Origin of the sequence: Helicobacter pylori (genome assembly GCF_006439795.1) — a bacterium.
GTDB lineage: Bacteria > Campylobacterota > Campylobacteria > Campylobacterales > Helicobacteraceae > Helicobacter > Helicobacter pylori_CR.
This window is the reverse complement of sequence record NZ_VEYL01000016.1, coordinates 1-42,649: the sequence shown is the minus strand read 5'-3', so window position 1 is coordinate 42,649 and position 42,649 is coordinate 1. Positions and strand designations below refer to the sequence as shown.

Below are 42,649 nucleotides of genomic sequence, written 5' to 3'. Positions count from 1 at the left end.
ACCCCCAATAGCGCCCCCAAGATTCATTCGCCCACACCCCGCCTAAGAAATTCCCGGCCGTGAGCATGAACAGGCCTAAAATCATGCTCATTTCATTGATAGCGCTAATGGAGAGAATGGTTTTGTCTAAATTGAAACGCCCTTGTTTGCGCAAAATAAACAAAACCAAACTCAAAATCCCTAGCACAAAACACAAACCCAAAAAGCCATAACTGGCGGTGATGACAGAAACATGGATATTGAGCCAATAGGATTTTAACACCGGCACTAAATGGCCAATTTGAGGGTCCATAAAGCCTAAATGGGCCACAAAGAGCGCGATACCGGCTAAAAAGCTAGAAGCCGATAGTGCGAGTTTGGAGCGTAAAACAAACCCTGCAATAACAGAAGCCCATGCGATATAAAGCATGGACTCATAAGCGTTGCTCCAAGGCGAATGCCCGCTCACATACCAGCGTAAAACTAGCCCCATAGAATGAGCGATCGCACAAAGCAAAATAGCCATATAAAGGGTTTTAGTGGGCCAAACATTTGGAATCGTGTTTTTAACAAGAGAGCTGATCACCACGATAAAAAGCAACAACCCTAAAAGGAGGTAAGGCAAAGTCAGGCGGTTAAAAAAATTGGTGTGGTTTAAAAAAATTTCAGAATCCACTTTAGAAGAGGGCAAATAGAGGTTTTTGGCATGCTCTTTTTGGTAAATGCTTAAATCTTTTAGGGTTTTTTCCACTTTATCCCATTGATTGGTTTTTAAAGCGTCATCAAAGCCGCTAAAAATATTTTTTAAAAACTCCGTTGCCACGCTTGAAATTTCTTTATTAGGGCTGTTGATCGCTTCAATAGGCGAGAGCCAAGCGGTGGTTTTATCGCTAGGGAAAATGCGTAAAAATTGAGCGCTAAAAAGCGTATAAACTAAGTTGATTCGTTCATCTACTTTTAAGATGTCTTTATCCAACTCGTTGCGCGCATTAGGGGATTTTTGATTGACTTCTTCAACCAAATTTTTTAATTTATACCCACGGCTATCAAAAACATCTCTAAAAGCGATACGGCTTTCGTCTAAAGGCGTGCCGATAAGCTTTCTTAAGGCTTTATTGGAAGTGTAAATCATCTTAATACTGCGCCAATCATTGGGGAAAAACATGATCCCTAAAAGCGTTTGCATGGCGTTTAGCCCTTGAAAATCATCTTTTCTTAAAATCTTATGGACATATTCAATACTAATGGTATCAAGGGGTTTGATGCGCCCGTCAAAATCCTGGACTTGAAGCCTTTGAAAGGCTTTTAAATGATCTTTGGAATACTCTCTTAAACGTTTCAAACGCTCTAAAATCGCGCTTTTAGAATCTTCTTTATTAGCAGAATTTTCTATCTTTTGTCGTTCTATTTTAGCGCTTTTGCCCCCATGCATGTCAATTTGGCCTTCATTGGCGAACGAAGAAGTAAAAGGGCTGACTAGAATTAAAGCGAGTAAGAAACTAGCGGCTTGTTGGGATTTTAAAAAGCGTGAAAGCTTTAAAAAACGCCCGTTTTTATCCAAAAGCAACCACAAAGCCCCCAAAATAAGCATCGCATACCCTAAATAAGTGGGGATTTTACCCGGATCTTTATTGACAGAAAGGATCGTGCCTTTTTCATCCATGTCATAAGAAGATTGGAAAAAGCGATAACCTTCATAATCTAAGACATGGTTCATAAAAATCCTATAAGGTTTGATTAAAGTGTTATCCAATTTCAAAACTTCCACTTCTGAAGCGTAAGATGAAGGGCTCATAGAGCCGGCGTAGCGCTCTAATTCAAAACGCTTCAGTTTGATTTGAAAAGGCAACTCAATATAAGCGGATCCAAAACTTAAAGAGAGCTTGTCGTCTTTAAACATCTCGCTTTCTTCTATGCCTTCATTCCTGTTGTTTTTAATGAGGTTGAATTTGCGGCTCACGCCGTTATAAGTCGCTTTCAACACTAAAATCATGGCATCATCTTTTTTAATGGCGTTTTGCTTGTAAATCTCTAAGGGTTCTAAAATCAAAGGCTTGTGATCTAAAGTGGCATGAATGGGTTTTAATCGTTTGGAATAATAAAAAGTTAAAGGCGTTTTTAAAGAAAGTTTTTTTTCGTCGTTTAGGGTGATATTAAGGTAAGTGTCCGCGCTTTCAAAAGAGCTTTGCGCGCTGTTTTCTCGCACATGCATAAGCCCTTCTACGCCAAAAAAGCGCGTGATGGCTGCCCCTAAAATGATGAAAATCAAGGAGCTGTGGAAAAAAAGGCTCGCATACCTTTTGCGCTCCAAAGCTTTAGATTTAATGAATGTGCCTATTAAAACCACCAACAAATACGCATGCAAGAAATTAAACCAAGGGGTGTTATACACAATCGCCTTACTCGCGCTCGTGCCGTAATCGTTTTCTATAAAAGTGGCTATCGCGCATGTGCAAGCGTAGAGCACGATTAAAGGGATAGCGACCCAAAAAGAAGCCAGCAAAAAAGAGAGCAAGCTCTTAAGGTTTTTCATGCACTTTCCTAGCTGGATTTGTTTTTAGAAAGGTTGGTTTTATACTTGATGTAAGCCTTTAATTTTTTAGTGAGATCCTCATCGTTTTTCGTGTCTTGATACTTCCCATCGCCGATAAATTCTAACACGGCTAAAAATTGTGTGGAGGGCATATAGCCGGGCAATTCATAGATGGTTTTACCGGTTTTATCGGATAAAACAATCGTAGGGGTGGATTGGACGGCATAAATTTGCGCTAATTCTTCTGTGGACATTTTGATTTCTTTTTCATCATTTTTATCCTTATCGCCAACCTTAAAATTATGCTCTTTGGAGTAGCTGATATTGACATAGTAAGCGCTAAAATGCTCTTTAATGTAGTCGTACAATTCTTTGACATTTTTGAGATCTTTTTTAAACCTTTCGCAATAGGAGCAACCATTACGCCCAAAAACTAAAAGCATGTATTTATCATTGGGGCTAATAGACTTATTGTCTAAAAAAACATCTTCTAAACCGGCGTAACTCTTTTTGTCTATATTGTCTCGCTCATCGTTCAATTCTTTGGAGCTTTGAGAGCCAGAGCTTAAAAGATTTTCATCTAACTTTTCTTTATTGTTGGATTTGCAAGCGCTTAAAACTAATGAAATCAATAACAAAACGCTTAAAAATTTCTTGGAAACATAAGAAAGTGAAAACATGTAATAACCTTTATTGTTTGATAAATTTGGAAACTCGGTATTTTACTATAATAATCGCCTTTTTATGCAAATTTCACTCACTTTTAAGGTTTTTCACTAATTCAATGATAAATTTTGCAAACTCTATGGAATCGTTTAAGCATGGGCAAACCAAATATTCTTTAACCGCCAAGCGCTCTGCCATCAAGCGGTATTGCATGTCTAATTCATAGATCGTTTCAGAATTATCAATCGTAAAAGCCAAAGGATAGATGATAATGTTAGATTTGCGGTGCTTTTCTATCAGCTCTTCAGTGCTTGGCTCTAGCCATTTCATAGGCCCTAGCTTAGATTGGTAAGAGAGTAAAACTTCTTTAAAAGGGATATTTTTTTGTTGCATCAACTCTTTTAACAAACTCACATGGTGTTCGCATTCTTGCTGGTAAGTATCGCCGGCATCAACAATGCTTTTGGGTAAGCCATGGACGGAAAAGATTAAGACAAAATCCTGGCTTTTGCGGTTGTTTAGGGTGCTTAAAATCATGTTTAAAATGATTTCATTAAGCTTTTTGTCAGCATAAAAGCGCTCTATGACTCGCACCTTGGGGCGGAAAATTTCTAAAGATTTGAGAGCGCTAAAAGCGTCATTGAAACTAGAAAGGGTGGTGGTGCTAGAATATTGCGGATACATGGAAAAAAACACCAAGCTTTCTACCTCTTTTAAGGCTAAATCTTGCAAGACCATAGACGCATAAGGGGGGGTATAGCGCATCGCATAAGTGTAAAAGCGAGAAGGATCCAATTGGTTCAAACGCTCTGTAAGGGCGAATGTGATAGGCGTTAAAGGGGATCTGCCTCCTAATTTTTCATAGATTTTTTTGGATTTTTCTATGCGGCTATTGACGATTATTTTACCCACCATTTTACGCATAAAATTATTTTTAATGGTAAGGATAAAGGGGTCATCAAACATGTTTTTTAAAAACACCCCCACTTCATAAAGGCTGTTAGGCCCTCCCATATTCAAAAGAACAACCGCTTCTTTGGGGGATTTTGTGGCGTTATTTTCTAAATTATTAAGCTTTTCATTGATTAAATTCATTGGTGCATGCTAAAATAAAACGATTAATAAAAAATAAATCGTTAGAAAGAAGTTAATGTTAGAGATGAGTTTGCAAGCATTAAATACACAAGATTCTTCTGTGATGGCTCAATCCTTGCTTATCCATGCCTTTTTTGCCGCCTTGCTCGCCCTAGCCTTTATGATCAATCTTTACACCCTTTTTAAAGAAAAGAATTTTATCCAATTAAACCGAAAAATCTATCTTGTCATGCCAGCGATTTACATTCTTTTAAGCATCGCTCTTTTGAGCGGGATTTTTATTTGGGCGATGCAACAATTTGAATTTTCTTTTAGCGCTGTTGTCATGCTTTTAGGGTTGTTGTTGATGCTCATAGCAGAAATCAAACGCCATAAAAGCGTGAAATTCGCTATCACTAAAAAAGAAAGGATGGAAGCGTATATTAAAAAAGCTAAAATCCTGTATTTTTTAGAAACGATTCTTATTGTTGTGTTAATGGGCATTTGAATGCGTTTTGTCTACCACCCTTTAGCCAAAGAGCCTACTTTAAAAATAGAAGGCGAGAGTTATATCCATTTATACCGCTCAAGGCGTATCAAAAGCGCGAGTCGTTTGGATTTAAGGAATTTAAAAGACGGCTTTTTATACACCTATGAGCATGCAGAAATCACTAAAAAACACGCCCTTTTAAGGCTAGTGGGCACGCAACCATTAGAGATTATGGCTAATAAAAAAACGCATTTGATTTTAAGCGTGATTGAAATCAAAAGCGTTGAAAAAATCCTACCCTTTTTAAACCAGTTAGGCGTGAGCAAGTTGAGTTTGTTCTATGCGGATTTTAGCCAGCGCAATGAAAAAATAGACAGCGCCAAATTAGAACGCTTCCAAAAGATTTTGATCCATTCTTGCGAGCAATGCGGCCGCAGCGTTTTAATGGAATTGGAAGCGTTTCCAAGCACCAAAGAAGTGTTAAACGCCTACCCTAAGGCGAGCGTTTTAGATTTTAACGGCGAAACCTTACCCGCAAGCGCGAATTTTGAAAAGGGTATTATCATAGGGCCTGAAGGAGGCTTTAGCGAACAAGAAAGGGAGTATTTTAAAGAACGTGAAATTTATCGCATCCCATTAGATATGGTGCTAAAGTCTGAGAGCGCGTGCGTGTTTGTGGCGAGTATCGCGCAAATTTAGGGGGCATTGCAAAAGTTTTAAAAACAAATTCTAAAAACTTAACTTTTTGCTAAAAAGCTTCAAGTAAAGCAAAGTTTAAAATTTAAAATACCCACCCGTAATTAAAAAACACCTTAAAATGACTGCCCCCCTCATTCAAAACAACAGAGTCTGCATAGATACCATTATTAGAAGCGATTTTAATACCGCTTTGGATTAAAGGAACGCTAATGCCTATGGAATATTTAGAATGCTTGTAGCGGTAATTGAACCCAGTAACTATATCCAAATTACCGCTCCCTTTGACTTGATTGAAGACATAGTAGCTATTGTATAAGCCCCTTAACCCCCCAAACACCCCAAAAGAGGAAGCAAAAACTTTTTTAGTTGGATGGTCTTGCTTTTTATTAGTATAAGTGGTGATGAAATCAAACAGCACATCCATTCCCCCACCATAGCTTAATTGCTGGATTTTTTCATCGTTAGCTTTGGCGTAGTTGTATTTGATGATGCCGTAATAGGCTAACCCGATGTAGTCATTGAAATAATGTTGGTAGCCTATTTTAACATTGGCCCCTAAAATAGGGCTTCTAAAATTTTTACTTGAAGAGTGGTAAGTGGTGGTGGAAGTGGTGGAAAAATTTTGCGTGATCGCACTGACCATAGAGGTTGCAAAATTTTGCGCATTCAACCCAGCGTTTAAATGGCTGGTTTGGCTATTTAGGTTAGCGAAATTAATGGGCAGGGCGTTTTGATTGATGAGCTGTTGCCAAACGGCAGTAGTAACCCCTATAAGCCCGGCTGGGACTTGAGCGCAATTGGTGTAGATGGAATTGGGGTAATTGCTGGGGAAAGCGGGCTGATTTTTGCCGCCAAAACGAGAGCAAACATCATAGGTGTAACCATCCTGATCTTTCACTTCTTTCCCATTTGTAAATTTTAATTCTTCTTTCCCATTGACTAATTCTTCTTTTCCACCCTCACATTCTTGTATGGCTCCGCCGTTTTCTTGACACAAACGCACCCTTTGATAAGTCATGTTCCCATTATGCGTATAGCCTTTAGTGTGGCTAAATTCATGGATAATGTCTCTTAATTCCACAATATCAACTTTGTTCAAAGTTTTACCAAACAATTTTTCAGGATTTAAGGCAGAAGCTTCTATCCCTAGATTACCATCATTATCATCAAGTTCATACCCTAGCCCTACAAACCCTGATTTTAGGATATTCACTTCAAGATTGATCGTTCTTCTAAACGCATCTATAACGGATTGTGGGGTTAGCACGTATTTTTCATAGATGGGAGCGACACGCCCGTTATTGAAAGGATTCACGCACTTAGGAAAGTCAGAGCCGCACTCTGATGGGCTGTTAGAAAATTGGAAAGGAGCGTTTAAAACGGCTTCTTCCCAAGCTTTAGAGTCAAACACTGCAATCATATTCAGCATTAAATTAGTCAATTGTTCTGCGGTTTGTGGGGTGAAATCTGACACGCAATTAGTGCAATTACCTTTAAAATTGTTGGTATCGGCGTTTTCATAACTCATCGTTACATTGGTCGTGATTTGGCTGAGCTTTTGAAACAAACTTTGCGTGTTAGCATCAGAAAATTGTGTGGCAGTGGCTTGAAGTTGTTGGTAATTAAAGCTATCAGCTTGTTCAAATTCTGAATCATTAAACAAGCTTGCAGGCAGAATGATTTGAGAATCTTTAGGGATAGTCTCTATCACGCCTAAATTGATTACCTTGCCTTGAGCGTCTTTAAAACTAAGTTCAACATTGTTTAAATTGTAAGGCAGAAAGTTTTGTATGGTTACGCTCCCATTAACCATATTCGCATACACAGGGCTTTGAGAATAAAAAGTTAAGCCATTTTCTATATTGTTCGTGGTGAATAGTTCGGTTGCGTTTTTTAAAATGGTGTTTTGGAGGATGTAGTATCTCCCATAGACGCTTTGTGGGGTGGCTGTATCACTCTTGTTTTGTTCTTTGGGTTGCTCTTTGGTTTGGGGGTGGGTTAGGGGGTTTTCATAGATTTTTTGGGTGTTTTGGGTTATTGTTTGTTCTTTAGTTTGCGTGCCTTCTAATAACCCGGTTTCAAACCCGGCTTCTACAAAAAAGCCGTCTTTTTGGTGTTTTTGAAAGGCTTCTAAAGGGTTGAACAAGCCGATTAAGGACAAACAAATCGTTCTGCTAACGAGTTTTAGCATGGTAATTTCCTAAATGGTTTAGCGTTTTGTTCTCAAAGAGTTTGTAACTCAATAAAACTGAAGTTTCGTATTATAATACATTTTTGAGAAATTGCGGTATTGTTTGTATTAAAAAACGAATAATATTTGATAAAGAAAGGCTTTAATTGTTATGGGAATGGATAAAAAGATTAAAAAGTTTGATGGAGTTAGATTATTCCAGCTTTAATTTTTTGTCATTTCAAAATTTTAGGTAAAGTGATGCCCACTTGCCCTTGATACTTACCGTCTCTGTCTTTATAGCTTTGCTCGCACACTTCATCGCCTTGCAAAAACACCACTTGCGCGATCCCCTCATTGGCATAGACTTTAGCCGGTAAATTAGTAGTGTTAGAAATTTCAATCGTGATATAGCCTTCAAATTCCGGCTCAAAAGGCGTAACATTCACAATAATCCCGCATCTGGCGTAAGTGCTTTTGCCTAAACAAATCGCTAAAGTGTCTTTAGGCATTTTAAAATACTCTATCGTATGGGCTAGGGCGAACGCGTTAGCGGGCAAGATAAAAAAACCCTCTTTACTCGCATCAATTTTAGTTGCGTTGTTAGGGTTAAAGTTTTTAGGGTCAATCAAAGCGTTTTTGTTATCAAAGAGCATGAACTCACTCCCCACTCTAATATCATACCCATAACTGCTCAAACCATAGCTGATCACATTCTTACCGACTTGCTTTTCGCAAAAAGGGCTAATCATGCCATGCTCTAAACTCATTTTTTTAATCCAAGAATCCGCTTTTAATCCCATACGCACAAAGCCTTTAAAGTTTGTTAATAATTATGTTATTATAACAATAATTTTTTGCTAAAAACGCTTATGGTTAGTAAGATTATGCGTTTGTGGCATACTTTAAAATAATATAAGGAATAGATCGTTATGAACCTTTCTGAAATTGAAGAGTTGATCAAAGAATTTAAAGCTTCTGATTTAGGGCATTTGAAATTAAAGCATGAGCATTTTGAACTGGTTTTGGATAAAGAATCCGCTTATACGAAAAAAAATGCGTTAAATCCCGCTCATTCTCAAGCCTCCATCCAAGCCCCCATCATGGTAGAAGCGAGCATGCCAAGCGCTCAAACCCCTGTGCCTATGGTATGCACCCCTATTGTGGATAAAAAAGAAGATTTCGTGCTTTCGCCTATGGTAGGCACTTTTTATCATGCGCCATCCCCTGGGGCTGAGCCTTATGTCAAAGCGGGCGATACGCTTAAAAAAGGGCAAATCGTGGGCATTGTAGAAGCGATGAAAATCATGAATGAAATTGAAGTGGAATACCCTTGCAAGGTGGTTTCTGTTGAAGTGGGAGACGCTCAACCGGTAGAATACGGCACGAAACTCATCAAAGTGGAAAAGCTTTAAAACCCATGAATAAAGAAAATAAAAAGGTAGAGAAAAAAGAGCTTTCACGCATTTTGATCGCTAATAGAGGCGAGATCGCTTTAAGAGCGATCCAAACCATTCAAGAAATGGGTAAAGAATCCATAGCCATTTATTCTATCGCTGACAAGGACGCCCACTACCTCAATACGGCTAGCGCAAAAGTGTGTATAGGGGGGGCAAAATCCAGCGAGAGTTACTTGAATATCCCTGCGATCATCAGTGCGGCGGAATTGTTTGAAGCGGATGCGATTTTCCCCGGGTACGGGTTTTTGAGTGAAAATCAGAATTTTGTAGAAATTTGCTCGCACCATTCTTTGGAATTTATTGGCCCAAGCGCGAAAGTCATGGCTTTAATGAGCGATAAATCCAAAGCCAAAAGCGTGATGAAAGAAGCCGGCATGCCTGTGATTGAGGGTAGCGATGGGTTGCTTAAAAGCTATCAAGAAGCTGAAGAAATCGCTGATAAAATCGGCTACCCTGTCATCATTAAAGCGGCCGCTGGTGGGGGTGGGAGAGGGATGCGCGTCGTAGGAGATAAATCCAAGCTTAAAAACCTTTATCTAGCCGCAGAAACGGAAGCTTTGAGCGCGTTTGGCGATGGAAGCGTGTATTTAGAAAAGTTCATCAACAAGCCTAAACACATTGAAGTCCAAATTCTAGCCGATAAGCATGGCAATGTCATTCATGTGGGCGAAAGGGATTGCTCGGTGCAAAGACGCCAACAAAAGCTCATTGAAGAAACCCCGGCGGTGGTTTTAGAAGAAGGCGTGCGTAAGCGTTTGTTAGAAACAGCGATCAAGGCCGCTAAATACATCGGCTATGTGGGGGCGGGGACTTTTGAATTTTTGCTTGATTCTAACATGAAAGATTTTTATTTCATGGAGATGAACACTCGTTTGCAAGTGGAACACACCATTAGCGAAATGGTGAGCGGGTTAAACCTTATTGAATGGATGATTAAAATCGCTCAAGGCGAAAAATTGCCCAAGCAAGAAAGCTTTTCCCTCAAAGGGCATGCGATAGAATGCCGAATCACAGCAGAAGATCCTAAAAAATTCTACCCAAGCCCGGGCAAAATCACCGAATGGATCGCCCCTGGTGGGGTGAATGTGCGCCTTGATTCGCACGCGCATGCTAATTATGTCGTGCCTACGCACTACGATTCGATGATTGGCAAGCTCATTGTGTGGGGTGAAAACAGAGAAAGAGCGATCGCCAAGATGAAAAGGGCTTTAAAGGAATTTAAAGTAGAAGGCATTAAAACGACCATTCCTTTCCACCTTGAAATGCTTGAAAATGCGGATTTCAGGCAAGCAAAAATCCACACGAAGTATTTAGAAGAAAATTTTTAAGTTTTAAGGGTTTTTTTAAGCATAGTTTAAGGATTTTAAGCGATCAGAAAGAATCAGCATTAAGTTTTATAGTAAAGTTTTTTTCATGCAAACCTTGTTTAAAGAAATTACCCCTAAACGCTATGCCAATGGCAATGAGATGAAAGAAAATTCTAGCAATGTTCTAGATCAGTATTTCACTAAACCTAGTGTGGCTTTAAAATGCTTCCAAAAAGCTTGTGAAGTGATTAAAAAATACGAAAATCTAGATGACTTTATTTTTTTAGAACCAAGTGCAGGCGATGGGGTGTTTTATGACTTATTCCCTAAAAATAGACGCATTGGCATAGATATTGAACCCAAAAGAGATGGATTTATTCAATGCGATTTTTTAAATTATAAATTGCCCACACATCAAAAAATAATTTGCTTGGGCAACCCTCCTTTTGGGCATCGTGGGGTTATGGCATTAGAATTTATCAACCATGCTAGAAATTGTGATTTTGTGTGTTTTATTTTGCCCATGTTTTTTGAAAGTCAAGGAAAAGGATCTATTAAGTATCGTGTGAAAGGTTTAAATCTGCTTTATAGCGAACGCTTAGAAAAAAATGCGTTTATAGATTTTAAAGATAAAGAAGTGGATGTGCATTGCGTGTTTCAAATTTGGAGCAAAAAGTATCAAAACAAAAAAAGTGAATTTTCTTGGTATAAGGATCGCCATAAAGAACCCTTTAGCGAATATATCAAGGTTTTCACGGTTTCATTAGCTAAAAACAGAGAATGCGGTAAAGAGTGGATTTTTAATCAAAAAGCGTCTTTTTACATTTCATCAACTTTTTATAAAAGCACACAAATTGTAGAGAACTTTGAGGAAGTTAAGTATCAATCTGGTATTGCTGTGGTATTTACTAGCGCTGACAAGGTTTTAAACGCTAAATTAAAAAAACTATTCAAAGAAATTGATTGGACAAAATACGCAAGTTTAGCGACTAATTCTTGCTATCATTTAGGCAAAAGTCATATTTTTCAAGCCTTATATGATCATTTGGATGGTTTAAAGGATAATTGATGGACTTAGAACAAACTTTTTTAAAAATTATTGAAAAAAAACATAAAGAATTGAATTTAGGACAAGATTACAACGCTATTTTTTCAAAAATTAGAGATTTTGAAGCCAACGCTATAGGGCAGATTGGTGAAGAGTTTTTAAAAAGCGTGCTTAACGCCATAGATGGAGTAATCAATGATGGCATTATTCATGATGAATACGATATTATGACAAAAAGCGGCGTATCCTTTGAAGTCAAAACAGCACGAAAAGGCAGAACCAACAACACTTTTCAGTTCAATGGTATAAACCCACGATACAACTATGATTTTTTGATTTGCTTAGGAGTGTGCGAGGACCAATTACTTTATAGAGTTTTTAAAAAAGATGAAATCCATTACATTCATAAAGAAAGAAAATACTTTATGAAACAAAATGAATTTAAAAAGCAATTGGTGCCAATGAATCCTGATAATCAAGTCAATTATAAGCTCACCCTCAATCTTAAAGAACTGAAAGAAATTACAAACCTCATCAAAGAGTTAGAAAGGGTTTTAGGGTTAGATTAATATTTTTAGATAGAATTGAGTGGATCAAAATGTTTTTAGGAATAAAGTTTGCTTATCTTATCTTTAAGAAATAAAATGAAGTGGAGGATAGGATGTCTAAGATTTCAAATCATTATAACCCGTCTTTGATGATGAGGGATTACCATACCCAAAGGGTTAGTCCGCACGCAAGAAAAGAAGAAAATAAGGAAATTCAAAATCTTTCAGAGAATGATGAAAAGATCAAATTGGCCAAACAAGCTAAGCAGGATAACCTAGCCATAGGGGATTTAGAAAGCCGTCTCAAAAGCTTAAAGGGCATGGATAAAGACGCTAAAGAGTTGGTGGGGATTTCTAAATCTTACGCTCACAACAATGAAAAAGATCGAAGCGATTTTGAGCGTTTTAAAGGCCGTTTGGATAAAGCGATTGATTCTTTCAACCAAAAATCAGGCAACGATAGTTTGAAACTCCCTAGCAATATTGATATTGATGACACGAAAGCTTTGGAGAAATTTTCAAAATCATTAGAAAGTGAGAAAGAAAACATCCAAAACTCTTTGCACCAGTGGAAAAAACAGCTCGCTGAAACGAATCATTTAAACAAGGAATACAACACCTTAGATAAAACGAGACTGAACGCTCAAAAATTCCAAGATGTCCATGACACAAGCAAGATCACCCCATCTCGCTTGCAAGACTTGCTCGCTTGAAATTGTTTGCTTATAGCGAGCCTTGTTTAGATGAAGAAGATAAAAAGGCTGTTTTAGAGGTTTTAAATTCCAAACAGCTCACGCAAGGCAAACGCTCTCTGTTATTTGAAGAAGCTTTGTGCGAGTTTTTGGGCGTTAAACATGCGTTAGTGTTTAACAGTGCGACTTCAGCCCTTTTAACGCTTTATAGGAATTTTAGCGGATTTAGCGCTCATTGTAATGAAATAATCACCACCCCTATAAGCTTTGTAGCGACGGCTAACATGCTCTTAGAAAGCGGCTATACACCCGTATTTGCTGAAGTCAAAAACGATGGCAATATAGATGAATTGGCCCTAGAAAAGCTCATTAACGAAAAAACCAAAGCCATAGTGAGTGTGGATTATGCCGGTAAAAGCGTGGAAGTAGAAAGCATTCAAAAGCTTTGCAAAAAATATTCTTTGAGTTTTCTTTCTGACAGCTCGCATGCTTTAGGGAGCGAGTATCACAACAAAAAAGTAGGAGGCTTTGCGTTAGCGAGCGTGTTTAGTTTCCATGCCATTAAGCCTATCACTACGGCTGAGGGGGGAGCGGTCGTTACTAATAATAGCGAATTATATGAAAAAATGAAATTGTTTCGCTCTCATGGCATGCTCAAAAAAGATTTTTTTGAAGGCGAAGTCAAAAGCATAGGGCATAACTTCCGCTTGAATGAAATCCAAAGTGCTTTGGGTTTGAGCCAGCTTAAAAAAGCCCCCTTTTTAAGGCAAAAAAGAGAAGAAGTCGCTCTAACCTATGATAGGATTTTTAAAGATAACCCTTATTTCACCCCTTTACACCCCTTGTTAAAACATCAAAGCTCTAACCACCTTTATCCTATTTTAATGGATCAAAAATTTTTTACATGCAAAAAACTGATTTTAGAAAGTTTGCACAAGCTTGGCATTTTAGTCCAAGTGCATTACAAGCCTATTTACCAATACCAATTGTATCAACAGCTCTTCAATACAGCCCCATTAAAAAGCACAGAAGATTTTTATAACGCTGAAATTTCCTTGCCTTGTCATGCGAATTTAAATTTAGAGAGCGTTCAAAACATCGCTCATGGCGTTTTAAAAACTTTTGAAGGTTTTAATAGAATGAGTCCCGTTTAGGGCTTCAAGTCTTAATCATTAAGAATGGTGCGGAAGAAAGGAATCGAACCTTCATGCCTTGCGGCGCTAGATCCTAAGTCTAGTGCGTCTACCAATTTCGCCACTTCCGCACACTGCACGCAACTGCATGCATAAGAAGTAGAAAATAAAGAAGCAGTATTTTAGCTTTTTAATCCTTTAAAAATACTGAAAAATTGAAGTTTTTTAAAATTTGGAGTTTTTTCTGGCTTTAGGGAGTTTTAAATTCTTTTAAGGTATTCTAACAAGACTATATCATTGAGATAGTTTTAAGGAAATTAAGGAACAAAATGGAAGTTTCACGCAAGAAAATTTACAACCCCAATTCTACAGAAAGTGTGAATGAAAGAAAGATTTTTGGGGGCAATCCTACAAGCATGTTTGATTTGAATAAAATCAAGTATCAATGGGCGGATCATTTGTGGAAAACGATGCTCGCTAACACCTGGTTTGCTGAAGAAGTGAGCATGAACGATGACAAAAGAGATTATTTGAAATTAAGCGCAGAAGAAAAGATCGGCTATGACAGAGCTTTAGCGCAACTCATTTTTATGGATAGCTTGCAAGCGAATAATTTAATTGACAATATCAATCCCTTTATCACCAGCCCCGAAATCAATTTGTGTTTGGTGCGTCAAGCTTATGAAGAAGCCTTACACAGCCATGCGTATGCGGTGATGGTAGAAAGCATAAGCGCGAATACTGAAGAAATTTATGACATGTGGCGTAACGATATGCAATTAAAAAGCAAGAACGACTATATCGCGCAAGTGTATATGGAATTAGCCAAAAACCCCACAGAAGAAAACATCCTCAAAGCGCTTTTTGCTAACCAAATTTTAGAGGGGATTTATTTTTATAGTGGGTTTAGCTATTTTTACACTTTGGCTAGGAGCGGTAAAATGCTAGGATCAGCGCAAATGATTCGTTTTATTCAAAGAGATGAGGTAACGCATTTGATTTTATTCCAAAACATGATCAACGCTTTAAGGCATGAAAGAGCGGATCTATTCACGCTGCAATTGATTAATGAAGTCATAGGAATGTTTAAAAAAGCGGTAGAAATTGAAGCTTTGTGGGGGGATTATATCACGCAAGGCAAGATTTTAGGGCTAACTTCAAGCTTGATTGAGCAATACATCCAGTTTTTAGCGGATAGCCGTTTGAGTAAGGTGGGTATCGCTAAAGTTTATGGCGTCCAACACCCCATTAAATGGGTAGAGAGCTTTTCAAGTTTCAATGAGCAACGCTCTAATTTCTTTGAAGCTAGGGTGAGCAATTACGCTAAAGGGAGCGTGAGTTTTGATGATTTTTAAGGGGTTTGTTTGAATAGTATCAAAAACCATTTGATGTGTGAAGAAATCAATAAGCGTTTCAACTTGCACCCCAAAGTGAGAGAGGCTATGGAAAGCATTGAAAGAGAGGTTTTTGTGCCAGCCCCTTTTAAACATTTTGCTTACACTTTAAATGCGCTTTCTATGCAAGCGCAACAATACATTTCTTCGCCCCTAACCGTGGCCAAAATGACGCAATATTTAGAAATTGATCATGTGGATAGCGTGCTAGAAATTGGCTGCGGGAGCGGCTATCAAGCGGCGGTTTTGTCTCAAATTTTTAGGCGCGTTTTTAGCATTGAAAGGATTGAAAGCCTGTATATAGAAGCGCGTTTGCGCCTTAAAACTCTCGGTTTAGACAATGTTCATGTCAAATTCGCTGATGGGAATAAGGGCTGGGATCAATACGCCCCCTATGATAGGATTTTGTTCTCTGCTTGCGCTAAAAATATCCCTCAAGCGCTTATTGATCAGCTTGAAGAAGGTGGGATATTAGTCGCACCCATTCAAGAAAATAACGAGCAAGTGATCAAACGCTTTGTGAAGCAAAATAACGCCTTGCGCGTCCAAAAAGTGTTAGAAAAATGCTCGTTTGTGCCTGTTGTAGATGGGGTGCAATAAAGATTAAGGCATGATTAAACACTATCTTTTCATGGCGGTTTCGCAAGTCTTTTTCTCTTTCTTTTTAGTGCTGTTTTTTATCTCTTCTATCGTGCTATTAATCAGTATTGCAAGCGTAACGCTCGTGATTAAAGTGAGCTTTTTGGATCTGGTGCAACTCTTTTTGTATTCCTTACCTGGAACCATTTTTTTTATTTTGCCGATCACTTTTTTTGCGGCTTGCGCTTTAGGGCTTTCAAGGCTTAGCTATGACCATGAATTGTTAGTGTTTTTCTCTTTAGGGGTTTCGCCTAAAACAATGACTAAAGCGTTTGTGCCTTTAAGTCTGTTAGTGAGTGCGATTTTATTGGTGTTTTCGCTTATTTTAATCCCCACTTCTAAGAGCGCTTATTACGGGTTTTTGCGTCAAAAAAAAGACAAGATTGATATTAACATCAGAGCCGGTGAATTCGGGCAAAAATTAGGCGATTGGCTCGTGTATGTGGATAAGGCTGAGAACAATTCCTATGATAATTTAGTGCTTTTTTCCAATAAAAGCCTTTCTCAAGAAAGCTTCATTCTAGCCCAAAAAGGCAATATCAACAATCAAAACGGCGTGTTTGAATTGAATTTATACAAAGGGCATGCGTATTTCACTCAAGGCGATAAAATGCGTAAAGTTGATTTTGAAGAATTGCATTTGCGCAACAAGCTCAAGTCTTTCAATTCTAATGATGCGGCTTATTTGCAAGGCACGGATTATTTAGGTTATTGGAAAAAAGCCTTTGGTAAAAACGCTAATAAAAATCAAAAACGCCGTTTTTCTCAAGCGATCTTAGTTTCATTGTTCCCTTTAGCGAGCGTGTTTTTGATCCCCCTATTTGGTATCGCCAACCCACGATTCAAAACGAATTGGAGTTATTTTTATGTCCTTGGAGCGGTTGGGGTTTATTTTTTAATGGTGCATGTGATTTCTACGGATTTGTTTTTGATGACCTTTTTCTTCCCCTTTATTTGGGCGTTTGTCTCTTATTTGTTGTTTAGAAAATTCATTTTAAAGCGTTATTAAATGCGGTGTTTTAAGGCTACTATCGCTTATGATGGGGCGTATTTTTTAGGCTATGCCAAACAGCCTAACAAACTCGGCGTTCAAGATAAGATAGAGAGCGCTTTAAATGCGCTAGGGATTAAAAGCGTTGTAATTGCGGCTGGGCGCACGGATAAAGGCGTGCATGCGAATAACCAGGTTTTGTCTTTTTATGCTCCAAAACACTGGAATGCCGCTAAATTATTTTATTATCTAGCCCCTAAACTCGCCCCGCACATTGTCTTAAAAAAGCTAGAAGAAAAAAACTTCCATGCGCGTTTTGACGCTCAAAAAAGAGCGTATCGTTACCTTTTAACAAAGAATTTAAAAACGCCTTTTTTAGTGCCTTATATCGCTTGTGGGGATTATGGCTCACTAGATGCATTAAACACCGCTTTAAAGCAATTCATAGGCAAGCATGATTTTTCCATGTTTAAGAAAGAAGGCGGAGCGACAACCAATCCTAAACGCGCTATTTTTAACGCTTTTGCTTATACAGCCTTTATCATGGGGCATGAGTGCGTGGTGTTTAAAATCATTGGCGATGCGTTTTTACGCTCCAGCGTGCGTTTGATCATTCAAGCATGCGTTCAATATTCACTAGAAAAAATCACGCTCGCTGAAATTGAAATGCAAATCCACAACCTCAAAGCCACTATAAGAACGCCCATAATGGCTAATGGCTTGTATTTGCACAGGGTGTATTATTGAAATCTTAAAAGGTGCTCTTCCCAATCTAGAGCGCTTTTGATAATGGTGTCTAGGTTGTCATAAAGGGGTTTGAAAGGGGTGTTTTGTAGGATTTTAGCGTTATTGGCAATAAGGCTTGCTGGATCGCCCTGTCGTTTGTCTAAAATTTCCACTAAAAAATCGTTGTTTGAGATTTCTTTGACCTTTTCTATCACTTCTTTCACGCTATGGCCTTGATTGTAGCCGACATTATAGATCTCGCTCTTATTTTTTTCTAAAAGAGTGTGATAGCTCGCTAAATGCGCGTTAGCCAAATCATCTACATGGATATAATCCCTAATGCAAGTGCCATCTCTTGTGGGGTAGTTAGTGCCAAAAATCCCCATTTTTTTCCTTTTCCCCACCGCGCATTCGCATGCGATTTTGATCAAATGCGTGGCGTTGAGCGTGCGCTGTCCTAGCGTGTAAGGCGTGGTATAATCATTTTGCATGCATGCCCCAGCCACATTGAAATAGCGCAAAATAACGCATTTAAAATCCGCTATTTTAGAAGTGTCTAACAAGATTCTTTCGCTCATCATTTTAGACGCTCCATAAGGATTAATGGGGTTTAAGGGGCTTTCTTCATTCAAGCTTGAACCAGATTCGCCATAAACCACGGCCGTGGAAGAAAAAATAAAACGCTTGATTGCATGTTTTAAGCAAAGTTTGACAAGCTCTAAAGTGTTGAGCGTGTTATTGGTGTAGTATTCTAAAGGCAAGCGTGTGGATTCTTCTACTGAGATTTTAGCCCCAAAATGCAAGATAGCTTCAATGGGATCTTTTAGCTGCTGCTCATTCAAAAACGCGTCTAATTTGTGCGTTTCATTCAAATTCGCTTGAATAAACACAACCCTATTAGGGTAATAACGCTCTAACGCTTTGATATGTTCTAAAAAACCGGTGCTTAAGTCATCTACAATAATGATGTTTTCTTTGGTTTTTTCTAAAAACGCCCTTGCGGTATGCGATCCTATATACCCGCACGCCCCCGTGAATAATAATGCCATAAAACCCCTTTTAAAATGAAAAAATAACAACTATTATAACATCTTAATCCCATTTATCATTTAAGGATTTCTTAAGAAAATTTAATCTATAATTTCATCTTTATTGGCTTTTAAGGGCTTATAGCTCAGGTGGTTAGAGCGCACCCCTGATAAGGGTGAGGTCGGAGGTTCAACTCCTCCTAAGCCCACCATTTTTTACAATCTTTGGGGAATTAGCTCAGCTGGGAGAGCGCCTGCTTTGCACGCAGGAGGTCAGCGGTTCGATCCCGCTATTCTCCACCATTGTTTTTCTCCTTAAATTTTTTTCTTTTTATCCATCATGTTTGGTTGAGAAATCCTAAACGATTGGATCGTCCTTGTTTAACGCCGCAAGTCTTTTAATTTAAAACTCCTTGATAAAAGATTAAATTAAATTGAGATTTTTTGTTTGCTTTGTTCTTTATATTGTTGTGCAAAATCTCTTTTGCTTTGTAATCTTTCGCTTTCTATCTTTGGCGGCTTTATCGGCTTATATTATGTTCTAGGGGGCTTAAAATTTTAGGGTTTTGGGTTTTTCAATGATTGTAAGCGTGTTGTTACTAAATTGTGGGTTTTGAGCGCTTGATTCTTTCTTTATCAGCTCAATTCAAGCCTTTCGTTAAGGCTTTATAAAAAATGTTAGAAACCCTTACAAAACAAGCTAATATATTCCATTCAATTTGCTTCAAGGACAAACAAACATGAAAAAACTTCTTTATACCATACTCGCGCTTCTTTTAATCGGCCTTTTAACAACCTATCTCATCCTTTTTACAGAATGGGGGAACAAAATCATCGCTTCGTATATAGAGAAAAAAATCAACCCAAACGAGTGCTATTTGAGCGTTAAAACCTTTAAATTGAGATTCAACTCTTTGGATTTTAAAGCTCAAGCCAACGATGATTCTGTTCTCATTCTTAAGGGGGATTTTTCACTTTTAAAGCAAAGCGTGGATTTGAATTACCAGATAGATATTAAAAATTTACGCTCTTTCAAAGAATGGATACCCTACCCTTTAAGGGGGGCTGTTATTACTTCTGGGAATATCAAAGGGCATAGGAAAGCCCTTGTAGTTCAAGGCGTCTCTAATGTGGCTCAATCCCACACTGCCTACAACGCCCTTTTAGATGATTTCAAGCTTTCTCACTTAAGCTTGAACGCAAAAGACGCCAATTTAGAAGATTTGCTTTATTTAATCAATCGCCCCGCTTATGCGAATGCAAGAGTGTCCTTACAGGCGGATTTTAACTCTCTAAAGCCTTTAGAAGGGCATTTGATCCTAACAGCTAATAACGCTTTAATCAACAACGCTTTAATGAATCAAATTTTTCATTTAAACCTTAAAGACACGCCTGTTTTCAACCTCTCGCACTCAAGCGATTTTAAAGAAAACAAAGCCATCAGCGATACCACCCTAACTAGCCCTTTAGTTAATTTCACAGCCCTAAAAAGCGAATATCTTTTCTCTATTTTAAAACTCAACGCCCCCTACACTTTAGAAATACCCAACCTAGCCAAACTCCAAAACATGATCAACCACCCCTTAAAAGGGAGCTTGACTTTAAACGGCAATATAGAGCAAAGCCCCAAACTCTTAAAAGTCAATGGCCATTCAAATTTACTAGACGGCACGCTGGATTTCACGCTTTTAAATAAAGATTTGAAAGCCCGTTTTTCCAATATTTCCACTTTAAAAGCCTTAGATTTATTCCATTACCCTAAATTTTTCCAATCCATTGCAGACGCTAATTTGGATTATAACCTTAGCACCAAGCAAGGCGTGTTGAAAACCAATCTCAAAAACGCAAGATTCCTCAAAAATGCATTCAGCGATTTCCTCTACTCCATTTCTAAATTTGATATTACGAAAGAAATCTATAACGATGCCAATCTGGTAAGCCAAATCAACCAGCAACGCCTGCTCTCTGATTTGAGCTTAAAAAGCCCCAAAACCCAATTGAAAATCCATAACGGCTTGTTAGATTTAAGCACCAAACAAATAGACATGCTCATGGATGCGGAAATCTTAAAATTCATCTTTAAAATGAAACTTCAAGGCAACATGCACCAGCCAAAATTTTCTCTCATTTTAAACGAAAAAGCTATTCAGCAAAACCTGCAACAAGGCTTGAAAGAAATCCTTAAAAACGACACCCTTAAAAAAGGTTTAGACCATTTGCTTAAAGATGATAAGCTCAAAGAAAAGCTTGAAAAAGGGCTTAAGAGGCTTTTTTAAAATTTTAAAGGACAGAAATGGCACACATTTTAGTTAGCGGGGCGACTTCAGGGTTTGGGCTAGAAATCGCTAAGGCGTTTTTACAAAAAAAACCATGTGGTTTTTGGCACAGGGAGGCGAAAAGAGAATTTACAAAAATTGCAACTCGCTTACCCTAAGCGTTTCATTCCCTTGTGTTTTGATCTCCAAAACAAGCTTGAAGTGAAACGAGCGATAGAGACTATTTTTTCCATGACGGATCGCATTGACGCTTTAATCAATAACGCCGGCTTAGCACTAGGCTTGAACAAGGCTTATGAATGCGAGTTAGACGACTGGGAAATCATGATAGACACGAATATCAAGGGGTTGTTGCATCTCACCCGCTTGATCTTGCCCTCTATGATAGAGCATGACCAAGGGACTATCATCAATCTTGGCTCTATCGCTGGCACTTACCCCTATCCTGGCGGGAATGTCTATGGAGCGAGCAAGGCGTTTGTGAAGCAATTTTCTTTAAATTTGCGAGCGGATTTGGCTGGCACTAACATTAGAGTGAGTAATGTTGAACCTGGTTTGTGTGGCGAAACCGAATTCAGCATGGTGCGTTTTAAGGGCGATAAAATCAAAGCCCAATCCGTCTATGAAAACACCCTTTACCTCAAACCACAAGATATTGCTCACATCGTGCTATGGATTTATGAACAACCCTCGCATGTCAATATCAACCGCATAGAAATCATGCCCACAAGCCAAACTTTCGCTCCCCTACCCACCCATAAAAACCCTTAAGGGGTTTTAAATAAAGGCTTTGTTAAACAAACCATAAAAGAGCTTGACGCTAGCCAAGCAATAGTTTTTTGAAGCGATCTTATGGGGGTTATGGGGTTTTTAGTTTGCAGGAGAGAATTATTTCAAAATACCCCCTATCCCCTTTAAAAATGAGTTTTACCATAAAATAAAATTTAAAATGATAAAACAAAAAATAAAACAATAAGAAAGATTGAAATCAGCTAAGCGAAAGCCGTTTAGCCTAGCTTTATTAGGGCTAAACTTTTATTTTAAATGGTAATGGTTGAGAAGATCGCAATCTTTTCATCTCCTAATTTACAACTCTTTTTAAAGTTTTCTATCGCTTGCTTTTCATCTTTTGCTATGCCTATGCCATCGTATTGCATCAATCCTAAAGCAGAACACCCATCACCATCATTCAATTCGCAAGCTTTTTCAAAATATTTCTTAGCTTGAGTGAAATCTTGCTTACTGTAACTATTTCTACCCAAATCAACAAGTTTTTTAGCATTTGGCTCTGCCATTAACCCCCCCCTAAACACAACGCACCCAAACATAAGACCCTAAAAAGGGCTTTTTTGACATTTTTTAGCATGACACTTCTTCTATTCAAAATTTTATTGTAGCCAGAAAGATTAGCTTGTGGGGTCTATGCCAAAATCTTAAAAAGCATAAAAACCAATCAAACGAAAGCCGTTTGATCAAGCCTTATTCAAACTAAACTTTGATTTTGAGCTGCTTGAGAATATCGCATGCCCCTTTAGCGCCTAATTTACAGCCTTTTTTAAAGTTTTCTATGGCTTGCTTTTCATTCCTTGTTATGCCTTCGCCATTGTATTGCATAGCCCCTAAATTGAAACACCCTCCGCCATTTTCCAATTCGCATGCCTTAGAATAACGAGCGAGAGCCTCTTTAAAATTCTTTACCACGCCATCGCCATGATGATACATATTCCCTGCGTTAAAGCACCCCGGACTGTCTTTTAAGTCGCAAGCTTTATCATACGAAGCGAGCGCTTTTTTCAAATCTTTAGGCGTGCCTCTGCCTGCATCATACAAGCTCCCTAATATCGTGCAACCATCGCCATCGTTTAAATCGCACGCTTTAGCAAAATATTCCACCGCTTTTTTAAAATCCCTAGTTACCACTTTACCATCATGATAAATCCCCCCTAAGCTCGCACACCCTTCGGCGTATTTCAAATCGCACGCTTTAGAGTAGTATTGTAAGGCTTTGTTGGTGTTTTGGGACACGCCTTGCCCGCTATAATATAAATTCCCTAGCAAATGGCACCCATTGCTGTAATTTAAATCGCAAGCCTTAGTGTAAAAGGAGGCGGCTTTTTTCAAGTTTTTTTCCACCCCATGCCCTTGATAATAAAGCACCCCTAAATTAAAACACCCACTATTTTCTTTCAAATCGCAAGCTTTTTCAAAATATTTCTTCGCTTGAGTGAAATCCTGCTCTTTGTAGCTCTTTGCCCCCAAACCCACAAGCTCTTTAGGGTCTTGCTCTGCCATTAGCCCCCCTAAACACAACGCGCCCAAGCACAAAACCCTAAAAAAAGATTTTTTGACATTTTCTAACATGATGTATCTCCTTATTAAAAATTCTATTATAGTGTTATTAAGCAAATACAAAACGCCATGATCTCTTTGTTATCTTAAGCTAACGCCCTCTTGCAAATTTCTGTGATCTTATCCCACTCTTTGTTTTGAATTAAATCTTTAGGGGTAAGCCAACTCCCCCCCACGCACAAAACATTTTCTAAATTCAAATAAGAACGCATGTTATCTGCGCTAATCCCCCCAGTGGGGCAAAATTTCACCCCTTTAAAAGGGCCGTTAAAAGCGTTTAAAAGCTTAACGCTCCCGCAATACTCTGCCGGGAAAAATTTCAAAGCGTGATAGCCCCATTCTAAAGCCTGCATGACTTCACTACTGCTAGAAACCCCGGGTATTAAAGGCATGTCTTTTTTCTTTGCGTGTTCTAAAAGGCTAGGCGTAAGACCCGGGCTAATCAAAAACTCTGCCCCCCTATTTTGAGCTTGCTCTAATTGAGCAGAGTTTAATATCGTTCCAGCGCCCACGCGCATTTCTGGCACATTCTTAGCGATAAGCTCTATGGCCTCTAAAGCGCAACTGGAGCGCAAAGTAACTTCTATGATTGGAATACCCCCCTCTATCAAGCTTTGCGCTAAAGGCACAGCGTCTTTTAAATCCTCAATCACCACCACAGGGACAATAGGGCTGATTTGTAAAATTTCTATTATTTTATCTTGCATTTTATCTCCTTTATATTTTTATACCTTTATGCCAAAACTCATGCCGCCCTCTTCAGCGGTATTAACATTCAATCTCAAACTTGTAAACAATTCCCTACCCAACCCAAAAGTAGGCTTTTCTAAATTTTCTAAGGTTTCTAAAAACAAGGGGTTGATGCCTCTCTTTTCAAAATCCTTTTCAAGCACATTCAAAGCGTTATTAGGAGCGTCTAATTCTATCAAATCGCCATCTTTAATCTTAATGATCGCCCCATTTAACGCTCCCTCAGGGCTTAAATGGATCGCACTAGGCACTTTCCCGCTCGCCCCGCTCATGCGCCCATCCGTAACCAGCGCGACCTTATAGCCCATATCCTGCAAAGCCCCTAAATTCGTGGTGAGTTTGTGCAATTCTGGCATGCCATTAGATTTAGGCCCTTGGAAAGGCAAGACAGCGACAAAGTCCCTTTCTAATTCTTTATTTTTAAAGCGTTCTAAAAATTCGCTTTGGGTTTTAAAAACAATCGCTCTAGCCCTAACTTTCCTATGCTCATCTTTAATGGCTGAGATTTTAATCACGGCCCGCCCTAAATTACCCTTTAAGATTTTAAGCCCTCCATTAGCGGCAAAAGGCTCACTAACAGGGCGTAAAATATCCGTATTCAGGCTATGATTGATGGCGTCTTTATACACCAAGTGGTCGTTTTCTAAAAAGGGGGTTTTGGTGTAATTTTGCATGCCTTTTTGCGTTTCTGTATCCATAATGGTATGAGTGTCTTCAAATAAAAGCCCTTCTTTTAACAATTCCTTGATCACAAACGCTAATCCCCCACAGGCTTCAAAAGCGTTCACATCCGCTGATCCGTTAGGATAGACTTTAGCTAAAAGGGGTATGAGGTTAGAAACTGCGTCAAAATCGTCCCAATTAAGGATCACCCCACAAGATCTAGCGATAGCGATCAAATGTAAAGTGTGGTTAGTAGAACCTCCTGTTGCCATCAAGCCTATAAGCGCGTTAAGAATGCTTTTTTCATCAATGAGTTTGGCTAAAGGCAGGACTTTCCCACTCGCTAATCTTTTGGCACTCTCTTCTACTAAAACCTTTCGTAAGGGGTTGTTAGGGTTGATAAAGCTAGAATTAGCTACATGCAACCCCATAAATTCCATCATCATTTGATTGGAATTAGCCGTGCCATAAAAAGTGCAAGTGCCCACATCATGATAGCTTTGCATTTCCACTTTTAAAAGCTCTTCTCTGTTGATTTTTCCCATTGCAAAATCTTGGCGCGCTTTGGCTTTTTTATAATTTTCTATCCCGCTCACCATAGGCCCGCTTGGCACAAACACGCTCGCTAAATTCCCAAAGCTTAACGCTCCTATGAGTAAGCCTGGCACGATTTTATCGCACACGCCTAAAAAAAACGCCCCGTCAAAAACATTATGGCTTAACCCTACGGCGGTGCTTAGCGCGATCACATCTCTGCTAAACAAGCTCAATTCCATTCCCTCATAACCCTGCGTGATACCATCACACATCGCTGGCACGCCACTAGCGACGCTCGCATAAGCGTTATGCTCTTGCAACTCTTTTTTGATCAAATCAGGGTAATTTTTAAAAGGTTGGTGGGCTGAAAGCATGTCGTTATAAGCGGTGATAATCGCAAAATGCTTTCTTTTATGCGAGCCTAAAGGCATTTTTAAATGCTCTGGCATGCTTGCAGTAACATGGGCAATATTCGCGCAACCCAAGTTCTCAATCTTGGGCTGGTTTTTAGGGTTAAAGATATTTTCTAAATAAAGCTCTCTGGTTTTTTTGCTACGCTCTGTAATTTTTTCTTTGATTTGTTCTAAAGAATGCTTAGGCATGAACACCCCTTCAATTAAGATTTAATATATAATAATAACTTAAAAACACTCTAAAAGGGTTATTGATGTTGGATTTTGATTTGGTTCTTTTTGGTGCGACTGGGGATTTAGCCATGCGAAAGCTCTTTGTTTCGCTCTATGAAATTTATACCCATTATGGTTTTAAAAAAGATTCTAGGATTATCGCATCAGGGCGTAAGGAGCTATCCAATGAAGAATTTTTAGTGCTCCTTTGTGAAAAGACACAACTGCATTCAAGAGAAAAGGGTGAGGAATTTTTAGCTCGTATCAGTTATTTGCGCGTCCGTTTGGATAACCCTAAAGACTTTGAAGAATTGAGTAAAATCGCTACAAACAATAAGCCCTTGATTTTCTACTTTTCTATCTCCCCTAGTTTTTTTGCAACGACCGCTCAAAATTTAGCCCAAAACGCGCTCAATCACGCCAACACTCGCTTGATTTTAGAAAAGCCTTTAGGGCATGATTTAAAGACTTGTAAAGAGATTTTCCAAAGCATTAGCGCTTTTTTTAAAGAAGAGCAAATTTTTAGAATCGATCATTATTTAGGGAAAAAGGGCGTTCAAAATATCCTTGAATTGCGCTTGAATAACCCTATCTTAAACATTTTATGGGATCAAATCAGCGCGGTTGAAATCTGCGTGTATGAGACTTTGGGGGTGGAAGAAAGGGGCGAATTTTACGATAAAATCGGGGCTTTAAGGGATATGGTTCAAAACCATCTCTTGCAAGTTTTATCCCTTATCGCTACAGATTTACCCAACGATTTAAAAGACTTGAGGCAAGAAAAAATCAAAGTTTTAAAAACCTTACAACCCCCTAAAGATTTTAAAAAACAGGTTATTCGCGCCCAGTATCAAGGCTATAGAGATGAGAATAAGGTTCATAAAGAGAGCCAGACAGAAACTTTTGTCGCTATTAAAGCCTTTTTGGATACGCCTAAATTTAAAGGCGTGCCTTTCTATCTTAAGCACGCTAAAAAAATGCCCCGCAATCAAGCGAGCGTGAAAATCCATTTTAATGCAGTCAATACGCTAGAATTTTTCCTCTCTCAAGATAAAATCACCCTCACCCTAAAAGACAATCAAAACCCCCTTATTTTAGAAACCCACAACCAACAAGAATTTTTACAGCCCTACGCTAAATTGCTCTATGATGCGATACAAAATAACCACAATAATTTCGCCCACCAATTGGAATTAGAAGCGTCATGGGTTTTTATTGACACGCTCATAGAGGGGTTTATCAATAACGCCACGCCCTTATATTCCTATGAAAGCCATAATCTCAACGAATCAGAATTTTTAAAACCACTCTATCAATAAAAGGGATTTCATGGGTTATCAATTGTTTGAATTTGAAAGTTTAGAAGATTGCCACAAGGCTTTAATAGATCGTTTTAAAGAATTTTTTAACAACGCCTTAAAAAAGCATCATCAAGTTTCTATCGCTTTTTCTGGGGGTCGTTCGCCCATTAGCTTGTTGCAAAAATTGAGCGTTTTAGATCTCAAATGGCATGAGTGTTCAATCAGTTTGGTAGATGAACGCATTGTAGAGACTAGCCACAAGGATAGCAACACCAAATTATTACACGATTACTTGTTGCAAAATAACGCCCTAAAAGCTTCTTTCACCCCGCTTTTGCCCAAAAAGATTTCTGGCGATACAAACGCGCTTTTTCATTTTGCTAACCAGCATTTCAAACAGCCCCATTTAGCCATTTTGGGCATGGGGACTGACGGGCATACGGCTAGCCTTTTTCCCGAAACGAGCGCTTTTTTAAACGAAGAAAAAGAAAATATCGTTTTGACTAAGCCAATTAACGCTCCTTATGAGCGCTTGAGCATGTCTGTTAACGCCTTAGAAAATTGCGAAAAACTTTTCTTAAGCATTAGTGGGGCAGAAAAAAGGGAGGTTTTAGAAAAAGCTTTAAAAGAAAACGCCCCCTATTCTCTGCCGATTGCTCGGATTTTACATTCTAAAAAAGTTACCACGGAGGTGTTTTATGCCAAAAACTGAAACTTACCCAAGACTCTTAGCCGATATTGGCGGCACGAACGCGCGCTTTGGTTTGGAAGTCGCCCCACGACAGATTGAATGCATTGAAGTCTTGCGGTGCGAAGATTTTGAAAGCTTGAGCGATGCGGTGCGGTTTTACCTTTCTAAATGCAAAGAAAGCCTTAAACTGCACCCTATTTATGGCTCTTTTGCTGTGGCTACGCCCATTATGGGGGATTTTGTCCAAATGACGAACAACCATTGGACTTTTTCTATTGAAACGACACGGCAATGTTTGACTTTAAAAAAATTGCTTGTCATCAATGATTTTGTCGCACAAGCCTATGCCATTAGCGCGATGCAAGAAAACGATCTGGCTCAAATAGGAGGGATTAAGTGCGAAATCAACGCTCCTAAAGCGATTTTAGGGCCAGGAACCGGGCTTGGGGTAAGCACTCTTATCCAAAACAGCGATGGCTCTTTGAAAGTCTTGCCCGGCGAAGGAGGGCATGTGAGCTTTGCCCCTTTTGATGATTTAGAAATTTTAGTGTGGCAATACGCCCGCTCTAAATTCAACCATGTGAGCGCGGAAAGGTTTTTAAGCGGTAGCGGTTTGGTGTTGATTTATGAAGCCCTGTCTAAGCGCAAAGGCTTAGAAAAAGCGGCAAAGTTAAGCAAGGCCGAATTAACCCCACAAATCATTAGCGAACGCGCTTTGAATGGGGATTACCCTATATGCCGATTGACCTTGGATACTTTTTGCTCCATGCTAGGCACGCTCGCTGCTGATGTGGCTCTCACTTTGGGGGCTAGGGGAGGCGTGTATTTGTGTGGGGGGATTACCCCTCGATTCATTGATTATTTTAAAACTTCGCCCTTTAGAACGCGTTTTGAAACGAAAGGGCGCATGGGAGCGTTTCTCGCTTCTATCCCTGTGCATGTCGTGCTGAAAAAAACTCCGGGACTTGATGGGGCGGGCATTGCGTTAGAGAATTACTTGCTGCATGATAAGATATAGCAGCGTTAAGATAGAAGCGGCTTATACAAGGGGTGTGTTTAAGCGCACCAAACAACGATACCATGTAACCAACAGTTATAAAATTAGTTAAACCTATAGAAACATAAGTAAACCATAAAAACAATACAATAGCGGTATTTTAATAAAACAAGGAGTTTTAATGAGAGTTCCATCTAAAGGTTTTGCTATTTTTTCTAAAGACGGGCATTTCAAACCCCATGATTTTAGCCGCCATGCTGTAGGCCCTAAAGATGTGTTGATTGACATTCTTTATGCAGGGATTTGTCATAGCGACATTCATAGTGCTTATAGCGAATGGAAAGAAGGCATCTATCCTATGATTCCTGGGCATGAAATTGCTGGGGTCATCAAAGAAGCAGGTAAGGAAGTTAAGAAATTTAAGGTCGGCGATGTGGTGGGCGTGGGCTGTTTTGTCAATTCATGCAAGGCGTGTAAGCCCTGCAAAGAACACCAAGAGCAATTTTGTGCCAAAGTGGTATTCACTTATGATTGTTTGGATTCTTTCCATGACAACGAACCCCACATGGGCGGATACTCTAACAATATTGTCGTGGATGAAAACTATGTGATTAGCGTGGATAAAAACGCTCCTTTAGAAAAAGTAGCCCCCTTGCTTTGTGCGGGCATCACCACTTATTCGCCCTTAAAATTTTCTAAGGTTACTAAAGGCACAAAAGTTGGCGTCGCTGGGTTTGGCGGGCTAGGAAGCATGGCGGTTAAATACGCTGTGGCTATGGGGGCTGAAGTGAGCGTTTTTGCAAGAAACGAACACAAAAAGCAAGACGCTTTAAATATGGGGGTTAAACATTTCTATACTGACCCCAAACAATGCAAAGAGGAATTGGACTTTATCATTTCAACCATCCCTACCCATTATGATTTAAAGGACTACCTCAAGCTCTTAACTTATAATGGCGAATTAGCCCTTGTAGGGCTCCCTCCTGTAGAAGTTGCTCCAGCGCTCAATGTTTTTGAATTTATCCATTTGGGCAATCGCAAGGTTTATGGCTCATTGATTGGGGGCATTAAAGAAACCCAAGAGATGATGGATTTTTCTATCAAACACAATATTTACCCTGAAGTGGATTTGATTTTAGGCAAGGATATTGATACGGCTTATCATAACCTAACCCATGGGAAAGCGAAATTCCGCTATGTGATTGACATGAAAAAATCGTTTGATTAAAGGCTTTGGCTCTAGCTCTTTTTTAAGAGCTTGAGTTGGATTAGGATTTTTTTCACCAGTGCATGGAGTCTTAAAATTTTAAGGGTTTTACTAATAAAACTCTTGAGCGGTATTGAAATGCAGTATTTGAATAGTCTTCGCCTTGCGTTTTGGGGAATCTCATGAATGTGTAAAAAATAATGTTTTAAAAACGTCTTAAAAGCGTCATGGGCAATCTGTTCTTCTGCTTTCCATAAAGGAAAGTAGTAATGATAAGCGGCAATGCTGTGGTAGTGGTGCCATTTTTCTCCACCTATCTCCCCACCCCTTGTGATCAAATAAGACCAATCGCTCATAAATGGGGTTTTAGCCAAAGCGTTCAGCCATAAATCCGCTTTCAAACCAAAAGGATAGTCCCAAGGCTTGATTTGAAAATAAGGATGAGAGTCATATTGTATAACGATAGGTTCTCTTAGGGCTTGTTTAATGGTGTTATGATAAATTGCATTGGCTACGCCCTTTAAATGCTCTTCAGAAAGACTATAATAGTGTGGGAAAATGCAATACTCTATTTTTAATGGCGCGATCTTTGAACGACAAAATTCTGTCAATTGCGGTTCTTTATCTATTTTTTGTGCGCGTATGATTTCTAATATTTTTTTACAAAATTGATTTTTTCGCTGGTAAGTTAAGTTACAATAAAAAAAGCCTTCATACGGGTATATTTTGTCATAAACCCCATAAAAATAATTCTCATCATTTTCTTTAATGTTTAAGAAATCAGCGCTAAATTCATTACAAAAAATAACGTCCACATCGCTCCACACCATTTTAGAATATTTAGGGAATAAATCCGCTAGAAAATATTTCACTAACACCATTTTAGAAAAACGCTTGGTGAAATCCTCATCAAAAGGGTTAGGGATAGTGTCTAAAAAAGGTTCAATATCTTTTACTTCTAAAGTAGCAAATTCTTTAAAAGGCTCTGTGATTTGATTAAGCTTTGCTTTATCTTCTTCATTCAAGCCTACCACTAAAGCGTGTAGGGTGTAACGGATTTTTTTATTGGCTTTAGCGATGCTTTCTAGCAAGGAATAAAGACACGCGCCCGCAGCAATGAGGTAATTCTTATCAAAAGCAAAAGCGATAGGGATATGAAAATCTTGTTCTTTAAAAGAATGGTTTGAAGATGAAGTCATAAAAAATTAAACACCCTTTTTTAATGGCTATTTTATCCAAAAAAAAAAAAAACCGAACTTGAAAGGGTTCTGTTTTTGGTTTTTATGCTGTTTTTAAAGCAAATTAATTTAAAGAAAGGTTTTAACCCCTTTACTCTAGCCCTTTCTTAAGAGCTTGAGTTGGATTAGGATTTTTTTAACAATCCCATGAAGCCCTAAAACTCTAAGGATCTTACTAACCGCCCTTTTAACTAACGCTTTAGGCATCAAAAACCCAAAATAAATAAGCTTATTGAAAAATTTTTTCACTAAACCACCCATTAATGCAAAAATCCTTGAATGGATTTTCCTTTCTTTAAACACAACAAACAGATACGATTTAAAAAACAAATACGGAGCCTTAAAAACAATTTCTTTTGAAGACTTTACTGAAGAAAAATAATGCTGCTCAGCCATTTTTGTGGTATAAAAGCTCTCATTGGTGTGCATTTTTTTAGTGTAATCGCTCATAAATGGGGTTTTAGCCAAAGCGTTCAGCCATAAATCCGCTTTCAAACCAAAAGGATAGTCCCAAGGCTTCACCGCCCCCCACCAAGCGTCATAGTGGATAATGGTAGGGTTTTCTCGCGCCTCTAAAATGGTTTTCTTGTAATTCTCGTTTAAATACGCGTTAGAAAAATCTTTAATGGTGTAATAATAAGGGAAAACGCAATATTCAATCCCTAAAGCTTTCATGTTAGGCCAACACCATTTCGTAAAATCCAACTCCCCTTTAGCCTCATTCCCCTTTAAAAGATCATGCATTCTTAAGGTGAAATTTTTCTTGCGTTGGTAATCTAAATTACAAAACAAAAACCCTTCCATCATGTGGTGCTTTTCAACTTCCAAAACCCCATAAAAATAATTCTCATCATTTTCTTTAATGTTTAAGAAATCAGCGCTAAATTCATTACAAAAAATAACGTCCACATCGCTCCACACCATTTTAGAATATTTAGGGAATAAATCCGCTAGAAAATATTTCACTAACACCATTTTAGAAAAACGCTTGGTGAAATCCTCATCAAAAGGGTTAGGGATAGTGTCTAAAAAAGGTTCAATATCTTTTACTTCTAAAGTAGCAAATTCTTTAAAAGGCTCTGTGATTTGATTAAGCTTTGCTTTATCTTCTTCATTCAAGCCTACCACTAAAGCGTGTAGGGTGTAACGGATTTTTTTATTGGCTTTAGCGATGCTTTCTAGCAAGGAATAAAGACACGCGCCCGCAGCAATGAGGTAATTCTTATCAAAAGCAAAAGCGATAGGGATATGAAAATCTTGTTCTTTAAAAGAATGGTTTGAAGATGAAGTCATAAAAAATTAAACACCCTTTTTTAATGGCTATTTTATCCAAAAAAAAAAAACCGAACTTGAAAGGGTTCTGTTTTTTGGTTTTTATGCTGTTTTTAATGAAAATTAATTTAGAATCGCATCTTGTCTTTAAGTGCTGCTATTTTAACAATTTTAGAAGATGATGAAAGGGGCTGTATTCTAATTTGATTTTCTTAAAAAAATCTCTTTGCGCGTTGTTATTTTCAGGTTTTTTAATACCACCCTTAATGAAAGCAGCCAGTTTTGTCTATGACTTGAAGTTTATGAGCTTTAATTTCAATTTAGTGGCCCCAGCCAACAACCCCTATTGGAATAGCCTAACCAAAATGCAAGGTCGTCTCATGCCTCAAATCGGCGTTCAGTTAGACAAAAGACAGGCCTTGATGTTTGGAGCGTGGTTCATTCAAAATTTGCACACGCATTATAGCTATTTCCCTTATTCGTGGGGGGTTACCATGTATTACCAATACATAGGGAAAAATTTGAGATTTTTTTTAGGCATTGTGCCGCGAAGCTATCAAATAGGGCATTACCCTTTAAGCGCTTTTAAAAAACTTTTTTGGTTTATAGACCCTACTTTTAGGGGAGGAGCGTTTCAATTCAAACCAGCTTATGATCCTAACCGCTGGTGGAATGGGTGGTTTGAGGGCGTGGTTGATTGGTATGGGGGGCGTAATTGGAACAACCAGCCCAAAAAGAAAAATTACGATTTTGATCAATTCTTGTATTTTGTTTCTTCAGAATTTCAGTTTCTTAAAGGGTATTTAGGTTTGGGGGGACAGCTTGTCATTTTTCATAACGCCAGCCATCATAGCATGGGAGATAATTACCCTTACGGCGGTAATTCTTACTTAAAACCAGGCGATGTAACCCCACAATGGCCTAATGGCTACCCCTATTTCAGTCAAAAAAATAACCCACAAGGCGGAGAAATAGGGAAATACTCTAACCCCACCATTTTAGACAGGGTTTATTACCACGCTTATTTAAAAGCGGATTTTAAAAATCTCATGCCTTATATGGATAATATTTTTATGACCTTTGGCACGCAGTCGTCTCAAACCCATTATTGCGTGCGTTATGCTAGCGAGTGCAAAAACGCTCAATTTTATAACAGCTTTGGGGGGGAATTTTACGCTCAAGCGCAATACAAAGGCTTTGGGATTTTTAACAGATACTATTTTTCCAACAAACCCCAAATGCACTTTTACGCTACTTATGGCCAATCCCTTTATACCGGGTTGCCATGGTATAGAGCCCCTAATTTTGACATGATAGGGCTTTATTATGTTTATAAAAATAAATGGGTGAGCGTGCGAGCGGATGCGTTTTTTAACTTTTTAGGTGGGGGCGATGGGTATCATTTGTATGGGAAAGGGGGCAAGTGGATCACTACCTATCAGCAATTCTTAACCCTAACCATAGACACACGAGAGTTAATTGATTTTGTCAAATCTAAAACCTCTAAATAACCATATCTAAAAATTATAGATATAATTGAAATAAGCGACCGGTAAGCGGTGCCATAAAGTAGTCGCGCTCAAGCCATCAATAATTTCAGTTCTTTTGTTAGGAATGACAGGGAATTTCAACCCGAAAGTGATTTCATTGTGGAAAAAGCCAAAACGAAAACCCACTTTCACAAGCAATTGGAAAAGCGAATTTTCTTTGCCTAAATTTTGAGCGATAATCCCATGCATAGCCCCTCCTGGCATGTAAGTCGCCCCAGCGATGCCTAAGCCAAACTCTAACCCTAAAAACATCTTTGGCGAATTGAAAGCGTCCCACAAACCGCTAAATTCTAAACCATAGGTAGAAATATAGGATTTGTGAGAAGAAAAGGTCTGATCATAAAACAATCCGTAACGAAAACCCACATGCTCTACAGCTTGCGTTTTAGCCACAAATTTCCCCCCTAACACCACACCAAAGCCATTGCCGGTCATGAAATACGATTTATCTACAGACTCGGTGCTAAAAGATGTGTTGATCGCACTAAGTTGATACCCAACCCCTAAATAAAATGTATTCCTGTCCGCAAATTTAGGTTTTTTTGATTTTTCATCAAGCTCTGCCTCTGTGGCTTGAAGCGATGATAATAACGCCATGCCCATCAATATTTTAACCATTGTTTCATTCATAACCCAATTCCTTATGTTATCCTGCCCCACACTCGCCCCATACAGACTAAAATCAAATCACACCCTAAATAATAACAAAGTTTAAAATAAATATTAGTGATTTTGATTAAGAACGCCTATCTTTTTAGAATAAATAGCCATAAAATAGCCATAATTCTTGTGGGTATGCCCCCATTTTCCTATAAAAATTCCTAAAAAGATATTGTTATAAGACACATTAATAGTTTTTCTTGTATAATCTTAGGCTAAATTCAATTTATTTTATACGATATTAAGGAGACATATTACCATGTTTCAAATTAGATGGCATGCGCGAGCTGGTCAAGGCGCTATCACCGGTGCTAAAGGGCTGGCTGATGTGATTTCAAAAACAGGCAAAGAAGTGCAAGCGTTCGCTTCCTATGGTTCAGCTAAAAGGGGGGCTGCTATGATGGCTTATAACCGCATTGATGATGAGCCTATTTTAAACCATGAACGCTTCATGCAGCCTGATTATGTGCTGGTGATTGATCCCGGTTTGGTTTTCATTGAAAACATTTTCGCTAATGAAAAAGAAGACACGACCTATATCATCACCAGCTATCTTAACAAAGAAGAATTGTTTGAAAAAAAGCCTGAATTAAAAACCCGTAAGGTGTTTTTAGTGGATTGTTTAAAAATCTCTATGGAAACCTTAAAACGCCCCATCCCTAACACGCCCATGCTAGGAGCGTTAATGAAAGTGTCTGGCATGCTTGAAATCGGGGCTTTTAAAGAAGCTTTTAAGAAAGTTTTAGGCAAAAAACTCACGCAAGAAGTCATTGACGCTAACATGCTCGCTATCCAAAGAGCTTATGAAGAAGTTCAATAACATTTAAGGAATAAAGATGAAAGATTGGAACGAATTTGAAATGGGAGCGGTGCTCTTCCCTTTTGAAAAGAATGCGCAAAGCGAAATGGAAAAACACAATGATGAGCGCCATTACACCGAACAAAGCTACTTCACCACTTCAGTGGCTCATTGGCGCGTGGCTAAGCCTGTGCATAACAATAATATTTGCATCAATTGCTTTAATTGTTGGGTTTATTGCCCAGACGCTGCTATTCTTTCAAGAGAGGGCAAGTTAAAGGGCGTGGATTATTCTCATTGTAAAGGCTGTGGCGTGTGCGTGGATGTCTGCCCCACCAACCCTAAATCGCTATGGATGTTTGAAGAGCAAATTGAGCCTGCTACCGCCCTCACTCAATGGCCGCAAAAACAAGAAAAGAAAAAATCATAAGGAAAAAATATGGCAAGAAGTATTGAATTACAAGAGATAGAAGTGTGGGACGGCAACACCGCTAGCTCTAACGCTTTAAGACAGGCTCAAATTGATGTCATCGCAGCCTATCCTATCACCCCATCAACGCCCATTGTGCAGAATTATGGCTCGTTTAAGGATAATGGCTATATTGATGGCGAATTCGTTTTAGTGGAATCTGAGCATGCCGCCATGAGCGCATGCGTGGGAGCTGCAGCTGCAGGTGGAAGGGTCAGCACTGCGACTAGCTCTCAAGGTTTGGCGTTAATGGTAGAGGTTTTATACCAAGCTTCTGGCATGCGTTTGCCTATTGTTTTGAATTTAGTCAATCGCGCTCTAGCAGCTCCTTTGAATATCCATGGCGATCATTCGGATATGTATTTAAGCAGGGATTCTGGCTGGATCAGTTTATGCACATGCAACCCTCAAGAAGCTTATGATTTCACTTTAATGGCGTTTAGAATCGCAGAGCATCAAAAGGTGCGTGTGCCTACTATTGTCAATCAAGACGGGTTTTTATGCTCGCACACCGTGCAAAATGTCCGCCCTTTGAGCGATACAGTGGCTTACCAATTCGTGGGCGAATACCAAACCAAGCATTCTCTTTTGGATTTTGATAAACCGGTAAGCTATGGTGCGCAAGCTGAAGAAGAATGGCATTATGAGCATAAAGCCCAACTCCACCATGCGATCATGAGCGCGTCTTCTGTGATTGAAGAAGTGTTCAATGATTTCGCTAAACTCACCGGCAGACAATACCATTTGACTAAAACTTTCCAGCTAGAAGACGCTGAAATCGCTATCTTTGCGTTAGGCACTACTTATGAATCAGCGATCGTAGCGGCTAAAGAAATGCGTAAAAAAGGCATTAAGGCCGGCGTAGCTACCATCCATTCCTTGCGTCCTTTCCCTTATGAAAGATTAGGGCAGGATTTGAAAAATCTTAAAGCTTTAGCGATTTTAGATAAGAGCTCTCCAGCGGGCGCTATGGGGGCGATGTTTAATGAAGTAACGAGCACGGTGTATCAAACGCAAGGGACTAAACACCCGGTGGTGTCTAACTACATTTATGGTTTAGGCGAAAGGGATATGACAATCGCACATTTATGCGGAATTTTTGAAGAAATCAATGAAGACGCTCTTAAAGGCACGCTCACGCACCCTACCCAACAATTCGTAGGCTTGCACGGTCCTAAAATGAGCTTTTTTTAAAAAGGAAATATCATGGTAAAAGAAGTCAAAACACTCAAAGGTTTTAGCCAAAGCGCTGAGAAATTTCAAGGCTCGCACTTGCTTTGTCCGGGTTGTGGGCATGGCATCATTGTGCGCGAGGTTTTAAACGCTGTAGATGGGCCTATTGTTTTAGGCAACTCTACCGGTTGTTTAGAGGTATGCTCGGCTGTGTACCCGCACACTTCATGGGATGTGCCTTGGATTCATATTGGTTTTGAAAACGGCTCTACGGCGATTTCAGGGGTGGAGGCGATGTATAAGGCTTTAGTGAATAAGGGCCGCTATCAAGGTCAAAAGCCAAAATTTGTGGCGTTTGGAGGCGATGGGGCTAGTTATGATATTGGTTTTCAATTCATCAGCGGTTGCATGGAAAGAGGGCATGACATGACTTACATCTGCTTGGATAATGAAAACTACGCCAATACCGGCGGTCAAAGAAGCGGTTCTACGCCATTAGGGGCTAGCACTTCTACCACGCCAGCGGGATCGGTTAGCTTTGGTAAAAAAGAAAAGAAAAAAGACATCGTCAATATCATGGCAAGCCATGGGGTCCCTTATGTGGCGCAACTCTCGCCTAACAAGTGGAAAGATATGAATAAAAAGATTAAAACCGCGCTAGACACTGAAGGGCCTTGCTTTATTAACGCTCTTAGCCCATGCACGACTGAATGGAAATTTGATTCCAATAAGACCATTGAATTAGCGGATATGGCTGTGGATAGCTTGATGTTCCCCTTATTTGAAATCTTTAATGGCAGGGAATTGAAAATCACTTACCGCCCAAGAAATATCATTCCTGTAAGGGATTATTTAGGGGCTCAAAAACGCTTCAAACACCTTTTCAAAAAAGAAAACGAACACATCATTGAAGAATTGCAAAAAGATGTGGATGAGCGTTGGGAATACTTGCAACGCAGAGAAGAAGCTAAAGTATAACCCTTAAATTGAAATCAAGGGGCTTTTTTGCGCCTTGTGCGGTTTTGCCCCTTGATTCTTTAAACCCCTTTAAAGTAACATAAATCCCATTTTGATTTTAAGGATTGTCGGTGTTAGAACGCTATGCGAATGAAGAAATGAAAGCCCTATGGAATGAGCAAACCAAATTTGAAACCTATCTAGAAGTGGAAAAAGCTGTCGTTAGGGCGTGGAACAAGCTTGGGCGAATCCAAGATAGCGATTGTGAAAAAATCTGTGCTAAGGCGGCATTCAACCTTGAGCGCATCAAAGAAATTGAAAAAACCACCAAGCATGATTTAATCGCTTTCACTACTTGCGTGGCTGAAAGCTTGGGCGAAGAATCGCGCTTTTTTCATTATGGGATCACTTCTAGCGATTGCATTGATACGGCTATGGCGTTATTGATGACAAAAAGCTTAAAACTCATTCAAAAAGGCGTTAAAAACCTCTATGAAACCCTTAAAAACAGGGCTTTAGAGCATAAAGACACGCTGATGGTGGGCAGAAGCCATGGGGTGTTTGGCGAACCCATTACTTTTGGTTTAGTGTTAGCCCTTTTTGCTGATGAAATCAAACGGCATTTAAAAGCCTTAGATTTAACGATGGAATTTATCAGCGTGGGAGCGATCAGTGGGGCTATGGGGAATTTCGCGCACGCTCCCTTAGAATTAGAAGAATTAGCGTGCGAATTTTTAGGCTTAAAAACCGCCAATATCAATAATCAAGTCATTCAAAGAGACCGCTACGCTAGGCTTGCATGCGATCTGGCTCTTTTAGCGAGCAGTTGTGAAAAAATCGCTGTCAATATCCGCCATTTGCAACGCAGTGAAGTCTATGAAGTGGAAGAAGCTTTTTCAATAGGGCAAAAAGGAAGCTCTGCGATGCCCCATAAAAGAAACCCCATATTGAGCGAGAATATCACCGGGCTTTGCAGGGTGATTCGCTCTTTTACTACCCCTATGCTAGAAAATGTCGCCTTATGGCACGAAAGGGACATGAGCCATAGCTCTGTGGAGCGTTTTGCCTTGCCCGATCTGTTTATCACGAGCGATTTTATGCTCAGCCGCCTAAATAGCGTGATTGAAAATCTGGTAGTTTATCCTAAAAACATGCTTAAAAATTTAGCTTTGAGTGGGGGGCTAGTCTTTTCGCAACGAGTGTTATTGGAATTGCCTAAAAAAGGTTTGAGCAGAGAAGAGAGCTATTCTATCGTGCAAGAAAATGCGATGAAAATATGGGAAGTTTTGCAACAAGGCGCTTTTAAAAACGCTGATGAAAATTTGTTTTTAAACGCCCTACTCAACGATGAACGCTTGAAAAAATATTTGAGCGAGGACGAAATCAAAGCATGTTTTGATTATAGTTATTACACTAAAAATGTGGGGGCGATTTTTAAAAGGGTGTTTGGATAAGGCGCGTTTTTACAAAAACAAAACTATAAAATAAGCGGTAAAAATTGAAGTTTTAAGGGGTTTTTTGAAACGAGCGTTATACTTAATTTTAGGGCTTTCTTATGCCTTGCATGCGGATAGTTTTAAAGATGTTTTGACTAAAGGGGATTACACTTTTTTTAATAAAAAGGTGGTTTCGCCCATCAAACGCTATGCGGATAGATCGGCGTTTTATCTGGGGCTTGGGTATCAGTTAGGGAGCATTCAGCACAACTACAGCAACTTGAATTTATCCCAACAATTCAATAAGAGCCAAATCATTTTTAGCGATGGCTTAAGCCCTGTTTTTAAAAATTCGTATGTGTCTAATGGTCTTGGCGTTCAGGTGGGCTATAAATGGGTGGGTAAGCATGAAGAAACGAAGTGGTTTGGATTTAGGTGGGGGTTATTTTATGATTTGAGTGCTTCTCTTTATGGCCAAAAAGAATCGCAGTCTATTATCATTTCCACTTACGGCACTTATATGGATTTATTGCTTAACGCTTATAATGGGGATAAGTTTTTTGCCGGGTTCAATCTGGGGATTGCTTTTGCCGGGGTGTATGACAAATTGAGCGATGCGTTATTGTATCAAGTGCTTCTTCAAAATACTTTTGATGGGAAAGTGGATCCAAATGGTTTCCAGTTTTTGGTGGATTTAGGGGTTCGTTTAGGGAATAAGTGCAACCAATTTGGCTTTGGGATTAAAATCCCCACTTATTATTTTAACCATTATTATTCCATGAATAACATTAGCAATAATAGTGAAAATGTCCTAAAGGTTTTACGATTTTTAGAATACGGGATCAACAGCTTGTTATACCAAGTTGATTTTAGGCGCAATTACTCGGTTTATTTCAACTACACTTATAGTTTTTAAGCGATAGTATTTAAAGCGTTCTTAATTGAGCGATTTCATCTCTCAAACGCATCGCTTCTTCAAAATCCAAATTTTTCGCGCATTCTCGCATTTTTTTATCCAGTTCTTTAATGATTTTTTCCCTTTCGCTTTTAGGGATTTTGTCCTTTTTTAAAGCTTTAGCGATTCTAATCTCATCATCTCTTAATTTCAATTCCTCTTCTAAAGCGCGAGTAACGGTTTTGGGAGTAATATTATGGATTTTATTGAACTCTTCTTGCTTGGTGCGCCTGTAACTCGTGATCTCAAAGGCTTTTTGCATGCTTTGAGTGATCTTTTTAGCGTATAATAAAACCTTGCCGTTAGCGTTTCTAGCGGCTCGCCCCATGGTTTGAATGAGGCTTGTTTCACTCCTTAAAAACCCTTCTTTATCCGCATCCATGATCGCTACTAAAGAGACTTCAGGCAAATCTAGCCCTTCTCTTAAAAGATTGATCCCTATTAAAATGTCAAATTCTTTAAGCCTTAAAGAGCGGATGATGTGATTTCGTTCAATCGCATCAATTTCACTATGCATGTAACGCGCTTTCAAGCCCCATTCAGTATAATATTTGCACAATTCTTCTGCCATTTTTTTAGTGAGCGTGGTGATTAGCACCCTTTCATCTCTGGCCACCACTAACTTGATTTCATCAAATAAATCCTGGACTTGCTTATCGCTGTCTCGCACTTCAAATTTAGGGTCTAAAAGCCCTGTAGGGCGAATGATTTGCTCAGCGACATTCTTTTTAGAAAGCTCTAATTCTAGCTTATTGGGCGTAGCGGACACAAAAAGGAATTGGCAATTTTTATGGATAAATTCATCAAATTTTAAAGGGCGGTTGTCTAAAGCGCTAGGCAATCTAAAACCATATTCCACTAAAACGCTTTTCCTGCTCATATCCCCTGCATACATCCCCCCAAACTGCGGCAAACTCACATGGCTTTCATCCACAATGACTAAAAACTCCCGCTCAAATATCCCTAAACAATCAAACAAACAAAAAGGCGTTTCATTAGGGGCTTTACCGGTGAAATGGCGTGCGTAATTTTCAATGCCCTTACACACACCGGTTGCGCTAATCATTTCTAAATCATGCTCGGTGCGTTGTTTGAGGCGGTTGTATTCAAGCATTTTATCCTGCTCTTTAAAAAATTTCAACCTTAGAGCGAGCTCATCTTCAATGCTTTTAATGGCTAAATTCAACCTCTCACTCCCTACGGCAAACTGACTGGCCGCATAAAGCATGACAGAATCCAAGCGCCTGATTTCATTTCTTTCTAAAGCGTCAAAGACCGCAACCCTTTCTATCTCATCGCCAAAAAATTCAATCCTAATAAATTCAGCGTCATTATAAGCGGGGAAAATATCCACGCATTCCCCAGTCGCTCTAAAGCTCCCCCTATCAAACACCACTTCATTACGGCTATAACCCATTTCCACTAGCTTTAATAAAAAGCTCTTGTAAGCGCGCTTCTCGCCCACTTTGATTTTTTCCATGACTTTTAAATATTCTTCAGGGTTACCCAAACCATAATTAGCCGAAACGCTCGCTATCACGATCACATCATCATAACCTAAAAGCGAAGTGGTCGCGCTCAATCTCAAACGCTCCAAATCATCGTTAATAGAGCTGTCTTTTTCAATGAATAAATCCCTCCTAGGAATATAGCTCTCAGGCTGGTAGTAATCAAAGTGGGAGATAAAATACTCCACCCTATTATGCGGGAAAAACGCCTTAAACTCGCTATAGAGCTGCGCGCATAAGGTCTTATTATGGCTCATGATCAGAGTGGGTTTATTGGTTTTGGCGATGATATTAGCCATCGTGTAAGTCTTACCGCTCCCTGTAACCCCCACTAGAGTTTGATAATGGTTGTTATTTTTTAAGCTTTTTGTTAAAGCTTCTATGGCTTGGGGCTGATCGCCTGCTGGTGGGTAAGGGCTTTTTAAATCAAATAAAGGCATCTTTAAAACTCGCATTTTTTAGGGGTATTATAGTAGGTTTTTAACACGCCTTATTCAATCTCAAAAAAATCAATGTTTTGATAATGATCGCTTTTTTCGCTTCAATAATCTCGCTTGTGGCTTGTTGCTTTTCTTGCGTGATGTTGTTTAAAGCTTCTTGCTTATTCGTGTTAATTTGCGTTGTAGCGCTTTCTTTAGCTTCGTTAATGTTAGTGATC

General features: G+C 39.1%; 37 protein-coding genes, 3 tRNA genes and 2 pseudogenes. 27 read left to right on the top strand and 15 right to left on the bottom strand.

Annotated elements, in window-relative coordinates:
* The 3 genes from FIM66_RS06890 to hemH form a co-directional block, all read right to left on the bottom strand.
* Nucleotides 1–2,512, bottom strand: a 2,512-nt coding sequence (locus tag FIM66_RS06890) for a cytochrome c biogenesis protein (RefSeq protein ID WP_140600276.1), incomplete at its 3' end; no start/stop codon positions are given.
* Nucleotides 2,513–2,520: 8 nt separating this feature from the next.
* Complete coding sequence (locus FIM66_RS06885; protein WP_140497144.1) at nt 2,521–3,192, bottom strand: SoxW family protein; 672 nt, start codon at nt 3,190–3,192, stop codon at nt 2,521–2,523.
* 73 nt (nt 3,193–3,265) lie between these two features.
* On the bottom strand, nt 3,266–4,273 hold the full coding sequence (hemH, locus tag FIM66_RS06880) for a ferrochelatase (protein WP_140600275.1): 1,008 nt from the start codon (nt 4,271–4,273) through the stop codon (nt 3,266–3,268).
* Nucleotides 4,274–4,328: 55 nt separating this feature from the next.
* On the opposite strand from hemH, the gene FIM66_RS06875 reads away from it, so the two are divergent.
* A complete protein-coding gene (locus FIM66_RS06875) occupies nt 4,329–4,760 on the top strand; it encodes a hypothetical protein (RefSeq protein ID WP_121294669.1) in 432 nt (143 codons plus the stop codon).
* Nucleotides 4,761–5,441 (top strand): 16S rRNA (uracil(1498)-N(3))-methyltransferase, encoded by a 681-nt coding sequence (locus tag FIM66_RS06870; protein WP_140600274.1) that lies wholly within the window; start codon nt 4,761–4,763, stop codon nt 5,439–5,441.
* An 82-nt stretch (nt 5,442–5,523) separates the two neighbouring features.
* Here FIM66_RS06870 and FIM66_RS06865 read toward each other — a convergent pair whose 3' ends face one another.
* Both FIM66_RS06865 and dcd read right to left on the bottom strand, forming a co-directional pair.
* Nucleotides 5,524–7,632 carry a porin family protein gene (locus tag FIM66_RS06865; RefSeq protein ID WP_140548696.1) on the bottom strand — a complete coding sequence of 703 codons (2,109 nt, stop codon included), beginning with the start codon at nt 7,630–7,632 and terminating at the stop codon, nt 5,524–5,526.
* Nucleotides 7,633–7,847: 215 nt separating this feature from the next.
* Nucleotides 7,848–8,414, bottom strand: coding sequence for a dCTP deaminase (gene dcd, locus FIM66_RS06860; protein ID WP_140476131.1), 567 nt, complete (start codon nt 8,412–8,414; stop codon nt 7,848–7,850).
* Between the two features lie 129 nt (nt 8,415–8,543).
* Between dcd and accB the strand changes: the two genes are divergently transcribed.
* The 6 genes from accB to pseC all read left to right on the top strand — a co-directional run bounded on the left by accB (nt 8,544) and on the right by pseC (nt 13,820).
* The gene (gene accB / locus FIM66_RS06855) at nt 8,544–9,026 is read left to right on the top strand and encodes an acetyl-CoA carboxylase biotin carboxyl carrier protein (RefSeq protein WP_001053829.1); all 483 of its coding nucleotides are present in this window, start codon (nt 8,544–8,546) and stop codon (nt 9,024–9,026) included.
* Between the two features lie 5 nt (nt 9,027–9,031).
* Entirely contained in the window at nt 9,032–10,399 is a 1,368-nt protein-coding gene (locus FIM66_RS06850) for an acetyl-CoA carboxylase biotin carboxylase subunit (protein ID WP_120837025.1), read from the top strand.
* A gap of 85 nt (nt 10,400–10,484) precedes the next feature.
* The gene (locus FIM66_RS06845; protein WP_140600273.1) at nt 10,485–11,447 is read left to right on the top strand and encodes an SAM-dependent methyltransferase; all 963 of its coding nucleotides are present in this window, start codon (nt 10,485–10,487) and stop codon (nt 11,445–11,447) included.
* On the top strand, nt 11,447–11,995 hold the full coding sequence (locus tag FIM66_RS06840; RefSeq protein ID WP_140600272.1) for a restriction endonuclease: 549 nt from the start codon (nt 11,447–11,449) through the stop codon (nt 11,993–11,995). Before FIM66_RS06845 ends, FIM66_RS06840 begins: the two co-directional genes overlap by 1 nt.
* Nucleotides 11,996–12,087: 92 nt before the next feature.
* The gene (locus FIM66_RS06835; protein WP_120860408.1) at nt 12,088–12,687 is read left to right on the top strand and encodes a Laminin subunit alpha-2 precursor; all 600 of its coding nucleotides are present in this window, start codon (nt 12,088–12,090) and stop codon (nt 12,685–12,687) included.
* Nucleotides 12,684–13,820: a UDP-4-amino-4,6-dideoxy-N-acetyl-beta-L-altrosamine transaminase gene (gene pseC / locus FIM66_RS06830; RefSeq protein ID WP_140548702.1), complete on the top strand. Its 1,137-nt coding sequence runs from the start codon at nt 12,684–12,686 to the stop codon at nt 13,818–13,820. Before FIM66_RS06835 ends, pseC begins: the two co-directional genes overlap by 4 nt.
* Nucleotides 13,821–13,845: 25 nt before the next feature.
* On the opposite strand, the gene FIM66_RS06825 is transcribed toward pseC, so the two are convergent.
* A tRNA-Leu gene (locus tag FIM66_RS06825) sits at nt 13,846–13,930 on the bottom strand.
* Nucleotides 13,931–14,128: 198 nt separating this feature from the next.
* On the opposite strand from FIM66_RS06825, the gene FIM66_RS06820 reads away from it, so the two are divergent.
* The 4 genes from FIM66_RS06820 to truA are packed head-to-tail and all read left to right on the top strand — an operon-like array spanning nt 14,129 to nt 17,570.
* A complete protein-coding gene (locus FIM66_RS06820) occupies nt 14,129–15,154 on the top strand; it encodes a ribonucleotide-diphosphate reductase subunit beta (protein ID WP_140567239.1) in 1,026 nt (341 codons plus the stop codon).
* Between the two features lie 9 nt (nt 15,155–15,163).
* Nucleotides 15,164–15,793 (top strand): protein-L-isoaspartate O-methyltransferase, encoded by a 630-nt coding sequence (pcm, locus tag FIM66_RS06815; RefSeq protein WP_108313900.1) that lies wholly within the window; start codon nt 15,164–15,166, stop codon nt 15,791–15,793.
* A gap of 10 nt (nt 15,794–15,803) precedes the next feature.
* On the top strand, nt 15,804–16,841 hold the full coding sequence (locus FIM66_RS06810; protein WP_000589931.1) for an LptF/LptG family permease: 1,038 nt from the start codon (nt 15,804–15,806) through the stop codon (nt 16,839–16,841).
* Nucleotides 16,842–17,570 carry a tRNA pseudouridine(38-40) synthase TruA gene (truA, locus tag FIM66_RS06805; RefSeq protein ID WP_140600271.1) on the top strand — a complete coding sequence of 243 codons (729 nt, stop codon included), beginning with the start codon at nt 16,842–16,844 and terminating at the stop codon, nt 17,568–17,570.
* Here the strand turns inward: truA and galE are convergent.
* Nucleotides 17,564–18,598, bottom strand: a complete 1,035-nt coding sequence (galE, locus tag FIM66_RS06800) for a UDP-glucose 4-epimerase GalE (protein ID WP_140548708.1) — start codon at nt 18,596–18,598, stop codon at nt 17,564–17,566. The two genes, truA and galE, sit on opposite strands and share 7 nt — an antisense overlap.
* 114 nt (nt 18,599–18,712) lie before the next feature.
* On the opposite strand from galE, the gene FIM66_RS06795 reads away from it, so the two are divergent.
* From FIM66_RS06795 to FIM66_RS06780, 4 genes and pseudogenes are all read left to right on the top strand, one after another.
* A tRNA-Ile gene (locus tag FIM66_RS06795) sits at nt 18,713–18,789 on the top strand.
* A 15-nt stretch (nt 18,790–18,804) separates the two neighbouring features.
* Nucleotides 18,805–18,880 (top strand) — tRNA-Ala (locus FIM66_RS06790).
* 437 nt (nt 18,881–19,317) lie between these two features.
* Nucleotides 19,318–20,853 carry a hypothetical protein gene (locus FIM66_RS06785; protein WP_140548710.1) on the top strand — a complete coding sequence of 512 codons (1,536 nt, stop codon included), beginning with the start codon at nt 19,318–19,320 and terminating at the stop codon, nt 20,851–20,853.
* Nucleotides 20,854–20,870: 17 nt separating this feature from the next.
* Nucleotides 20,871–21,624 (top strand): annotated as a pseudogene (locus FIM66_RS06780) (SDR family oxidoreductase).
* A gap of 311 nt (nt 21,625–21,935) precedes the next feature.
* On the opposite strand, the pseudogene FIM66_RS06775 reads toward FIM66_RS06780, so the two are convergent.
* The 4 genes and pseudogenes from FIM66_RS06775 to edd form a co-directional block, all read right to left on the bottom strand.
* A pseudogene (locus tag FIM66_RS06775) lies at nt 21,936–22,219 on the bottom strand (tetratricopeptide repeat protein); the annotation flags it as partial.
* A 122-nt stretch (nt 22,220–22,341) separates the two neighbouring features.
* A complete protein-coding gene (hcpC, locus tag FIM66_RS06770; protein WP_120927966.1) occupies nt 22,342–23,214 on the bottom strand; it encodes a Sel1-like repeat protein HcpC in 873 nt (290 codons plus the stop codon).
* A gap of 74 nt (nt 23,215–23,288) precedes the next feature.
* Nucleotides 23,289–23,909: a bifunctional 4-hydroxy-2-oxoglutarate aldolase/2-dehydro-3-deoxy-phosphogluconate aldolase gene (locus tag FIM66_RS06765; protein ID WP_140548712.1), complete on the bottom strand. Its 621-nt coding sequence runs from the start codon at nt 23,907–23,909 to the stop codon at nt 23,289–23,291.
* 18 nt (nt 23,910–23,927) lie between these two features.
* Entirely contained in the window at nt 23,928–25,754 is a 1,827-nt protein-coding gene (gene edd, locus FIM66_RS06760; protein WP_140501958.1) for a phosphogluconate dehydratase, read from the bottom strand.
* Between the two features lie 65 nt (nt 25,755–25,819).
* On the opposite strand from edd, the gene FIM66_RS06755 reads away from it, so the two are divergent.
* The 4 genes from FIM66_RS06755 to FIM66_RS06740 all read left to right on the top strand — a co-directional run bounded on the left by FIM66_RS06755 (nt 25,820) and on the right by FIM66_RS06740 (nt 29,995).
* Entirely contained in the window at nt 25,820–27,097 is a 1,278-nt protein-coding gene (locus FIM66_RS06755; RefSeq protein ID WP_140600270.1) for a glucose-6-phosphate dehydrogenase, read from the top strand.
* Between the two features lie 10 nt (nt 27,098–27,107).
* Nucleotides 27,108–27,791, top strand: a complete 684-nt coding sequence (gene pgl / locus FIM66_RS06750) for a 6-phosphogluconolactonase (RefSeq protein ID WP_140479186.1) — start codon at nt 27,108–27,110, stop codon at nt 27,789–27,791.
* Nucleotides 27,778–28,788 carry a glucokinase gene (locus FIM66_RS06745; RefSeq protein ID WP_140600269.1) on the top strand — a complete coding sequence of 337 codons (1,011 nt, stop codon included), beginning with the start codon at nt 27,778–27,780 and terminating at the stop codon, nt 28,786–28,788. Before pgl ends, FIM66_RS06745 begins: the two co-directional genes overlap by 14 nt.
* A gap of 160 nt (nt 28,789–28,948) precedes the next feature.
* A complete protein-coding gene (locus FIM66_RS06740) occupies nt 28,949–29,995 on the top strand; it encodes an NAD(P)-dependent alcohol dehydrogenase (RefSeq protein WP_140479189.1) in 1,047 nt (348 codons plus the stop codon).
* 11 nt (nt 29,996–30,006) lie between these two features.
* Here FIM66_RS06740 and FIM66_RS06735 read toward each other — a convergent pair whose 3' ends face one another.
* Both FIM66_RS06735 and FIM66_RS06730 read right to left on the bottom strand, forming a co-directional pair.
* Nucleotides 30,007–31,173: a glycosyltransferase gene (locus FIM66_RS06735; protein WP_140500176.1), complete on the bottom strand. Its 1,167-nt coding sequence runs from the start codon at nt 31,171–31,173 to the stop codon at nt 30,007–30,009.
* A 135-nt stretch (nt 31,174–31,308) separates the two neighbouring features.
* A complete protein-coding gene (locus FIM66_RS06730) occupies nt 31,309–32,505 on the bottom strand; it encodes a glycosyltransferase family 8 protein (protein WP_140479191.1) in 1,197 nt (398 codons plus the stop codon).
* Between the two features lie 182 nt (nt 32,506–32,687).
* Between FIM66_RS06730 and FIM66_RS06725 the strand changes: the two genes are divergently transcribed.
* Nucleotides 32,688–33,995, top strand: coding sequence for a hypothetical protein (locus tag FIM66_RS06725; RefSeq protein WP_140600268.1), 1,308 nt, complete (start codon nt 32,688–32,690; stop codon nt 33,993–33,995).
* 6 nt (nt 33,996–34,001) lie between these two features.
* On the opposite strand, the gene FIM66_RS06720 is transcribed toward FIM66_RS06725, so the two are convergent.
* Complete coding sequence (locus FIM66_RS06720; RefSeq protein WP_140600267.1) at nt 34,002–34,664, bottom strand: outer membrane protein; 663 nt, start codon at nt 34,662–34,664, stop codon at nt 34,002–34,004.
* A gap of 289 nt (nt 34,665–34,953) precedes the next feature.
* On the opposite strand from FIM66_RS06720, the gene FIM66_RS06715 reads away from it, so the two are divergent.
* From FIM66_RS06715 to FIM66_RS06690, 6 genes are all read left to right on the top strand, one after another.
* Entirely contained in the window at nt 34,954–35,514 is a 561-nt protein-coding gene (locus FIM66_RS06715; RefSeq protein WP_000486455.1) for a pyruvate flavodoxin oxidoreductase subunit gamma, read from the top strand.
* Nucleotides 35,515–35,530: 16 nt separating this feature from the next.
* Nucleotides 35,531–35,923 (top strand): 4Fe-4S dicluster-binding protein, encoded by a 393-nt coding sequence (locus FIM66_RS06710; protein ID WP_000656174.1) that lies wholly within the window; start codon nt 35,531–35,533, stop codon nt 35,921–35,923.
* 9 nt (nt 35,924–35,932) lie between these two features.
* Nucleotides 35,933–37,156: a 2-oxoacid:ferredoxin oxidoreductase subunit alpha gene (locus FIM66_RS06705; protein ID WP_140548959.1), complete on the top strand. Its 1,224-nt coding sequence runs from the start codon at nt 35,933–35,935 to the stop codon at nt 37,154–37,156.
* Nucleotides 37,157–37,168: 12 nt separating this feature from the next.
* On the top strand, nt 37,169–38,113 hold the full coding sequence (locus tag FIM66_RS06700; protein ID WP_140548961.1) for a thiamine pyrophosphate-dependent enzyme: 945 nt from the start codon (nt 37,169–37,171) through the stop codon (nt 38,111–38,113).
* A 110-nt stretch (nt 38,114–38,223) separates the two neighbouring features.
* The gene (gene purB / locus FIM66_RS06695) at nt 38,224–39,546 is read left to right on the top strand and encodes an adenylosuccinate lyase (RefSeq protein ID WP_140600266.1); all 1,323 of its coding nucleotides are present in this window, start codon (nt 38,224–38,226) and stop codon (nt 39,544–39,546) included.
* A gap of 64 nt (nt 39,547–39,610) precedes the next feature.
* The gene (locus FIM66_RS06690) at nt 39,611–40,444 is read left to right on the top strand and encodes an outer membrane protein (RefSeq protein WP_140600265.1); all 834 of its coding nucleotides are present in this window, start codon (nt 39,611–39,613) and stop codon (nt 40,442–40,444) included.
* A 10-nt stretch (nt 40,445–40,454) separates the two neighbouring features.
* Here the strand turns inward: FIM66_RS06690 and uvrB are convergent, their stop codons facing one another.
* The gene (uvrB, locus tag FIM66_RS06685) at nt 40,455–42,431 is read right to left on the bottom strand and encodes an excinuclease ABC subunit UvrB (protein WP_140600277.1); all 1,977 of its coding nucleotides are present in this window, start codon (nt 42,429–42,431) and stop codon (nt 40,455–40,457) included.
* Nucleotides 42,432–42,649 lie beyond the last annotated feature (218 nt).

Excerpts from the sequence above, each read along its gene's own strand:
- pgl (WP_140479186.1), top strand. The coding sequence starts at position 27,108 with ATGGGTTATCAATTGTTTGAATTTGAAAGTTTAGAAGATTGCCACAAG.
- truA (WP_140600271.1), top strand. The coding sequence starts at position 16,842 with ATGCGGTGTTTTAAGGCTACTATCGCTTATGATGGGGCGTATTTTTTA.
- FIM66_RS06820 (WP_140567239.1), top strand. The coding sequence starts at position 14,129 with ATGGAAGTTTCACGCAAGAAAATTTACAACCCCAATTCTACAGAAAGT.
- FIM66_RS06850 (WP_120837025.1), top strand. The coding sequence starts at position 9,032 with ATGAATAAAGAAAATAAAAAGGTAGAGAAAAAAGAGCTTTCACGCATT.
- FIM66_RS06745 (WP_140600269.1), top strand. The coding sequence starts at position 27,778 with ATGCCAAAAACTGAAACTTACCCAAGACTCTTAGCCGATATTGGCGGC.
- FIM66_RS06865 (WP_140548696.1), bottom strand. The coding sequence starts at position 7,632 with ATGCTAAAACTCGTTAGCAGAACGATTTGTTTGTCCTTAATCGGCTTG.
- FIM66_RS06730 (WP_140479191.1), bottom strand. The coding sequence starts at position 32,505 with ATGACTTCATCTTCAAACCATTCTTTTAAAGAACAAGATTTTCATATC.
- FIM66_RS06740 (WP_140479189.1), top strand. The coding sequence starts at position 28,949 with ATGAGAGTTCCATCTAAAGGTTTTGCTATTTTTTCTAAAGACGGGCAT.
- FIM66_RS06875 (WP_121294669.1), top strand. The coding sequence starts at position 4,329 with ATGTTAGAGATGAGTTTGCAAGCATTAAATACACAAGATTCTTCTGTG.
- hemH (WP_140600275.1), bottom strand. The coding sequence starts at position 4,273 with ATGAATTTAATCAATGAAAAGCTTAATAATTTAGAAAATAACGCCACA.
- dcd (WP_140476131.1), bottom strand. The coding sequence starts at position 8,414 with ATGGGATTAAAAGCGGATTCTTGGATTAAAAAAATGAGTTTAGAGCAT.
- FIM66_RS06705 (WP_140548959.1), top strand. The coding sequence starts at position 35,933 with ATGGCAAGAAGTATTGAATTACAAGAGATAGAAGTGTGGGACGGCAAC.
- accB (WP_001053829.1), top strand. The coding sequence starts at position 8,544 with ATGAACCTTTCTGAAATTGAAGAGTTGATCAAAGAATTTAAAGCTTCT.
- hcpC (WP_120927966.1), bottom strand. The coding sequence starts at position 23,214 with ATGTTAGAAAATGTCAAAAAATCTTTTTTTAGGGTTTTGTGCTTGGGC.
- FIM66_RS06720 (WP_140600267.1), bottom strand. The coding sequence starts at position 34,664 with ATGAATGAAACAATGGTTAAAATATTGATGGGCATGGCGTTATTATCA.
- FIM66_RS06845 (WP_140600273.1), top strand. The coding sequence starts at position 10,485 with ATGCAAACCTTGTTTAAAGAAATTACCCCTAAACGCTATGCCAATGGC.
- edd (WP_140501958.1), bottom strand. The coding sequence starts at position 25,754 with ATGCCTAAGCATTCTTTAGAACAAATCAAAGAAAAAATTACAGAGCGT.
- FIM66_RS06840 (WP_140600272.1), top strand. The coding sequence starts at position 11,447 with ATGGACTTAGAACAAACTTTTTTAAAAATTATTGAAAAAAAACATAAA.
- galE (WP_140548708.1), bottom strand. The coding sequence starts at position 18,598 with ATGGCATTATTATTCACGGGGGCGTGCGGGTATATAGGATCGCATACC.
- FIM66_RS06785 (WP_140548710.1), top strand. The coding sequence starts at position 19,318 with ATGAAAAAACTTCTTTATACCATACTCGCGCTTCTTTTAATCGGCCTT.
- uvrB (WP_140600277.1), bottom strand. The coding sequence starts at position 42,431 with ATGCCTTTATTTGATTTAAAAAGCCCTTACCCACCAGCAGGCGATCAG.
- FIM66_RS06700 (WP_140548961.1), top strand. The coding sequence starts at position 37,169 with ATGGTAAAAGAAGTCAAAACACTCAAAGGTTTTAGCCAAAGCGCTGAG.
- FIM66_RS06710 (WP_000656174.1), top strand. The coding sequence starts at position 35,531 with ATGAAAGATTGGAACGAATTTGAAATGGGAGCGGTGCTCTTCCCTTTT.
- FIM66_RS06715 (WP_000486455.1), top strand. The coding sequence starts at position 34,954 with ATGTTTCAAATTAGATGGCATGCGCGAGCTGGTCAAGGCGCTATCACC.
- FIM66_RS06735 (WP_140500176.1), bottom strand. The coding sequence starts at position 31,173 with ATGACTTCATCTTCAAACCATTCTTTTAAAGAACAAGATTTTCATATC.
- FIM66_RS06835 (WP_120860408.1), top strand. The coding sequence starts at position 12,088 with ATGTCTAAGATTTCAAATCATTATAACCCGTCTTTGATGATGAGGGAT.
- FIM66_RS06870 (WP_140600274.1), top strand. The coding sequence starts at position 4,761 with ATGCGTTTTGTCTACCACCCTTTAGCCAAAGAGCCTACTTTAAAAATA.
- FIM66_RS06810 (WP_000589931.1), top strand. The coding sequence starts at position 15,804 with ATGATTAAACACTATCTTTTCATGGCGGTTTCGCAAGTCTTTTTCTCT.
- FIM66_RS06885 (WP_140497144.1), bottom strand. The coding sequence starts at position 3,192 with ATGTTTTCACTTTCTTATGTTTCCAAGAAATTTTTAAGCGTTTTGTTA.
- FIM66_RS06765 (WP_140548712.1), bottom strand. The coding sequence starts at position 23,909 with ATGCAAGATAAAATAATAGAAATTTTACAAATCAGCCCTATTGTCCCT.
- FIM66_RS06755 (WP_140600270.1), top strand. The coding sequence starts at position 25,820 with ATGTTGGATTTTGATTTGGTTCTTTTTGGTGCGACTGGGGATTTAGCC.